This is a genomic window from Pseudomonas sp. FSL R10-0399 (assembly GCF_009600165.1).
Classification (GTDB): Bacteria; Pseudomonadota; Gammaproteobacteria; order Pseudomonadales; family Pseudomonadaceae; genus Aquipseudomonas; species Aquipseudomonas helleri.
Window position 1 is genome coordinate 55,427 of record NZ_WIWK01000004.1, and the last position, 54,389, is coordinate 109,815.

The following is a 54,389-nucleotide window of genomic DNA, read 5'->3' on the forward strand; positions in this document are numbered from 1 at the left end:
TAGCGGGCAAAGTTGGTCCCGGACTTCACCGCTGCACATGAAAACTGCGGCGCCAGGAAGTTGTCCGGGTCACCGTTATCACCCGCCCAGCCCATAAACAGCAAATCGTGCTCGCCCGCCTTGGCGCGACGAATCAACTCGCCCCACTCAATCACGCGGATATCCGCCTGAACGCCAATTTTCGCCAGATCCGCCTGCAACAACTGCGCACCCAGGCTTGGATTAGGGTTCAGCACGCTGCTGGTCGGGCGCGTCCAGATCGTGGTTTTAAAGCCGTCCTTGAGGCCCGCTTTGGCCAACAACTCTTTGGCCTTTTGCGGATCATGGGCATAACCCGGCAGGTCTTTGGCGTAGCCCCAGGTGTTAGGCGGGTAAATACCGTTGGCCGCCTGCCCGCTGTTTTCGAACACCGCCTTGAGGTACGTGTCCTTGTCGAACGCCAAATTGATGGCCTGACGCACTTCTGGCTTGTCCAGCGGCGGATGCTGACTGTTGATGGCCACGAACGCGGTCATAAAGGCAGGCGTTTGCGCGACGGCCAGGCTGGTGTCCTTGAGGGCCGCATCAACATCCAGCGGTTTAGGCGAGAGGGCGATCTGGCACTCGTTGCGCCGCAGTTTTTGCAGCCGCACATTGGCATCCGGGGTGATGGCAAAAATCAGAGCGTCAACCGCAGGTTTACCGGCGAAATAGTCCGGGTTGGCCTTATAGCGCACCACGGCATCCTTCTGGTAACGGCTGAACACAAACGGCCCCGTCCCGATGGGCTGACTGTTCATCAGCTCAGGGGTCCCCGCCTTGAGCAATTTGTCGGCGTATTCAGCCGAATAGATCGACGCAAAGCCCATGCTCAAGGCCGGCAGGAAGGTGGAGTCCGGGTGGCTGAGAGTAAAACGCACCGTCAGCGGATCCGGGGTCTCAATCTTCTTGATCAGCTCGGGCAACTGCAGCGACTGCGCATGCGGGAAGCCGCTCTGCGCTACTTTGTGCCACGGGTTGGCCGGGTCGAGCATGCGCTCGAAGCTGAAACGCACGTCATCGGCGTTCAACTCACGCGTCGGCGTAAAGTAAGGCGTGGTGTGGAACTTGACCCCGGGGTGCAGCTTGAACTCGTACACAAGGCCGTCAGGCGACACTGACCAGCTTTGCGCCAGGCCCGGCACCAACTTGGCCGCTTTGGCGTCATAGTTCACCAGGCTGTTCATCAGCACGTCTGCCGAAGCATTGGTGGTGGTGAGCGAGTTGTACTGCACTACATCGAACCCTTCCGGGCTTGCCTCGGTGCACACACTCAAGGTGGCTGCATGAGCCAACGGGCTCAGGCACAGGGTGAGCAAAAAGGGGGCAGCAGCGAGACGCATATTCTGATTCCTTTGCAAGTCGTTGGCCCATCTGCAAGTGCAGTCTGGAAAACGCCTACCCTAGTGTTCTGATTGCCAAATGACTACTTTTTAATAGCATCGAATAATCGTTGGAGCTGCCGAAGGCTGCGATCTTTTGATCTCCCTTCATGAGAAGACCGCAATATCTTCAACCACGCAGCCTTCGGCAGCGACTACGTTTGTTAAGGCCCGTATCGAAATTGGCCGGCACCTCACCTGAAACCTTTCATCTCGCGACGAGCGGTCGCCGCACGTCCGGCATAGGCTTTACCGTGGATTGCAGCTAGAATGCGGCCTTTATTAATCACTAGAAATCACACTGCATGTTGTTGCGCTTTAGTCTTTCTGGTATAAAGCAGCGCTCTTTTCTAGGGGCCCGGTTCCTTCGTTTGTAGGTGTAGCCGGTAAGACCCTTAAAGAAACGCGGCGCCTGGCGCCAAATGACTGAGAGATTAAGCGGCCAACCCATGCCGGGTTGGGCATGTGGTTTTAGAGGGCTGAGGCATGTCGAGAGTCTGTCAAGTTACCGGTAAGGGTCCGGTGACTGGGAATAACATTTCCCACGCAAATAACAAAACCCGTCGTCGTTTCCTGCCGAACCTGCAGCATCACCGCTTCTGGGTTGAAGAAGAGAAACGTTTCGTGCGTCTGCGCGTATCTGCTAAAGGCATGCGTATCATCGACAAGCGTGGCATCACTGTCGTGCTGGCCGAAATCCGTCGCGCTGGCAAGATCTAAGGGAGCTAATCATGCGTGAATTGATCCGTTTGGTGTCGAGCGCTGGTACAGGCCATTTCTACACCACAGATAAGAACAAGCGCACCACTCCGGACAAAATCGAAATCAAAAAATTCGATCCGCGGGTTCGCAAGCACGTTATCTACAAAGAAGCCAAAATCAAGTAATTGGTTTTTCTTCTACAAAAAAGGCCCCTATCTCACGATACGGGCCTTTTTTGTTGCCTACAGAACAGCCAATGCGGGTTTAACCGCAGATCTGGCTACCCACTCGATTCTGGTCATCGACCAGCACGCGCAGGCGGTATGCGTTGTACTCTTTGGTGTAACCTTTGCCCGGATGCTCGATGCGAACATCTTTGGCGCCGTAGCTGGTGCGCAAAAATTCGACGACCTCAGGTGTCGCCTGAGGTGGAACCAGGTAGTTGATCGCCAGGTTGGTGTTGCACTTGCCGTTTTCGTTCGCCACAGCGGTTAAAGGCACTGCCCCCAAAGCCACAGCACCTGCCAGCAGAACACCTTTTAACGTTGTAAAAGCAGTCATAAATAATCCTTACCTAATAAGTGTGAAAGGTGAAATCACCCGTCACGGCGTACTCATTCCGTGAGCCGCCTTCGCCTTTAGAGACTGGCTCAGATTGACCCGGCAGGCCGGGGCCAGCTGTTTCAAGATCTGTGCGCCACGCATCTGATGACGAACAATAAAAAAGCCCTGCCATCCGTGAATGGCAGGGCTTTTGATGGCTCTAAACAGGGCGTATCAGGACTCCTGCTCAAACGCCACGTAAAACTTCCGACATGGCTCAAGCACTTCCCACGTGCCCTTGAACCCCGCCGGGATGACAAAACGATCACCCGCACGCAGGGTCTTGGCGTTACCTTCTCGGTCACGCAATACCGAAACGCCCTGCACAATTTCACAATATTCATGCTCAGTGAAATTGACCTCCCACTGGCCCACGTCGCTTTCCCACATGCCGGCATTTAATTGCCCACAGTCGCTGGCGTAATGGTTATGCAAAATCTGCTCAGGGTTGCCCTTCAAGAGCTTCTCGGGGGCCGGTGTGTAACGCTCGGCTTGGGTATTGGCGGTGTTGAAGTCGACGACGTTTTCAATGCTCATTGATTGATCCCCCCGAAATAACAGCGTGATAGGCGTGAAAGCCTGAAGTCTATGTTTATTAAAACGAACAAGCCATGCTGTTTACGACCTCTCTGTCAAATATATTGAAAGTCCCCAGGACACTGGTTTAGGGTGGCACATGCCTCGTGCCGATCATTCTGGATGATTGGCCAGCATTCCGGACACGCCACGCTACACTCGCGCTGGCGTAGGTATTTCAATCAAGAGGAGGACACTCGAATGACCACCCTGACGCGTAGTGACTGGGAACAACGTGCCCAACAGCTGAAAATCGAAGGTCGCGCCTTCATCAACGGTGAATACACCGACGCGGTCTCCAAAGAAACGTTCGAGTGCCTCAGCCCGGTCGATGGCCGCTTGCTGGGCAAGGTTGCCAGCTGCGATAGCGCAGACGCCCAACGCGCTGTAGAAAACGCGCGTGCGACCTTCGAATCCGGCGCCTGGTCCCGTCTGGCGCCAGCCAAACGTAAAGCCGTGATGATCCGCTTTGCCGGCCTGCTCAAGCAACACGCCGAAGAGCTGGCCCTGCTTGAAACCCTGGACATGGGCAAACCGATCAGCGACTCGCTGAACATCGACGTGCCAGGCGCTGCCAATGCCCTGAGCTGGAGCGGTGAGGCCATCGACAAGATTTACGACGAAGTGGCCGCCACCCCGCACAATCAGCTCGGCCTGGTTACCCGCGAAGCAGTGGGCGTGGTTGGCGCCATCGTGCCGTGGAACTTCCCGCTGATGATGGCCTGCTGGAAACTCGGCCCGGCCCTGTCGACCGGTAACTCGGTGATCCTCAAACCGTCCGAAAAATCCCCGCTGACCGCCATCCGCATCGCGGCATTGGCCGTTGAAGCCGGTATTCCTGCTGGCGTGCTGAACGTGCTGCCGGGCTACGGCCACACCGTCGGCAAGGCGCTGGCCTTGCACAATGACGTCGACACCCTGGTGTTCACCGGCTCGACCAAAATCGCCAAGCAACTGCTGATTTACTCGGGCGAGTCCAACATGAAACGCGTCTGGCTCGAAGCCGGCGGCAAGAGCCCGAACATCGTCTTTGCCGACGCCCCGGACCTGCACGCTGCGGCCAAGGCGGCGGCCAGCGCCATTGCCTTCAACCAGGGTGAAGTCTGCACCGCCGGTTCGCGCCTGCTGGTCGAACGTTCGATCAAAGACACTTTCCTGCCGCTGGTTATCGAAGCGCTCAAAGAGTGGAAGCCGGGCAACCCGCTGGACCCATCGACCACCGTGGGCGCGCTGGTCGACACCCAGCAAATGAACACCGTGCTGTCGTACATCCAGTCGGGTCACAGCGAAGGCGCCAAACTGGTCACCGGCGGCAAGCAGATCCTCCAGGAAACCGGCGGCACCTACGTTGAGCCGACCATTTTCGACGGCGTGAGCAACGCGATGAAAATCGCCCAGGAAGAAATCTTCGGCCCAGTCCTGTCGGTGATTGCTTTCGACACCGCCGCCGAAGCCATCCAGATTGCCAACGACACGCCATACGGCCTGGCCGCAGCGGTGTGGACAGCGGACATCTCCAAGGCGCACCTGACCGCCAAAGCCCTGCGCGCTGGCAGCGTGTGGGTCAACCAATACGATGGCGGCGACATGACCGCGCCGTTTGGTGGCTTCAAACAGTCGGGTAACGGTCGCGACAAGTCGCTGCACGCGTTCGACAAGTACACCGAGCTGAAATCCACCTGGATCAAGCTGTAACACAACACGTGTAACACCCTGTGGGAGCGGGCTTGCCCGCGGTACTGGCGCTTCGCTGCGCTGGCATCGCGAGCAAGCCCGCTCTCACGTTGCATTGACCTTTTTTGGGAGCACAGACATGCGTTGGGCGACCTATTTTGCCGTGCTGGCCTCCGTGCTCAGCGTCGGTTTGGCGCTGGGCGTGAGCATGCCGCTGGTGTCGTTCCGGCTCGAAAGCTGGGGCTACGGCGGGTTTGCCATTGGCGTGATGGCCGCCATGCCGGCCATCGGCGTGCTGGTAGGCGCCAGCGTGGCCAGCAAGCTCGCGGCACGCGTGGGCACACCGGCCCTGATGCGTCTGTGCTTATGGGCCGGGGCCCTGTCGATCGGCTTGCTGGCGTTGCTGCCCAGCTACCCGGTGTGGCTGGTGCTGCGCCTGCTGATCGGGGTGGTACTCACGGTCATTTTTATTTTGGGCGAAAGCTGGATCAACCAACTGGTGGTCGAGCAATGGCGCGGCCGCCTAGTCGCACTGTATGGCTGCGCGTACGCCCTGAGCCAACTGTCCGGGCCGCTGTTGCTGGGCGTGGTGGGCTCAGAGGGCGACTACGGCTTCTGGATCGGCGTGGCTCTGCTGACACTGGCGCCCTTGCTGTTGCTGGGCCGCGACGGCGCGCCCGTCACTGAAGCGTATCGCGTGACTTTCAAGGACTTGCTGGAGTTCTGTCGCGGCTTGCCAGCCATTGCCTGGGCCGTGGCGCTGTTTGCCGCCTTTGAGGCGATGATTCTGACGTTGCTGCCGATCTATTGCCTGCGCCAGGGCTTTACTGCCGACATCGCTCTGGCGATGGTCAGCACCGTGGTGGTGGGCGATGCCCTGCTGCAACTGCCGATTGGCGCGCTGGCAGACCGTGTGTCACGGCGCTCGCTGTTTACCGGTTATGCGGTCCTGCTGATGCTGTCGAGCCTGGCAGTGCCTTTGCTACTCAACACTTTGCTGATCTGGCCGCTGTGGGTGATTTTTGGCGCCAGCGCGGGCGGGCTGTTTACCTTGTCACTGATCTTGATTGGCGAACGCTACCGCGACGACGCCCTGGTGCGGGCCAACGCCCACGTGGCGCAGTTGTGGGGCATTGGCTGCCTGATCGGGCCGCTGGCTGCAGGCGCTGGCAGCCAATGGATCAGCGGCCACGCCTTGCCGCTGTTTATGGCCGCCGGGGCATTTGGCCTGGTGATATTGGTACTGCGCCAAGGCGCATTCGGGGCGGAGCAAACTGCCACCTAGCACTACAACATCTTCTCCAGCCCAACCGTCTTGCTGAACCACGCATTTAGCCGGCGCCACCAACTGCCCGGCTCGCAGGTCAGGGTGTGCAACTGGCCGTGATCTTCGGTCACCCAGACGATCTGCCCTTTCTCCAGCACCGGCTCATAACTCAACGCGTGCGACATACCTTGCAAGGCCAGGTCGCGCGCCTGGGCGGCCAGTTCCGGGCTGTCCACCAACACGCCGACTTCGGTGTTCCACAAACCCGAGCGCGGGTCGAAATTGAACGAGCCGATAAACGACTTGCGCTGATCGAAGATCATCGCCTTGCTGTGCAAACTCGAATCAGAACTCAAGCCCGGCTTGAACAGGTGCAACCCGCTGCCGCCCGTGCTCCCCGGCTGACGGCGCAGCTCATACAGCTTGACCCCATGTTCCAGCAGCGCCTTGCGATACGGCGCGTAGCCACCGTGCACAATCGGCACGTCCGTGGCCTCCAGCGAATTGGTCAGCAAGCGCACATCAACCCCGGCATCGGCGCGCCCGGTCAGGTACACCAAGCCCGTCTCGCCAGGCACAAAATACGCCGAAATCAAAATCAGCTCTTTGTTGACCCCGGAAAGGTCCGGGGCCAATTGGGTGGTCAGCAATAAGTGCGGATCCGGCTCGCCCTCCGCCAGCACCTTGCTCGGTGCATCCCACAGCGCCTGGTTCCACGCCCAAATCAACTCGCTGCGCCACACGTCCAGTTGCGGATCGGTTTCGTAAGCGGCGAGTTGCTGATACAGCGCCTGATGCGCCGCTTTCGACTGTTTGAGCGAAGCCTCCAGCGCGCCACGGGCCTTGGTCAACTCCACGTGGGACAGCCGCGAAGAAACAAAATCGCCAATCGGCTGGCTCAGCGCGCTGTTCCAGTACTGGTCAAAACTGTGTCCCAGCTGTTCAGCCACCGGCCCCACACTGAGCAGGTCGATGTCGGTGAAGTTCAAATCCGGTTCGGCATCGAAATACTCATCGCCCAGATTGCGCCCGCCCACAATCGCCACGCTGTTGTCGGCCAGCCACAGCTTGTTGTGCATGCGCCGGTGCTGGCGCGACAGATTGAACAGCCGCCCCATGGCCCGGGTCACGCCGGTACTGCGGCCCAGTTGCAACGGGTTGAACAGGCGGATTTGAATGTTGGGATGGGCCGCAAGGGTCGCCAGAATGTCGTCCAGCCCATCGCTGGCAGTGTCATCCAGCAAGATGCGCACGCGCACCCCGCGATCCGCGGCCTTGAGCAACTCGTCGATCAACATGCGCGTACTGAGCCCGTCATGGACGATGTAGTACTGCAAATCGAGGCTGGTCTGCGCGTTGCGGATCAGCTCGGCGCGTGCCCAAAACGCTTCACTGCCCCTGGGCAATAAACGAAACCCCGAGCGGCCTTGATACGCCGCCGCCTGATCCTGAATCGAACGGCCAAAGGCCGAGCCCGACGCCGGTAATGCCTGACTCGGCTCACGGTTGACTTGCACGGTGCTACACCCTCCCAGCCACAACGCGAACAGCAATATGCACAGTGATTTCAACGTGTGGTGCCCCATTAATGCTCGGCATGATTTGCGGCTTGTGCCAACAGCGCGCTGGCAGCTTCACCGACTTTACGCACCGCTTCTTCGATCTGGAGCGTCGGTTTGGCAGCGTAGTTCATTCGTAAACAATGACGGTACTTGCCGGACGCCGAAAAAATACTGCCCACGGCAATCTGTACGCCTTGCGCCAGCAACGCGCGGTTGAGGCGCAAACTGTCGAAACCGTCTGGCAGCTCCAGCCAGAGCAAAAAGCTACCCTGAGGTCGGCTGGCGCGGGTGCCCGGCGGAAAATAGCGGCTGACCCAACCGAGCATCAAGTCGCGATTACGCTGGTATTGCGTGCGCATCTTGCGCAAATGGGGCTCGAAATGGCCATTTTTCAAGAACTCGGCCACGGCCAGTTGCGGGTGCGGTGCCGTTGAGCCGGTGTTGATGTATTTCATGTGCAGCACCCGCTCCAGATACCGTCCCGGCGCGACCCAGCCCACGCGCAGACCGGGTGCCAGGGTCTTGGAAAACGAACTGCATAAAAGCACGCGGCCATCATCGTCGAACGACTTCACAGTACGCGGACGCGGGTAGGTGTAGGCCAGCTCGCCGTACACATCATCCTCGATAATGGCCACATCAAAGCGCTGCGCCAAGGCCACCAGCGCCCGCTTGCGCGCCTCGGGCATGATGTAGCCCAGCGGGTTGTTGCAACTGGGGGTGACCTGAATCGCCTTGATCGGCCACTGCTCCAGCGCCAGTTCGAGCGCTTCGAGGCTGATGCCGGTGAGCGGATCGGTGGGGATCTCCAGCGCTTTCATGCCCAACCCCTTGAGGGTTTGCATGGCGCCGTGAAAGCTCGGCGAGTCGACCGCAACAATATCGCCCGGCTCACACACCGCCCGAATGCTGCACGACAGGGCTTCATGGCACCCGGTGGTAATCACCAGATCCTGAGCGCCCAACTGGCAGCCTGAGTCGAGCAACAAGCGCGCGATTTGCTCACGCAAGGCCAACACGCCGTAGACGTTGTCGTAATGCAGGCCGGGCAAATCGAGGCGCCGGCTGATCTGCGCCAGGCTGCGCAGCAGCGGCTTGATGGTCGGCGTGTATACGTCCGGCATGCCGCGTCCCAGCTGTATGACGTCTTTTTGCGGCACCGAACGCACCAGCTCCAGCACCTGCTCCCACTGAGAGATCTCCACCGGGCGCTGCGCCGGTTTGCCCATGCCCGGTAAAGCGGGCAACTCGCGCTCCATCGGCACGAAATAACCCGACTTGGGGCGCGGCAACGCCAGTGCCTGGTCCTCCAGCACGCGATACGCCTGCTGCACCGTGCTCAAGCTGACACCGTGCTCGACGCTCAAGGCCCGCACCGACGGCAGGCGGTCGCCGGGCCGGTAAAAGCCCTGCTTGATGCGTGTACCCAGCAACTCGGCGAGGTTGATGTAAAGGGTCATGGCGGGGCTCTTGAAAGGAGGACCAGTACAGATAGGGTAAAAACCAAGGATTCAGCGCTTAAAAGCCCGCATCTGTATGCAGTTAATAGCTGAATGCTGAATCTGTCATGGTTTTCGGCGTAAGGCCATCATGCTGACTCAATGCAATGGAGTCAAAAGGAGCTGCGCGATGAATGCCTTTAGCGATGTACACCCGAAACCTAACAGCCAGCCTACGCACCTGGGACGCTGGAGTCTGTTCTGGCATCGCTCCCGCACCCGCCGCGCCTTGCGCAAGCTGGACGCGCAGCAACTGCAAGACGTGGGCTTGAGTGCCGAAGTGGCCAGACACGAAGGCCGCAAACCGTTTTGGCGCTCTTGATACATCTTTGTAGGAGCGGGCTTGCCTCGCGATCTTTTAAAGATCAAAAGATCGCGAGACAAGCTCGCTCCTACAGCAATCAGGCGAGTTCTTTGAGCCGGTGCCAGAGCATACCCAGCGCCAGCAACGGCGAGCGCAGGTATTTGCCGCCCGGGAAGGTGATGTGCGGGACCTGATTAAACAGATCAAAACCGGTGCTGTGCTGGCCGCTGATGGCTTCGGCCAGCAACTTGCCCGCCAGGTGCGTGGCGTTCACCCCGTGGCCTGAGTACGCCTGGGCGTAATACACGTTGGGTTGGTCCGGCAGGCGGCCAATCTGCGGCAAACGGTTGGCGCCAATCCCGATCATGCCGCCCCACTGGTAATCAATCTTCACGTCTTTAAGGTGCGGGAACACGTCCAGCATCTTGGGCCGCATGTAAGCACCAATGTCCTGCGGGTCGCGGCCCGAATAATGGCAGGCACCGCCGAACAGCAAGCGGCGATCCGCCGAGAGCCGGTAGTAATCCAGCGCCACGCGCTGATCGCACACCGCCATGTTTTGCGGCAGCAAGGCGTGGGCCTGCGCTTGGGTCAACGGCTCGGTGGCAATGATGTAGCTGCCCGCCGGCAGGACTTTCCCGCTGAGGTGCGGGTTCAAACCCTGAAGGTAAGCGTTGCAGCCCAGCACCAGGGTTTTCGCGCGGACCGAGCCTTGCGCGGTGTGCACACGCACTTCGGGGCCGTAATCGATACGGGTGACGGCCGAGTGTTCGAACAGTTTTACGCCCAGCTGAGCCGCAGCAGCGGCCTCACCCAAGGCCAGGTTAAGCGGGTGCAGGTGGCCCGAGCCCATGTCGATAAACCCGCCCACGTAACGATCCGAGCCCACCACGGTGTGCACTTCGTTGGCTTGCAGCAGGCGGGTTTCGTGGCGATAGCCCAAGTCGCGGAGTTCTTGCGCCTCCTCGGCAAAGCCTTCGAGGTCGCGGGGCTTGTTGGCCAAGTCGCAGTAACCCCAGGTCAGGTCGCAGGCGATGTTGAACCGCTCGACGCGCTGGCGGACGATCTCAACCGCCTCCAGCCCCATGAGCTTCATTTGCCGCACGCCGTCTTTGCCGATCACCCCTTCAAACTGGTCCAGGCCATGGCCGACACCGCGAATCAGTTGCCCGCCGTTACGCCCGCTGGCACCCCAACCGATTTTATGGGCTTCAAGCAGGACTACGCTCATGCCGCGCTCGGCCAGTTCCAGCGCCGTGTTCAGCCCGGAAAACCCGCCACCGACCACGCACACATCGGCCACCACGTCACCTTGCAACACCGGATGGTCAGGCTGCGGCAAGCTGCTGGCGGCGTAATAAGAGGCGGTGTGCTGGCTGCGCTGAACGGGGGCGCTCATGTGCGTAATCCTGATTGTTTATGTTTGGAAAATTTTACGGAGCATAAGCCGTGCCAATCGCGAGGGGCAAGACCGGCCGTACGATGCTGTCTAGGCCGCTGCTTTTCAGGCAGACTCTGCGGCCTTTTCACGTGCAATGGGCAATAAATGAGCTGCAACAGTCATAAAATCCGCTTTCTCAGGCAGCAAATTCCGTCGTTTGAATGCGTGCCGGGTTGCCATGACTGCTGTGGGCCTGTGACCACGTCATCGGAAGAAATGGCCCGTTTGCCGCGCAAGACCGCAGCCGAGCAAGAAGCCGCCCTGAATGAGCTGAACTGTGTGCACCTGGGGCCGAACGGCTGCACGGTGTATGACGAACGCCCGCTTATTTGTCGTCTGTTCGGCACCACGCCGACGCTGCCCTGCCCCAATGGCCGCCGCCCGCTGGAGATGATTCACCCCAGCGCGGAGAAGCTGGTGCATGAGTACATTGCCAGCACCCGGCAGGTGCTGGTTTAACGCACCGTTATTGGGCCAGGCTAGAAGTGCTTTGCCCTACAGCCAAGCCGGCGCGAATCGCAGCCAACGCGGCCAGGTAGTAGGTTTTGCCGTCAGGCGACTCCGCGAACGTCACAAACTCTTCCAGCTCCGGGTCCGACAAGTCGCGGTACACGTACAACAACGTGTTATCCAGCTCCCCTGCGATCTGCTCCATCAGCCGCTGGCGCTGGCCGTTGAGCGCGCCTTGTACCTGTGTGCTGCCCAGCAGGCCAGGAATCATCGCACTCAGGCTGTCTGCCGCCACACCGGCAATGGCCAGCGTGACCTCAGCCCCTGCCTCGCTCGCTGGCAAGGCATTGGACAAATGGTTAATCAGCAACTGACGCGTGGCGCTCGCCTCAACCCGCGGCAAGCCTTGCGCGTGCTTGGCCAACTGATCACGGCGGGTGGCCAACAATTCAGCGGCCACAATTTTACGGCCCAGCTCTGTCTGGAAAAAAGCCAGGGCTGGATCAGGATTCGGCAGCTTCTCGCGCATCTGCCCTTTGGCTCGCTGGTCCATCGCCTGCGCGGCAAAACGCTGGCTGCTGTTGTTGACCAGCGCCTGATAAACCGCAGGCGGCAAGTTGTTGCGGTAGCGCTCTTGAGCGGCATTAAGGGCGTCAGTGAAATGCGCGCGTTGCTCAGGCCAACCGGCAACGGTGAATAGATCATCGAGGTGGTCTGCCCATGCGGGTAACGAACAACACATCATTAACAGTAAAAACAAGCGGCGCATGAAGGACTCCTGTCAGCTAGGCGCTATTGTCCGGGGCCAGCGTAGGACTTGTCGAGAATTCGTCTCGCCCCAGAGGCTTTAAATGACCAGATGAAATATTTCTGCGTGGCCAGCTAGACGGAGCTGTCAGATTTTCAGGCGTATCGATATTATGCGCGCCATGCAAATACCCTCTGATCACCCGCTGTTGCTACGCATCGTCGACGACCTGTACGCGCAGGGATGGTCACAGCAAAACATTTTTATGCCCGAGGCTTTGACCCTCGAACTGGCGGCTGAGTGCCATAAACGTGCAACTGAAGGCGAATTGACCCCAGCGGCCGTTGGCCGTGGCCCGGCGCAAGAGGTTCGCGAGGGCATCCGCGGCGACCATATTCAATGGCTGGAGCAGGGAGAGGCTTTAGCCTGCGACAAGTACTTAGGGTTAATGGAAAGCCTGCGAATCGCCATGAATCGCAGGCTTTTTTTGGGCCTGGAGGACTTTGAAAGTCACTTCGCGCTCTACCCGCCCGGTGCGTTTTACCTCAAGCACCTGGACCGCTTTCGCGACGACGACCGGCGCATGGTGTCGGCGGTGCTCTACCTCAATCAGTCCTGGCTGCCTGAGCACGGCGGGCACTTGCGCATGTACCTTGATGACAGGGGCGATTACGACGTGTTGCCGACCGGTGGCTGCCTGGTGGTGTTCCTGTCGGGCGAGATCCCCCATGAAGTGCTGCCCGCTACCCGCGACCGGCTGTCATTGACCGGCTGGTTCCGACGTCGCGCCACCGAGGTGCTGCTATGAGCGCCAAAGTGCTGGTCAGCCGCTGCCTGCTGGGCCATCGCGTGCGCTATGACGGCGGCGCCAGCGGCCCCTATGACCAGTTGGCGAAATGGCAGGACGAAGGCCGCGTGATAGCGCTGTGCCCGGAAGTCGCCGGTGGCTTGCCCACCCCGCGTGCGGCAGCCGAAATTCCGGGCGGGCAAGGGGTTGAAGTCCTCAGCGGCCGCGCGCCGGTCATCACCACCGACGGCGAGGACGTGACCGCAGCCTTTGTGTCCGGCGCCCAGCAGGCGCTGGAGTTGGTCAAACAGCATGGCATTCGCATTGCTATCCTCAAGGCCAACAGCCCGTCGTGTGGCAATCGACTGACCTACGACGGCAGCTTCAGCGGCACTAAGGTGGCAGGCCAGGGCGTGACCGCTGCCCTGCTCAGCGCTGCCGGAGTTCAGGTGTTCAATGAGCTGGAACTGGCCGAAGCTGCGCAGGCGTTGGCCGATATTTCCTGATGGCGTAGTCGCTGCCGAAGGCTGCGAAGGTCTGCGGTAATTTGAGAAACGGGTTGCTTCGCAACCCTTCGCAGCCTGCGGCAGCGACTACAGTTTTACGGTGTGTGCGTGTAACATCCGGTGCCACTTTGCCCAGGGGATTTATATGAGCGACAAGCAGAAACCACAACCCACTGCCTCTACCGCCAACACTTCACCCGCCGAAAGTGCCGATGCGGCCTTGCACCACATCGTGGATGGTTTTTTACACTTCCATCACGAGATCTTTCCTGAACAGGAAGCCTTCTTCAAAAAGCTCGCCACGGCACAAAGCCCGCGCGCGATGTTTATTGCCTGCGCCGACTCGCGCATCGTCCCGGAACTGATCACTCAAAGTGCACCGGGCGATCTGTTTGTGACGCGTAACGTGGGCAACGTCGTTCCGCCTTACGGCCAGATGAACGGTGGCGTTTCCACCGCCATTGAGTACGCGGTGCTGGCATTGGGCGTGCAGCACATCATCATTTGCGGGCATTCGGATTGCGGCGCGATGCGCGCTGTACTCAACCCGGCCTCGCTGAAAAAGATGCCGACGGTAAAAGCCTGGCTGCATCACGTAGAAGTGGCGAAAACCATGGTGCAGGACAACTGCAACTGCGCCAACGAGTCCGAAAGCATGCACGTGCTGACGGAAGAAAACGTGATCGCCCAGCTGCAACACTTGCGCACCCACCCGTCCGTGGCGTCGCGCATGGCCAGCGGGCATTTGTTCATTCATGGCTGGGTCTATGACATCGAGACCAGCGCGATCAAGGCTTACGACGCCGACACCGGCACCTTCCGCCCGCTGGACGGAACCAACCCGATCCCGAGCGCAACGCCTAAAGCCCGGTTTTAACCCCGGACGGCAGAAGCGGGCCTCGTGATCTTTTGCCCGTTAAAAGATCACGAGGCAAGCGGGGGATTACAACGCCAGGCCGACGCCCAATTGCTTGGACAGGCACGGCCAACGCTCCCATGCAGCCCGCGTGTCCGGGCTGGTGAGCTTGCCGCGATAGGCTTCAACCGACTCCAGCGCAAAGCTTTCTTCATCAAGCAGTTCATCCACCGCGTGATGCACAGCCTCATCGAGCTGGTTGGCAAACGCCTCGCCGACCAAGTGGTGAGCAATCACGTTGGCCACGGTCATGTCCAGCGGGATCAACGGCTGCTGAAAGTGCTTGATGTAGAGATCGTTGACCTCTTCAACCAACCGGTGCGCCAGGTACGCTTCGTCGAGTAAACCTTCAAGCCCTTCATGACCGTCCAGCAGTGACGGGGGCTGAACAAAAAACTGCTCGGCAATTTTCAGTACAGGCTCGATCTGTGATTCGATACCCGCCTCGCGAGCGACCGCATGGGCTGCATCGAGCAAGTCCGGCACCTGGTCGATATAGGCGCTGACAAAACGGGTCATTACCGCGTTCCGATCGGATTCAGGTAGCTGAATCGCCGAATGCAGGCGGGGAAGGCGGGTCGTCAAATGCTGGGTGAGCAGGCCACTTTTGGCATCAAGTTCTTGGGCACGCGAGATCTGCGCGCGAATATCGGCGGTGTTCATGGGAACTCCAAGGGGGGCGCTGAATCAGGGAAGTGCTTTAAAAGACGCTCACTGCAAAAGAGGGCCTTTTTTTCAGGGGGCGTATTGTCGGTCATTTTTTAATCGGGCAGTGAGTGCCATTTGTCGCGGGGGTCAGGTTTTCATTTTGGGCGCGCATCTTAACCGATCAGTGTTGTACCGTGGCAATGGGCCACAGGCTGTTAGCCCGGCCTTCACGTACGCTGTCTTCTCGCGTTGTTTATCGACCACTACGTTGTGATGAACCTATGACTAAAACCCAAAGAAACGTCTTTATCCTGGTCGCGCTGCTAGCGTTGATCATGGGGCTGATCTTCAACAGCCTGATGTCGCGCAGCAGTCAGGGCAACAACACGGCGCTGACCGAGGCCGGGATTATTCTGCTGCCACAAAGTCGCCATCTACCGGCCATCACCCTGACCAACCAGGACGGTCAGCCGGTGCTTATTAATGAGCTGAAGGACAAGTGGAGCCTGCTGTTTTTTGGCTACACCTACTGCCCGGACATCTGCCCGACCACGCTTTCCCAGTTGCGCCAGATCAAAAGCGAGCTGCCAAAAGCGGTCCAGGACAAGCTGCAAGTGGTGCTGGTGAGTGTCGACCCGAACCGGGACACCCCGCAGCAGCTCAAAAAATACCTGAGCTACTTCGACCCGCAATTTGTCGGTCTGACGCCGGGCTCAACCGAGCAACTGCAAACATTGGCGAACGCCGTGAGCATCCCGTTTATCCCGCCAGATACCAGCAAGCCGAACTACACCGTGGATCACAGCGGTAACCTGGCGCTGATCGGGCCGGACGGCACTCAACGTGGTTTTATCCGCGCGCCGTTCAACACGCAAAAGATGGTTGCCCAGTTGCCGGGGCTGGTAGAGAGGAAGTAAGGGATTAGTACACACATCGGTGGGAGCGGGCTTGCTCGCGATGGGATCACCAAGGTGTGTCATCAGGATTCAATGGTATGAATCGCGAGCAAGCCCGCTCCCACAAGGGGATCGGGTTTGCCCGGATCATCGGTATCAGAACGCCGGCAGGATGGCGCCTTTGTACTTCTCAAGAATGAAGGCTTTCACTTCTGGCGTGTGCAGGGCAGCGACCAGCTTTTTCATGTCTTCAGAGTCTTTGTCGTCCGGGCGTGCAACCAGGATGTTCACGTAAGGCGAGTCGCTGCCTTCAATGACCAGTGCGTCTTTTTCCGGGTTCAGCTTGGCTTCCAGCGCGTAGTTGGTGTTGATCAGCGCCAGATCAACCTGGGTCAGCACGCGTGGAATCGTCGCTGCTTCAAGCTCGCGGAATTTCAGGTTTTTCTTGTTTTCAACGATGTCTTTTGGCGTCGACAGGATGTTTTTCGAGTCCTTGAGCTTGATCAACCCCGCCTTGTCCAGCAGCAACAGCGCACGGCCGCCGTTGGTGGCATCGTTCGGGATCACCACGGTGGCGCCGTCTTTAAGCTCATCAAGCTTTTTGTATTTGCTGGAGTACGCGCCCAGCGGCTCAAGGTGCACGGCCGCTACGCTGACCAGGTCAGTGCCTTTGGATTTGTTGAACTCATCCAGGTAAGGCTGGTGCTGGAAGAAGTTGGCGTCCAGACGCTTTTCCGCCACTTGTACGTTGGGTTGAACGTAGTCAGTGAACACTTTGACCTTGAGGTTCACGCCCTCTTTAGCCAGAGCCGGCTTAACGAACTCCAGGATCTCAGCATGAGGGACCGGAGTCGCTGCCACCGACAGATCACCTGCGTGGGCAGAAAATGCCGCTACAGCGGCCACAGCAGCAAATAACTTCTTCATTCAACAGCTCCTTGTGAACACCTGACTCCAGGTATCTGCCAGCACAGCGCTGGCTATTATGTGTTTAAAGCGAGGCCTTACTTGCGCGAGAAGTGCACCACCAGCCGATCACCGACGGTTTGCAGAATCTGCACCAGAATCAACAACAGCACCACCGTGACAATCATCACGTCAGTCTGGAAACGTTGGTAGCCGAAACGAATCGCCAGGTCCCCGAGGCCGCCCGCACCCACCACACCCGCCATGGCGGTGTAGGACACCAGCGTAATCGCGGTCACGGTAATCGCTGCAAAAATGCCCGGGCGGGCTTCTGGCAGCAAGGCGCTGGTAATGATCTGACGGGTGCTGGCGCCCATCGACTGGGTGGCTTCGATGATGCCACGGTCAACTTCACGCAAGGCCGTTTCTACCAGACGGGCGAAGAACGGGGTTGCACCGACCACCAAAGGCGGAATCGCACCCGCGACGCCCAGCGAGGTGCCGGTAATTAACACGGTGAACGGGATCATCACGATCAACAGGATGATGAACGGCAACGAACGCAGAATGTTCACCAGCAGCGACAGCAGGGCGTACACGGTTTTTTGTTCAAACAGTTGGCGCGGGCTGCACAGAAACAGCAGCACGCCCAGCGGCAGGCCCAGCAGGATGGTGAACAGCAGCGAGCCGCCGAGCATCATCAAGGTATCGCCGGTGGCCAGCCAGATTTCGAACCAATCGATATTGGTGAAAAAGCTCAGTAAAGAGTCCATTAACGCAGTACCTCCATATGGACGTCAGCCGCGGTAAAGCGGGCGAAAGCGGCGTCCATGTCGCCACCGGTGATGGCGAGGGTCAGTTGCCCGTAGGGGGTGTCTTTGATGCGGTCGATCCGACCCGCCAGGATGCTGTAGTCCACACCCGTTTCGCGGGCGATGGTGCCCAGCAGCGGCGCGTAGGTGGCCTGGCCCTGGAACGTCAGGCGCACAATGCGCCCCGGCACATGGGCGAAATCATCGCGCTGCTCACCTTCGTCGATCTGCTCGTCTTCCTGCACAAAACGCTTGGTGGTCGGGTGCTTGGGGTGCAAGAACACCTCGGCCACCGGACCTTGCTCGACGATCACGCCAGCGTCCATCACCGCCACTTCGTCACACACACGGCGGATCACATCCATCTCGTGGGTGATGAGCACGATGGTCAGCTTCAGCTCGCGGTTAATTTCAGCCAGCAATTGCAGGACCGACGCCGTGGTTTGCGGGTCGAGCGCGCTGGTGGCTTCGTCACACAGCAAGACTTTTGGCTTGGTGGACAAGGCACGGGCAATGCCCACGCGTTGTTTTTGACCGCCTGACAGTTGCGCCGGGTATTTCTTGGCATGGTCTGACAGGCCCACGCGCGCCAGCAACTCGGCCACCCGTTGGTCGATTTCACTGCGGGACAATTCGCCCGCCAGCGTCAGCGGCATCGCCACGTTGTCAGCAACGGTCTTGGACGCCAGCAGGTTGAAGTGCTGGAAGATCATCCCGACTTGCTGACGGAAACGCCGCAGGCCATTGGCATCCATGGCGGTCACGTCTTCGTTGTCGACGATGATCTGCCCGCCGCTCGGTGTTTCGAGGCGGTTGATCAGGCGCAGCAATGTACTTTTACCCGCGCCGGAATGGCCAATCAGGCCAAATACCTGACCGCTCTCAACACGCAAACTCGTGGAGTGCAGGGCGGGAATGTCCTTACCGGCGACCCGGTAAGTTTTATGAACGTTATGAAACTCAATCACGTAGCGAACCTTGTGGGGCGCGTAAATAGAAGATCAGCGGTTAGCCGGGCGCGCATTTTAGCCTGTCCTTATAGAGGTTCTTAGCATTTATTTGAGCGAAGACCTTTGATTTGGCGATAAGACGACTGATGGTCAGAAATAAGGAACGACCACAACAGGCGCCAGTCAGTACTAACAGCACCTCACATCCCGCAACGGGATATATGTCCAAGAAGCCCAGCCCGTGGGGCTTTCATCAACAAGGAGCTTAGTCTGATGAGTAGCAAAAAACCGTCTTCACCCAAGAGCCAGATGGCCGGCACCGACACCTTGGATCGTGGCAACACGAACGTCAAATTGGAAAACCTCGAAGCCTTCCGCGACGATGCGACCCAACAGGCGCTCAGAACCAATCAAGGCGTGAAGATTGCGGATAACCAAAACACCCTCAAAGCAGGGGCGCGTGGCCCGTCCCTGCTGGAAGACTTCATCATGCGTGAAAAGATCACGCATTTTGACCACGAGCGAATCCCGGAGCGCATCGTCCACGCACGCGGAACCGGCGCTCACGGCTATTTCCAGACCTATAAAGCCCACAGCGCCCTGACCAAAGCCGGTTTCCTGCAAGATCCAGATAAAAAAACGCCGGTATTCGTGCGCTTTTCGACCGTTCAGGGCCCCCGGGGCTCGGGCGATACCGTGCGTGACGTGCGTGGGTTTGCAGTCAAGTTTTTTACCGATGAAGGCAACTTCGACCTGGTCGGCAACAACATGCCGGTGTTCTTTATTCAGGACGCGATCAAGTTTCCTGACTTCGTGCATGCGGTCAAACCCGAACCCCACAATGAAATGCCCACCGGCGGTTCGGCGCATGACACCTTCTGGGATTTTGTCTCGCTGGTGCCGGAGTCTGCGCACATGGTCATCTGGGCGATGTCCGACCGGGCGATCCCGAAAAGCCTGCGCAGCATGCAGGGCTTTGGCGTGCACACCTTCCGCTTCATCAACGCCGAGGGGAAATCACATTTCGTTAAATTCCACTGGCGCCCTAGCGTAGGGACTTGCTCTCTGGTGTGGGACGAAGCGCAAAAGCTCGCCGGTAAAGACACCGATTACCATCGGCGTGATCTGTGGGAGTCGATTGAAACCGGCGATTATCCGGAATGGGAATTCGGCGTACAGATCATTGCCGAGGAAGACGAGCACACGTTCGACTTCGACATTCTTGATCCGACCAAGCTGATCCCCGAAGAACAGGTGCCGATTACACCGCTGGGCAAGATGGTCCTTAACCGCAACCCTGATAACTTTTTTGCGGAAACCGAACAGGTGGCGTTCTGCCCTGGGCATATCGTGCCGGGCATCGACTTCTCTAACGACCCGCTGCTGCAAGGCCGTCTGTTTTCGTACACCGACACGCAAATCAGCCGCTTGGGCGGGCCGAATTTCCACGAGATTCCGATCAACCGCCCTGTCTGCCCTTTTTCCAACAATCAGCGCGACGCTCAGCACCGCAGCACGATCAACAAGGGCCGTGCGTCTTACGAGCCTAACTCCATTGATGGCGGCTGGCCGAAAGAAACCCCGCCCGCTGCGCAAGACGGGGGCTTTGAGTCGTACCCGGAGCGCATTGACGCCAACAAAATACGTCAGCGCAGCGACTCGTTCAGCGATCACTTTTCCCAGGCCCGGCTGTTTTTCAACAGCATGAGCAAACATGAACAAGAGCACATCATCGCGGCCTACAGCTTTGAATTGGGCAAGGTTGAGCGCGAGCACATCCGCGCACGCCAGGTGGATGAGATCCTGGCCAACATCGACCTTGAGTTGGCGCGGCGCGTCGCAGAAAACCTGGGGCTGCCCGCACCGAAGGCGGGCACTGTGCCTGCGCGTAAAACCAGCGTCAGCGCTTCGCCCGCGCTGAGTCAGGCCAACTTGCTGCCGGGCAATATCAAAACCCGCAAAGTGGCCGTGCTGGCCGCCAACGGTGTGGAAGGCAAAGCCATTGAAGCGCTGAAAAAGGCACTGACCGCGCAAGGCGCCCACGCCAAATTGCTGGGGCCGACGTCTGCCCCGGTCAAAACAGCAGAGGGCAAGCTGCTGAACGTGGACGGTTCGATGGAAGGTTTGCCGTCAGTGGCCTTTGACGCCGTGTTTGTGCCGGGAGGCGCAGAGTCGATCAAGGCACTGAGTGGCGACGGGGTGGCGTTGCATTACCTGCTGGAAGCCTACAAGCACCTCAAGCCCATCGCTGTGCACGGCGACGCCAGACAACTGCTGGATGTGCTGCATTTACAGGTGGATGACGGGTTGTTGGCGATCAAGGACGCTCAGGACCTGAAGGCGTTTTTTGCAGCCATTGCGCAGCATCGCGTCTGGGCACGGGAACCGAAGGTCAAGGCTATTCCGGCTTAAGGGATAGACGCCTGGCTGTTGCCCAAACGCTATTAGCGCTTGGGCAACAGCCACGCTCTTTATTCGGGCTTGCTGGGCGTCAGTACCACTTGCGCAGGCACATGGCGGATGATCTGACGCTCAAGGCTCAGGTCAAAGCCGGGGTCGAGCTTTTTCACGCGTTTGCTGATCAACGTGGCCAGCCACGGGTAATCAGCGGTGCGTGGCACCTGCAGGCTGACCGCGCACTGATAATTGACAATGTCTTGCGCGATCAAATCCAGTTGATGGCGAAGTTTGCCAATATCGGTGATGTTCAAGGTAACGGTGGTGAACGGCGCCGCAGGATCAATGACCTTGGCCGCTGGTCGCGCTTCCGCCGCCTTGAGTGCTGCTTCGGCTTTATCCAGCTCGGCCTTGCGCGCCTGGGTGATGGCGCTGTTGACGCCACCGGTCAGGGCCGGGGCTTTAGGCATTAATGCCCGTGCACGGCTCAAGGCCGTCGCAGCGGCGTTGACATCACCCTTTTGCAGCACGATCTGGCTGCGTTGCAGGTAAGCCTCAGCCAATTGACGCTGGTACTGCACCAACTGCGGGTCATCCGGGGTTTGGGCCTGCAAGGCGGCCAACTGATCTTCGGCGGTCGCGAGTTCGCTGCTGGCCAGGTTTTGCTCCAGCTGTGCGATGGCTCCGGCACGCGCTTGCTCGACCTGATTGACGGCCGTTGGCGTGCTTTGGCAGGCGCCCAGCAGCAAGGAAAATGCGGCCAGGAGCACATAACGTGAGTTAAACAGCTTCATTCCTGCGGCTCTCTAAGTGCGCAAAAAACGAGCAAGTCTACACCCCTCGACGGGGCAGAACAAAACTCAGCAGAAACAGCGCGGCAGCACACACCACAATGGAAGGCCCGGCAGGCGTGTCTTTGAACCACGACAGGGCCAGGCCACCACACACTGCCAGCATTCCCAGCAACGTCGCGCCAAACGCCATTTGCTCCGGAGAGCGGGCATGCCGTTGGGCGGCAGCAGCAGGGATAATCAGCAACGAGGTAATCAGTAGCACACCGACAATCTTCATCGCTACCGCGATCACCACCGCAATCAACAACATCAGGGCCATGCGCAGCGTTGCGACGGGTAAACCCTCAACCGTTGCCAGCTCTTCGTGCACGGTAATGGCCAGTAAAGGCCGCCACAGTGCCACCAGCAACGCCAGCACCACCGCGCTGCCGCCCATGATCCACATCAAGTCAGTCGGGCTGATCGCCAGCAGGTCACCAAACAGGTAAGCCATCAGGTCGATCCGCACTTCATGCATGAAGCTTAGTACCACCAGCCCAAGGGACAAGGTGCTGGGAGCGAGAATTCCGAGCAGTGTGTCGGAAGCCAGTGGCTGACGCTGCTGCAACGTCACCAGCAATACCGCCAGCAACAGGCAGCCAACGGTCACGGCAATCGTCGGGCTCACATCCAGCAAAAAGCCCAGCGCCACGCCCAGCAAGGCGGCGTGGGACAAGGTATCGCCGAAATAGGCCATGCGGCGCCACACCACAAACGAGCCCAAAGGGCCCGCCACCACCGCCAAAGACAAACCTGCCAGCAGGGCGTAAAGCAGAAAATCAGCCATGCTTGCAGCCTTCTCCATGAACGTGGGCGTGCGCCGGGGCGGCGCCTTCAGAGACCACCGAGCCATGCAAGTCATGGGCGTGGTCGTGATGGTGGTGATAAATCGCCAGGCTTTGTGCGTTTTTGCCAAACAGCTCGACGAAGGCCGGGTCGCCACTCACCTGCTCCGGGTGGCCCGAGCAGCACACGTGGCGGTTGAGGCACACCACCTGATCGGTGGTGCTCATGACCAGATGCAAATCGTGGGACACCATCAGCACGCCGCAACCATGACGGTCGCGCAGGCGGGTGATCAAGCTGTAAAGCTCGGCCTGCCCGGCCACGTCAACGCCCTGCACCGGCTCGTCGAGCACCAGCAACTCGGGTTTGCGCAGCAGCGCACGGGCCAGCAGCACACGCTGCATTTCGCCCCCCGAGACGCTTTGCACCGGGCTGTCGATGACCTTTTCGGCGCCGACCTCTTTCAAGGCGGCAAGGGCCTGGGCGCGGTCCACACCCGGCACCAGGCGCAAAAAGCGCAGCACCGAGAGCGGCAACGTAGGGTCAACGTGCAGTTTTTGCGGCATGTAGCCGATGCGCAGCTTGGGTTTGCGCCAGACACTGCCGCTGGTGGGCTTGAGCAGGCCCAGCACCGCTTTGACCAGCGTGGTTTTACCGGCGCCGTTGGGGCCGATCAGGGTCACGATCTGGCCCGGCTCAACGCTCAACTCGATCATGTCGAGCACGTTTTGCCCGGCAAAGGTCACGCAGACCCCTTCAAGACGTATCAGCGCAGCGCTCATCAAGCCTCCCGGCAACCCGAACACAAACCGAGCACTTCGACGGTTTGCCCTTCGACAGTAAAGCCGACATCGCGTGCGCTGCTGATAATCGCGTCACTGATGGTTTTTTGTTCAAGCTCGATAGCCGCGTGGCACGTGCGGCAGATCAGGAACTGGCCTTGATGCGCGTGCTCGGGATGGCTGCAGCCGATAAAGGCGTTGAGCGACGAAATACGGTGCACCAGGCCATTTTCCAGGAGGAAGTCCAGCGCGCGGTACACGGTCGGCGGCGCAGCGCGGCGGCCGTCTTGCTCGCTGAGCACGGCCAGGATGTCATACGCGCCCAGCGGCTTGTGGCTCTGCCACACCAGCTCCAGCACCCGCCGACGCAACGCCGTCAGGCGCAGGCCCTTTTGCGCGCACAGAACGTCCGCTTCAGAGAGCGCGCTGTGGACGCAATGAGAGTGGTCGTGGGGACGGCTGGCAAGCGGTGCAATAGACATGGGCGGCGACGATTTCCGAGAGAGACGTTATTATGTTACCCGTTTCAGCCGCCATGAGTGCCCATCGTGTCCCGTATTTTTGCGATTTTTATTGCTTTGTCTGCCAGTTTGTTGGTGATTAACCCGGCTCAGGCCGAGGTCAATGTACTGACCAGCATCAAACCGTTGCAGCTGATTGCCGCGGCTGTGCAGGACGGCGTGGGCAAGCCCGAGGTGCTGTTGCCGCCCAATGCGTCGCCGCATAACTATGCGTTGCGCCCCTCCGACGTACGGCGTGTTCAGTCGGCTGACTTGCTGTACTGGATCGGCCCGGACATGGAAGGCTTTATGCCCCGCGTGATCAAAACCCGCACCCTGCCCTCCGTGGCCGTGCAAAATTTGCCGGGTTTGAAGCTGCGCCATTTCTCCCAGGACAGCCATTCCCATGACGAAGACGATGCGGCGGAGCATGATCACGACCACCGCCCTGGCACCCTCGACGCGCACTTGTGGCTGGCACCGGACAACGCCCGGGTGATTGCAGCCAAAATGGCCGCCGATCTGAGCGAAAAAGACCCGGCCCATGCGCCGCAATACCAAAGCAACCTCAAGGCCTTCAATGAACGTCTGGATGCGCTGGATGCACGCCTGAAGACGAGCATGGCCGCGATTGCGGACAAACCGTTCTTTGTTTTCCATGAAGGTTACGACTACTTCGAAAGCGCTTACGGCCTGAAGCACACCGGCGTGTTCAGCGTGGCGTCTGAAGTGCAGCCGGGTGCCCAGCACGTCGCGGCCATGCGCCAGCGTTTGCAAGAAGTGGGCAAGACCTGCGTCTTCAGTGACCCGCCGCTGCGCCCGCGCCTGGCCGACACCTTGACCGCGGGCTTGCCGGTCAAACTGGCTGAGCTGGACCCGCTGGGCGGCTTCACCCCGGCCACCGCGCAGGGTTATGAGCAACTGCTGGAAAAACTCGGCAACGACCTGGCAGGCTGCCTGAACAGCCTGTAACCCCACCCCGACCTGTAGGAGCGAGCTTGCCTCGCGATCTTTTAAAGATCAAAAGATCGCGAGGCAAGCTCGCTCCTACAGGGGGTTAGCGGGTTACAACGCGAACGGCAGCGGGACGGTCACGGTTTGGCGCAAGGCCAAACGGCGTTCGAACTCTTGCGGGTCGTGGATCAACACGTCCTGACCCGCAAACGAGTGGGCCGCAATCAAACGTGACAACCAAAAGCGCACACAGGCCACACGCAACATCGTCGGCCACAACTCGGCTTCGCTGGCCGTGAACGGGCGCAACGCGGCATACGCACCCAGCAATGCACGGGCACGCGGGGCGTCGAGCTGGCCATCTTCGTCAGCACACCAGTCGTTCAAGGCAATCGCCACGTCGTAGAGCATCGGCCCCGAGCAGGCGTTGTAAAAGTCGATCAGGCCGGTCAGGTGCGTCCCTTCGAACATCGCGTTATCGCGAAACAGGTCGCCATGCAGGTTGGCCCTTGGCAAAGCCAAAATCTGCGCCTTGCGTTCGGTAATCTCAGCCAGCGTTTTTTGCAGCAAATCGGCCGCTTCAGGCGACAAATCACCCATCAATGCGGGCCCTTCCGCCAGCATCCAGTCCAGGCCACGGTCGGTTTTGCGTTCCAGCACGTTGTCACGCGTGGCCACATGCAAATGACCCAACAGCTCGCCCACTTGGGCGCAATGTTGCGCGTTAGCCTCGCGGATGTGCTTGCCGGCCAGGCGCGGTTGCAGCAGCGCCGGCTTGCCTTTGAGCTCGCGCAAGGCCTCGCCGTCTTTGGTGCGCAGGGCAAAAGGCACCGGCAGATCAGCGTCGTGCAGCACGTCCAGCAGCTCGATAAAGAACGGCATCTCTTTGATCGGGCCACGTTCAACAAGGGTCAGGACAAATTCGCCCTGCTCCAGGCTGATGAAATAGTTGGTGTTTTCGCTACCCGCGGCAATCCCCTGGAAATCGAGCAAACGGCCGAGATCATAAGGCGCAAGAAAAGTCTCCAGCTCCGGGCGAGTCAGTGGGGTGAATACAGACATGGTTTAAATTGCCAGTGCGGGCGCCGCGTGGGCGGCGCCAATTAAAGTTAAGACGCTATTTCCATTCGAAGATTTTCCACGAAGGAATCAGCATATCCGGCTGGTCGGAACGGATGAAGTTGGCATCAGTACCATCAGCGCGTACCAAAAAGTACGGCGGCGCTCCTTTTGGGGTCACCTTGATGGCATAAAGGAACCCGTTTTGACGGTATTCCTGAATAGTTTTATCGCCTTCCGTGCGAATGGTTACTTCTGGGTCACCGGTGGGTGCACTATCAGCCGCAAAGGTTACCAGCGGTGAGAATGCAAACAAGCCGGTCAACAACAGGCGATTAAGTGTGCGCATGATAACCTTGTCCCTTTGTCGTCATTGGTCCGGACATTCTAGCGCCGGACTCGCCGAAAAGGTTGATCCTGCTCATGAGCCAAGCACCCCTCGTCCTGGTGGACGGTTCTTCATATTTGTACCGCGCCTTCCACGCGCTTCCGCCGCTGACTACGTCCAAAGGCTTGCCGACCGGCGCCGTAAAGGGCGTGCTAAACATGTTGAAGAGTCTGCGCAAGCAGTACCCGGACAGCCCGTTTGCCGTGGTTTTCGATGCCAAGGGCGGGACATTTCGCGATGACATGTACGCCGAATACAAGGCCAATCGCCCGAGCATGCCCGATGACATGCGGGTCCAGATCGAGCCTTTGCACGCCAGCGTGATCGCACTGGGCTTCCCGTTGTTGTGCGTCGAAGGCGTTGAAGCGGACGACGTGATCGGCACCCTGGCCCGCAGCAGCGCCGCCGCAGACCGACCAGTGGTCATCTCCACCGGCGATAAAGACATGGCGCAACTGGTGGATGGCCACATCACCCTGGTCAACACCATGACCGGCAGCACGCTGGACGTTGAGGGCGTCAAAGAGAAGTTCGGCGTCTCGCCCGAGCAGATCATCGACTACCTGGCGTTGATGGGCGATTCTTCCGACAACATCCCTGGCGTTCCGGGCATCGGCCCGAAAACTGCGTCGGGCTTGCTGGTGGGCGTCAACGGCGGCCTGGTCGAGCTGTACGAGCACCTGGACATCGTGCCGACCCTGCCGATTCGCGGCGCAAAAAACCTGCCCGCAAAACTCGAAGAACACCGCGAAATGGCGTTTTTGTCGTACCAACTGGCCACGATCAAGATCGACGTGCCGCTGGACATCGGCCTTGACGACCTGCACCTCAAAGCGCCCGATTGCGACAAGCTGATCGAGCTGTACACCGAGCTGGAATTCAAAAGCTGGATCGCCGAAGTCGAACGCGATGCCAAGCGCGCGGGCCAGGTGATCACCCACGAAGCCCCTGCGGCGCCGACCGAAGAGCTGCAATACGAAACCATCCTCGATCAGGCCCGTTTCGACGTGTGGCTGAAAAAGCTCAACGACGCCAAGCTGATTGCCTTTGACACCGAAACCACCGGGCTGGACGCGCAGCAAGCGCAACTGGTGGGTGTGTCATTTGCGGTCAAGCCCGGCGAAGCGGCCTACATTCCGTTGACTCACTCCTACATGGGCGTGCCGGATCAACTGGACCGCGATACCGTGCTGCGCGCACTCAAGCCGCTGCTCGAAGACCCAAACAAGGCCAAGGTCGGCCAACACGCCAAGTTCGACATCAACATCCTGGCCAACTGCGCCATTGGCGGTGATCAGGCCAACGGCATCGTCGTGCAAGGCGTAGCCTTCGACACCATGCTGGAGTCCTACGTGCTCGACTCCACGGCCACCCGCCATGACATGGACAGCCTGGCGCTGAAATACCTGGGCCACACCACGACCAGTTTTCAGGACATTGCCGGCAAAGGCGTCAAACAGCTGACATTTGACCAGATCTCGCTGGAACTGGCCGGGCCGTATGCCGCAGAAGATGCTGACGTGACCCTGCGCCTGCACCACGTGCTGCACGAAAAACTGCAAGCGATCCCGAGCCTGAACAGCGTGCTGACCGACATTGAAATGCCGCTGGTGCCGGTTCTGGCCCGCATTGAGCGCCAAGGCGCGCTGGTGGACGCCAAGCTGTTGGGCGTGCAGAGCGTTGAGCTGGGCGACAAGATGGTGGCGCTTGAACGTGAGGCGTTCGAGATTGCCGGGGAAGAATTCAATCTCGGCTCTCCCAAGCAATTGGGCGTGATCCTGTACGAAAAACTCGGCCTGCCGATCATCAGCAAAACTGCCAAAGGCCAGCCATCGACGGCCGAAGCGGTGCTGGCGGAGCTTGCCGAGCAAGACTTCCCGCTGCCCAAGGTGCTGATGCAGTACCGTTCGATGAGCAAGCTGAAAAGCACGTACACCGACCGTCTGCCCGAGCAGATCAACCCGCGTACCGGGCGCATTCACACCTCGTATCACCAGGCAGTAACGGCCACCGGGCGTTTGTCGTCCAGCGACCCGAACCTGCAGAACATCCCGATTCGTACGGCCGAAGGCCGCCGGATCCGTCAGGCGTTCGTCGCGCCCAAAGGCTACAAACTGCTGGCAGCGGACTATTCGCAGATCGAACTGCGGATTATGGCCCACCTGGCAAAGGACGAGGGGCTGCTGCACGCCTTCCGCAACAACCTGGACGTGCACAGTGCCACGGCGGCCGAGGTGTTTGGCGTCGACCTGAGCGATGTCACCACCGACCAGCGCCGCAGCGCCAAGGCGATCAACTTCGGTTTGATCTACGGCATGAGCGCCTTTGGTCTGGCCAAGCAGATCGGTGTCGACCGCAAACAGTCGCAGGCATATATCGACCGCTACTTTGCGCGCTATCCGGGCGTGCTGGAGTACATGGAGCGCACGCGCACCCAGGCGGCCGAGCAAGGTTATGTCGAGACGATTTTTGGTCGTCGCCTGTACCTGCCCGAGATCAACGCGAAAAACCCGGCGTTGCGCAAAGGCGCTGAACGCACCGCGATCAACGCCCCGATGCAGGGCACCGCGGCGGACATCATCAAGAAAGCCATGGTGGCTGTGGATAACTGGCTGACGGCCTCCGGCCTCGACGCCCGCGTGATCTTGCAGGTACACGACGAACTGGTGCTGGAAGTGCGTGAAGACCTGGTAGACCAGGTGCGCGACGAGATCCGCCTGCACATGAGCGAAGCGGCCACGCTGGCGGTTCCGCTGGTGGTGGAAGTGGGCGTTGGCGACAACTGGGACGAGGCGCACTGACCTAAACCTGTAGTCGCTGCCCAAGCATGAGGCTGCGAGTCTCCCCGGGGCTACCCAAGTGGCGGTCCTGCGGCCCGCATCGCGGCCTTCGTTCCTCGTCAGCGACTACTGTTTGGCAAAATTTTCAGGGGCTCAGGAACTAAACCCGCTTAACACAACTCAGATTATTTGAATGGCTGGTGAAGCCCTTCAATGCTCCTAATGTTGTGTTAAGTGTTGGCAGATTCTGGACCCCGCCCCTAGCGGTCCAGTACTTGAACCCCGAACTTCCCTCCCCCATACGAAGTCCGGGGTTTTTTTTGCCTGCCATTTTTACTCGGCGCTTTCTTCTTCGCCTTTGTTCGGCAGTTCCAGCCAATCAGCCAGCACGGTGTACGCCTCTTCCAGGCCCATGCGCTTTGGCGAGGAGAACAGCTGGATGGTCACGCTGTCGCCCCACTTCTTGCGGATTTCGGACTGAATTTTAAGCAGCGTGTTTTTAGCAGCGCCGTACGTCAGTTTGTCGGCTTTGGTCAGCAAAATATGCATCGGCATGCCGCTGGAAACGGTCCAGTCGAGCATCAACAGGTCGAAATCGGTCATTGGATGACGAACGTCCATCATCAAAACCACGCCTTTGAGGCTTTCACGGCTGCCGAAATACGCCTCAAGGTGACGCTGCCAGTGCATTTTCAACGGGATGGGCACTTTCGCGTAGCCGTAACCCGGCAAGTCGACCAGGCGACGATCTTCGTCCAGCTTGAAGAAGTTCAGCAGCTGCGTACGGCCCGGGGTTTTCGAGGTTCGCGCCAGGCTGGCGTGGGTCAACGTGTTGAGCGCACTGGACTTGCCGGCGTTGGAGCGCCCGGCAAAGGCGACTTCAAAGCCTTCGTCATCGGGGCATTGATCAACCTTGGCAGCGCTGAGCATGAAGGTAGCCTGTTGGCACAGACCGAGAATGGGGTTCTTGAGTTGCATGGGATTTCCGATGTGAGCGGCGTCAGGAATGGACGCGGCGTGCGTGTCGTTTCCGTTTCAGTGGCGCCAGTATATAATGCCGCAGATTTTGTGTGTGCTTTGTCCCGGCGTAGGACGAAGAACAAGAGCCAGGGTGCGCATTAGAACGCATCACGCTCCCAACCCTGAAAAAATCGTTTAAACGAATTGGCTGCTGCCGGTGCTTTGATGCCGCCTGACAGCGTTCAGGCTACAAAGGATCCGGAAGCCGTGTACAACCGCGTTTGTATTGCCTGCCATGAAGGTCAGCGATTCATAACACCGAAACCGGGTGTAAAGGCCGAGGGTAAGTTAAGCAGACGTTGGTGCAACACGTGCCCCAGGGTGAAAAGGCGATGCCGCCGCGTGGTGTGTGCACGGACTGCAGTGTCGAGGATTACCAGCCAATCATCCAGTGGATGAATGAGTAAGCCCGGCCATAACTCTTAACCCTTAGCCGTAGTTGGATTAGCTGATGAACAAATTTTTCGTGAGTCTGCTGTTGACCATGGGCGTTAGTGGTATCGCCCAGGCCGCAGGTACCACCGTTGTGGGTGATGCTGCCGCCGGTCAGGCAAAAACCGCTGTCTGTGGCGCGTGTCACGGTCCCGACGGCAATAGCATGGCCCCCAACTTCCCCAAACTGGCCGGGCAAGGTGATCGCTACCTGCTCAAGCAACTGCATGAAATCAAGGACGGCAAACGCCAGGTCCTTGAAATGACCGGCCAGCTTACCAACCTGAACGATCAGGACCTCGCGGACATCGCCGCCTACTACGCCAGCCAAAAAAGCTCTGTCGGCGCCGCTGACCCGGCCCTGGTTGCTCGCGGAGAAGAACTGTTCCGTGGCGGCGACCTGCAAAAAGGCCTGCCCGCCTGCACCGGCTGCCATGCACCGGACGGCCAGGGCAACGCACCTGCCGGCTTCCCCCATGTGGGCGGCCAACACGCCAGTTACATCGAGAAACAGCTCACTGACTTCCGCGAAGGTGATCGTACCAACGACGGTGATTCGATGATCATGCGCGCCATTGCGGCCAAGCTGAGCAACAAGGACATCAAGGCGTTGGCCAGCTACATTCAAGGTCTGCACTGATTGGTGTAGGCAGGATGCAGCCAACCCGCAATGCATTTATTGACGTTAACGGTCGTTTAATCTTTGAATGTAAGCGTGTCAGGGCAGCCCAGGCTGCCCTTTTTCCTGCTATCTGCCGCTACACTACCGAACTCAAGCCAAAACAGACCTGTCTTAAAACAGGCCACGTCAGGCGACCTTATTTGTCCAGGAGTAAAGCATGCGTAATCTGATTCTCAGCGCCGTTCTCGTCAGCGCCTCCCTGTTTGGCATGACTGCTCAAGCTGCCGATGTCCCGCTTGAAGCCGGCAAAACCTACGTTGAGTTGGCGAATCCCGTTCCGGTTGCTGAGCCTGGCAAAATCGAAGTGGTTGAACTGTTCTGGTACGGCTGCCCGCACTGCTATGCGTTTGAGCCGACCATCAATCCTTGGGCGGCAAAGCTGCCGGCTGACGTGCATTTCGTGCGTATCCCGGCCATGTTTGGCGGCCCATGGGACGCACACGGCCAACTGTTCCTGACTTTGGAAGCCATGGGCGTAGAGAACAAGGTACACGCGGCGATCTTCAATGCCATCCAGAAGGAAGGCAAACGTCTGACCGACAAAAACGACATGGCTGATTTCGTGGCCACTCAAGGCGTCGATAAAGAAAAATTCCTGCAAACCTTCGACTCTTTCGCCATCAAAGGCCAAATCGTCAAGGCTAAAGAACTGGCCAAGAAGTACGAGGTTTCTGGCGTCCCTACCCTGATCGTCAACGGTAAGTACCGCTTCGACCTCGGCACCGCAGGCGGCCCGGAACAAGCGCTGAACGTGGCAGACCAACTGATCGCCAAAGAGCGCGCAGCTGAGAAAGCGGCGCCACAAGCGGCCAAAAACTAAGCGGCGCCCTTTCCCGTGCGGCGCTGGAAGAGCGAACGAATCGTTGGTCTGCACGAACCGCAGGTCAACGAAGATCATGTGCCGGGCAGTGGCCTGGCAGATGATCGACGCTTGCGTTTGCTCAGTTTCAATATCCAGGTCGGTAACAGCACCCACAGTTACCGCCATTACCTGACCCGCAGCTGGCAGCACCTGCTGCCACACAAAGGGCGGGCAGGTAACCTGGAGAAAATAGGCGACCTGTTGAGCGACTTCGATCTGGTCGCACTGCAGGAAGCCGATGGCGGCAGCCATCGCTCCGGCTACATCAATCAGGTCAAGTACCTGGCCCAACAGGGCGAATTCCCCTACTGGTATCAACAACTCAATCGCAACCTGGGTCGCCTGGCGCAGCACAGCAATGGCGTGCTCAGCCGTTTGCGCCCTTCTGCCATTGAAGATCACCCTTTGCCAGGCCCCGCAGGGCGTGGCGCCATTTTAGTGCGCTTTGGGGACGGCCCCGATGCGCTGATCGTCGTCGTGATGCACCTGGCGCTGGGCACTAAAACCCGCACCCGGCAGCTGGCGTACGTTCGCGAACTGATTAGCGGCTACCAGCACCAAGTGCTGATGGGCGACATGAACACGCACGCCAGTGACCTGCTGGACACCTCGCCGCTGCGCGATCTCGGCTTGCTGGCGCCGCAAATGCAGGCCACCTTCCCCAGTTGGCGGCCGCAACGTTGCCTCGATCATATTTTGCTCAGCCCAAGCCTCACCCTCGAGCGCGTGCAGGTGCTCGACCAGCCGATTTCCGACCACTTGCCGGTGGCGGTTGATATCCGTCTGCCCGGCTCTGTGGGCGGCGACTTGTTGCCCGTGCTGAGCCCGCCCCATGAGCCACTGGCATGAGCGCCGATGACGCCTCACGCTGGAAAGAAAAATACCTGAAGAGCGTCGAGCAACAAGACAAGCTCGAACGGCGCTGGAACGCGCGCCTTGACCTGTTGCGCCGCGGCCTGGTGCGCAGCACGCTGGCGGCCGAAGGCACCGACCGCACCGTTGACCAGTGCATGAAAGAAATGCGCGAAGCCGTGCGCACCGATGACATGGACGCCCCCTTGGCCGCCCTGCTCCCGCGCCTTGAAAAAGCCGTGCTCGACTCCGAGCAGCGCCGTGAAACCCGCATCGACCAAATGAGCGTCGCGCTCAACGCGCTGGTCACGCAGTTGCAAGCCCTGCCCTTGCCCCGCGACGTCAGCAAACCGCTAAAAGCGTTCGCCAAGCAACTCGATAACCGGGTCACCCAGGCGCGTGAAATCCCGTTACTGCTGAGTGAACTGAGCACCTTGCAGGGCCGCGCGCTGGCGCCACAGCAGCACACCGCTGAACCGGCCAAGCCGGGCCTGTTGCAGCGCCTGTTTGGCACTCAAGAAGCTGACAAGGTCGACCCGCCCGAGAGCACGACACCTGCTCCAATGCCAGCGCCACCTAAAGTGTCGAGCGCGCCAGCCCCCAGGCCAACCACCCCTGCCCCAGCCGAGGTGCCTGAAACCTTACCCGCGCAAGCCCCGCCTGAAGCCAACGTTGAGACGCCGCCGCCTTCTGAGCCTCCAGTCCCGGAGCCTGAAGTCGTCGACGAAGCGGTCGTCATCGGCGCCCTTGAGTCGGTTGTAGCGCTCGTCGACGCCGAAAACGCGCGCCTCGAAGAGGACGTTGAGGCGCCTGAACCTGCCGAGCCCGCAGCCGACTCAACCTTTGCCCTGCCCGAAAGCCCCGAGCCCACATACAGCTCCGTGGCGGAGCATATTGAATCCACCCTGCTCGGCTTGTTGAACGACCTGTCGCTGCCCGAGCACCATCGGCCCCAGGCCGAGGCCATGCGCAAACGCCTCGAAAAAGGGCTTAACTGGTACGAATTACTGCCGATCCTCGATGATCTGGCGGTGTTGATGCTGGCCATCACTGACAGCGGCCAGCATGAATTTGAAACCTACCTCAAGCAGCTCAATGAGCGCCTGGAGTCGTTTCAAAGCAACCTGCAAGCAGCAAGTACCGGGCACGCCCTGGGGCGCTCCGAGGCAGAGCAACTGGACAACCAGATACGGGAGCACGTCGACAGCCTGCAAAGCAGCGTGCAAGACGCCGTCGACCTGAACAGCCTCAAGCACATCCTCGAAAACCGTCTCGAAGGCTTGCTGGGCACGATGGACCACCACCGACAGCAACGGGATGCCCGTGAGCAAGAGCTGTGCACCCACCTGCAAGGCCTGTCCGAACGCGTGGCCTTCATGGAGCAGCAAGCCCAAGGTTACCGTGAACACCTTGAAGAACAGCGCCTCAAAGCCTTGATCGACCCGCTGACCGGGCTGCCCAACCGCGCGGCCTGGAGCGAACGCCTGGCCCATGAAGTTGCGCAATGGCAAACCCACGGCAACCCGCTGCTGATCGCCATGCTCGACCTTGACCACTTCAAGCGCATTAACGATGGCTATGGCCATCTGGCCGGTGACAAAGTGCTCAAGATCATCGCCGCACAATTGACCAAACACCTGCGCCCCGGCGATTTCGTGGCGCGCTTTGGCGGCGAAGAATTCGTCCTGCTCATCCCCAACACACCGCTGCCCGCAGGCCTGCAATTGCTCGAAACGCTGCGCGCTGCGATTGAGGCCTGCCCGTTCCACTTCAAGGGCGAGCCGGTCACGCTCACCGCGTCCATCGGGGTCGCGCCCTTCGCCTTGGGCGAGCGCAGCGAACAGGTGCTTAAACGCGCTGACGAGGCCTTGTACCGGGCCAAGCACAAGGGCCGCAACACGATAGAGTTCAGCCAGGCTTCAGCTTGACGCCCTGCCCGCGCAGGCAGCGTTCAGATACGTTCCGGGACCAGTCATGTATGCTGGCCAATTAATTGCTCAGATACCTTTTTTGCCATGAAATTTTTAACGTTGATCATCTCTTTTGTTCTGCTGGCCGGTTGCGCCAGCGGTCCGCGCATGGACACCAGTCACCCCTCGGCCAACCACGACAGCCGCGTGCAGTTCATCGTGCTTCACTACACCTCCACCTCGCTTGAGCGCTCATTGCAGTTGCTGACCAGCGGGCCGGTGAGCAGCCACTACCTGATCGGCGACACGCCCCCGACCATCTACAAGCTGGTCGATGAGAGCCAGCGTTCCTGGCACGCCGGTGAAAGCCAATGGCGAGGCCGCACCTGGCTCAACTCAAGCTCGATTGGCATCGAAATCGTCAACCCGGGCTACCACGACACCCCGACCGGTCGCGTCTGGTACCCCTACACCGAAGGTCAGATCCAGTCGGTGATCGCGCTGCTCAAAGACATCTCGACGCGCTACAAGATCGACCCGCACAACATCATCGGCCACAGCGACATTGCGCCATTGCGCAAGCTCGATCCGGGCCCGATGTTCCCCTGGAAGCGCCTGGCCGAGGCCGGTTTCGGGATCTGGCCAAACGCCCAGGCCGTGGCCCGCGAGCAGGCCCGCTATGCCAACGCGATGCCCAGCATCACCTGGTTTCAGCAGCAATTAGCGTTGTTGGGGTATGAGACGCCGCAAACCGGCGAACTGGACGTTGCCACACGCCACGTGCTGGCGGCGTTCCAGATGCACTTTAGGCCTTCGCGTTTCGACGGCACGCCTGATGCAGAAAGCGCGGCGATATTGAACGTGCTGAATACGCAGCGGTAGAGCTATTCGGACTGCGCAGATCCTGTAGTCGCTGCCGCAGGCTGCGAAGGGTTGCGAAGCAACCCGTTTCTCAAAAACGCCGCAGAACCTTCGCCCTTTTGCAGTCTTGGCAGACTCGCAGCCTCGCGGAGCTCGGCAGCGACTACAAGCTCTTTACAGCGGCAGCGCCATGTAGAACTGCGTGCCTTGCCCAGGCCGTGAGTACACGCCAATGCGCCCGCCGTGCAGTTGCACAATCTCTTTGCACAACGCCAAGCCCAAGCCCGCGCCGCCCTTTTTCCGGCCCACTTGTACGAAGGGTTCGAAGATACGGCCTTGCTGGCCGTAGGCAATGCCCTCGCCACTGTCTTCAATGCTCATGATGACCCGCTCCCCGTGACGCCGCGCTTGCAGGCGGATTTGCCCGCCACTGGCGGTATGGCGCAAGGCATTGTCCAGCAGGTTATCCAGCACGCGCTCCAGCTGCGCCTGATCGGCATTCAGCACCGGCAGCTCCGGCTGCAAATCAATCAGTAGCTCGATGTTCTTGGCCGTCGCCCGATCGGCAAACCGTGCACGGGCCTCATTGAGCATCTGCTCAAGGTTGCATGGGGCCAGCGTGAGCTTTTGCAGGCCGTTCTGATAACGCGAGAAATTCAGCAGATCGTTGATCAACTGCATCAGCCGCTGCATCTCTTCGTTCACCGTGTTCAGCAAATCGGTTTCACGGGACTGCGGGTCAAAGCGGGCGCGCTCCAGAAACAAGCCAAACGCCATATGCATGCCCGTGACCGGGGTACGCAGCTCATGGGAGGCGCGCAGCACGAACTCACTGCGCACGCGCTCAAAGGCCCGCTGCTCGGTCACATCGTGTAGCACCATCACCGCCCCCAGGATCGGCCCTTTGGGCTGGCTGACCGGTGTCAGGCTGTACGTCAGCAGGCGGGTTTCGCCCTCAATGTCGACGCTCAAGTCTTCAGGCGCGCGCTCAAGGCTGCCACCGCGCAAAACCGTCAACAGTTGCTGGTCAAGTTCCGGGCGGCCCAATGCCTCGCCCAGCGACTGGCCCAGACGGCCCTCGTCCCAGCCTAATTGGCGCTGGGCCACCGGGTTCAAATGCTCCAGGCGGCCTTGCTGGTCAATCATCAGCAGGCCGTCATCAATACTGTCGAGCACCGCCTGTAGCCGTTGCTGGCCCGCCAGCAGCTCATCGACATTGGTTGCCTGATGCTGGCGCAACGCCTCGGCCATGGTCCCGAAACGGCGGGTCAGCAGGTTCATTTCTGCCGCAGAAGACAGTGGCAGCACGACCTCATAGTTGCCTTTGCCGATGTTGTCAGCGGCCTTGGCCAATGCTTCGATGGGTGCGCCAAAACGACGGGCGATGCCATGGGCTGTCACAAAGCCGATTATCAGCACCGCCAGCCCGACCAGCCCCAGCAAGCCGGCAATGATGATGGCGCGATCACGGGCGGCGGCTTGCGCGGTATAGATGTGATCGAGCGCCTTGCGGTGCTCTTCGATCAGACCATTGCGCAATGAGTTGAAACGGTCGGAGAGTTCCTGGTCACTGCCGATATCCAGCGCGTTGGCATGGGCTTCTTTAAAGGCTTCCAGAAAAAGCTCGTAGTCCTCACGGGCTTGAGCAAAACCATTGTCCAGCTTGTGTTCGCGCTCATGCTCCATCCCCTCATCGAGCAGGGCCAGGTACTCGTTCGCCGACGATTCCAGCGCCTTGGGATCAGGGTGGTTGCGCAGCATCAGGATCAACTGGTCACCCAGGGTCTGACGCAGCTTGAGGCCCAGATCAAGGGTGATGAAGTTGTTGCGGATCAGCGCCTCCTGGGATTTGGCCATCTGCATCACGCTGACCACGCCCAGCAACAAGCCCAGCAGCGCCACCGTTATCAATGCCGAAATGCTCAGGAACAACCGGGTCCGCAGCTTGATCGCAAGTTTCATCAGATATGGCTCACAGGTTGTATTGCTTGCGCTTGCGATAGAGCGTCGAGGCGTCAATGCCCAAGGTTTTTGCGGCTTGATCCAGGGTGTCGCTGGTCGCCAGCACCGCACCGATGTGCGCTTTTTCCAACTGATCGAGACTCAAGGCTGCGCCAATACGCGGAGTATTGGGAGCGGTTTGTTCAGCCATGCCCAAGTGACTGACCTCGACCACTTCTTGAGGGCAAATAATACTGGCCCGTTCCACCACGTTGCGCAGTTCGCGAATATTACCCGGCCAGCGGTAATTGGCCAGCGCCTGGCGCGCCTGAGGGCTGAAGCCGCGGGCAGGGCGAGCGTACTCTTTAACGAAGCGGGCCAGAAACCGGTCTGCCAACGTCAAGATGTCCTCACTGCGCTCGCGCAGGGGCGGCAAGTGCAAGGTGATGACGTTCAGGCGGTAGAGCAAGTCTTCACGGAAGCGCCCGTCGCGCACCATGTCTTCAAGGTTGAGGTTGGTCGCGGCGAGGATGCGCACATCGGCGCGGCGCGTTACCGGGTCACCGACACGCTCGTAGACTTTGTCCTGAATAAAACGCAGCAATTTAGGCTGCAAGGTCAGCGGGAAATCACCGATTTCGTCCAGGAACAATGTGCCGCCGTCCGCCTGGCTGACCCGGCCCAAGGTGCTCTCGCTGGCCCCGGTAAAGGCGCCACGGGTGTGGCCGAACAACTCGCTTTCCATCAGCTCTGCCGTCAGCGACGGGCAGTTAATGGTCACGCAGGATTTTTTGGCGCGCTTGCTCCAGCCATGAATCGCTTGCGACAACTCGCCTTTACCCGTGCCGGACTCGCCGAGAATAAGGATGTTGGCGTCAGTGCCGGCGACCTGCCGGGCCGTTTCCAGCACCGCCATCATGGCCGGGCTGTGCGAGTCGAGCCCGTCTTTGGGCTTGCGTACTTCACCTTCGAGCGCTTCGAGACGGGCCGACAGTTGGCGTACTTCCAGCTGCTTGGCGGTGGCCAGGCGTAGTTGGTCCGGGCTGCACGGCTTGACCAGATAGTCAGCCGCACCGGCCTGAATCGCATCCACGGCGGTGTCGACAGCGGAGTGCGCGGTCACGATGACAACCCGCATCCACGGCGCTTGAATACGCATCTGGGCCAGCACATCCAGGCCGTTGTCCTCGCCCAGGCGCAGGTCCAGAAAACACAGGTCAAACACCTGACGTTGCAGCAGGGCGTCGGCTTGGGCCGCGCTATTGGCCGTGGCGACGGTGTACCCCTCGTCTTCAAGGCAATAGCGGAACGTGCGCAAGATAGCGGATTCATCATCGACCAGCAGAATGCGGCCCTGTTGCTCTTTGGATGATTCCATATCCGGCGTTCCTTTATGAGTGATCTTGGTTAGTGTCGGAATAATCGGGCAAGTTGCATGATTTTTCAGGAATGATTCAGAGGCTAACAGGGAAGGGCGCTGGACACCTCCTGTAACGCTCTGATTTTAAAGATTTTAGCGCTGCTGACAGCGGCATTGTCGAGTCCGATAAATTCTCCGGTGGCCTGCTGGAGCCGCATTCAGCGGGCAGCACTGTAGCGCGCTGGCGCTGATCGTGCAGAACGCACGGTGCCATCAGGGGCCATCGTGCAGGTTGCTCGCGCCGACTTTCTTTAAAAATCTGTAACTAACTGATTTATAAAGGATTATTTCTTTCAAAAAAACTGGCATGCAGCCTGCAATATCTCTCGCATAGCCGTCACTGACCCATAAGCGCAGCGACGACACCCCATAACAACAGCGAGTGGCAGGAGTTTGAGCATGAATCGTCAAGGTTTCGCCAGTCTGGGTATGACTTCACAGCACCTGCAGCAGGGCCTTTTCACCAGCCTGGCGCTGGTCATGACGCTCATCGGTGGCCAGCAATGGGCACATTGGCAGCAGCCAGCCCCGGCGCAATCGGTGCCAGCCCACGCCATCGCTGCTCAACAGACTCACTTCAGCGCCATTCGCTCTACCGCATTGGGCTCAAGCACCCCGATGGGCCGCTATGACCTGGCAGCTTCTGAAGACACGCAAACCGCCAACACCCAACCCGTTCCGGAGCGTTGGGTGTTTTAAGTGTTCACACGCTTAAGACCCTGACCGGGCCTTGAGTTGCAAAACGGCATCACCCTTTCGAACAGAAATAAGGAGATTCACCATGTTGAGCTGGGCAATTACCTTCCTGATTATCGCCATCATCGCTGCAGTATTGGGCTTCGGTGGCATCGCGGGCACGGCTACCGGTATCGCCAAGATCCTCTTTGTCGTATTCCTGGTGATGTTCGTTGTGTCCTTCATCTTTGGTCGTCGTGGTCGAGGCTGACGATGTACGGTCGATCCCTTAAGGCAATGGCGGCTGCCCTGTTGATGGGCAGCAGTGCCATGACCCTTGCCGCCAATGACGGCCAGTCCCGCGCCAACCAACTGTTGAGCGACCCGGACTACCGTCAGGCCTGGCAAAAAGTGGTTAAAAAAGAGGAGCGCTTGCCTGAGTGGGTTATGAACCTCTCTGGCAGTGCAGAGCAAATGAACGCGGTGACGCAAGACGGTGACCCGTATTTAGTCGGCCCTTTGTGCGAAAACGAGCAATCGTGTTCCACCCAACGGCTGATAGTCGCGGTGAGCTTCGACAAAAAGCATGCCTACGCGCTGCTGGTTGAAGTGCCTGCGGGGTTGCCTACTGACAAATCGCCTGCACGTCATGCCGATTTCCGATACTTGGGCAAGCCTGATCCTGAGATCCAGGCGCTGCTTAAAGAGCAATTAAAGAAAGACCCTAACTGGTATTGAATGCCGTGCAGGGCGACAACGCTGTTTTCGAGTGCCAAAAGCCAAGGTTGTGCCTTGGTTTTTTTGCGTCTGCCTGACACTGCCTTTCGTCGGTAATTGCTTATCCCAGTTCATTTTTTCTGAAAAAGATGTGGCTTGAACTACCCTTTGAAACGTCGACCGTATATCGACTATTGGCAAATTGATGGCTTCTCATTTTTCGATTTGTGTTGTGGGATATTTCCGAAATGCTAGCGCTGTCTGTGAGCCTTCTTTAATGCCAAAAAGGCCTTGAAACAGCCGGTTTACGGCGGTTATGTCATCTATTCTGTCAGTGCAACCCTCCTGATTTTTGAGGTCTTGTCGGACAAAACCCATGCCGATTCGGCATAGGGTAGGCGTTTACGGCATTAGACGGTAACGCCGTGCATGGGAATAGTTGCGCCTTTTTTCGCCTGCCAAAGAGCCAGTCCGGCTCGATTTGGGCGACCTTCTACGGGGGTACAGCTTGGTCTTTTTTGCGCTCTTGAGCGCTCTAGTCCGAGCCTGTACCCGAGTCCACTTGAAGTAAGGGTAATGACATGAAGAAGGCAAAACTTAGCCTCGCCTGGCAGATCCTAATCGGTCTGGTCCTCGGGATTGCAATCGGCGCACTGCTCAACCATTTCAGTGCTGAAAAGGCCTGGTGGATCAGTAACGTCCTGCAACCTGCAGGCGATATCTTTATCCGTCTGATCAAGATGATCGTAATCCCAATCGTGATTTCTTCACTGGTTGTCGGGATTGCAGGCGTGGGGGATGCGAAGAAACTCGGTCGCATCGGTCTAAAAACAATTATTTACTTCGAAGTGGTCACCACCATCGCGATCCTGGTCGGCCTGGTGCTGGCCAACGTCTTCCACCCGGGTGCCGGGATCGACATGAGCACGCTGGGCACGGTAGATATTTCCAAATATCAGGCCACTGCCGCTGAGGTGCAACATGAACACGCGTTCATCGAGACCATCCTCAACCTGATCCCGTCCAACATCTTCGCAGCCATGGCTCGCGGTGAGATGCTGCCGATCATCTTCTTCTCGGTACTGTTCGGTCTGGGCTTGTCGAGCCTGAACGCCGAGCTGCGCGACCCGCTGGTGAAAACCTTCCAGGGCGTGTCCGAGTCGATGTTCAAAGTCACTCACATGATCATGAACTACGCGCCAATCGGTGTGTTTGCGCTGATCGCCGTGACCGTCGCCAACTTCGGCTTCGCCTCGCTGGTGCCATTGGCCAAGCTGGTGGTGCTGGTGTACGCGGCCATTCTCTTCTTCGCCTTCGCGGTACTGGGCCTGATCGCCAAGCTGTTCGGCTTCTCGGTGATCAAGCTGATGCGCATCTTCAAGGATGAGCTGGTCCTGGCTTACTCCACCGCCAGCTCCGAAACCGTATTGCCACGCGTGATCGAGAAGATGGAAGCCTACGGTTGCCCGAAAGCGATTTGCAGCTTCGTGGTACCGACCGGCTACTCGTTCAACCTTGACGGTTCGACCCTGTACCAAAGCATCGCGGCCATCTTTATTGCCCAGCTGTACGGCATCGACCTGTCGATCAGCCAGCAACTGCTGCTGGTGCTGACCCTGATGGTCACCTCCAAAGGCATCGCCGGCGTACCGGGCGTGTCCTTCGTGGTACTGCTGGCCACCTTGGGCAGCGTGGGCATCCCGCTGGAAGGCCTGGCCTTCATCGCCGGTGTAGACCGTGTGATGGACATGGCGCGTACCGCCCTCAACGTTATCGGTAACGCCTTGGCCGTACTGGTCATCTCGCGCTGGGAAGGCATGTACGACGCCGCCAAAGGCGAGCGCTACTGGAACTCGCTGCCGCACTGGCGCAGCAAGGAAGCCGCCAAAGGTTAATCACCTTCGCCTGGCGCTTCACTCCCCAAACCCCGGACTTGTCCGGGGTTTGTTGTTTTAGGCGTCACGACTTTTCCTCTCCTGTAGCCGCTGCCGAGGAACGAAGGCTGCGATGGGTTGCGCTGCGACCCCAACCGGCGGTCCTGCGGCCCGCATCGCAGCCTTCGTTCCTTGTCAGCGACTACAGGTTTTGCGAGTTCTGCGTTGAACGTCGTTGTGCCAACCTCCCGGCGTTTGTCGTTTCTGAGGTCTGGCCGGTATCATCTGCCGCACTTATTAGGAGTTTCCCGATGCTTAACGGCCTATGGCTCAGCTTTTTCCTTGTCGCCACGGTGTCGGCGTTTGCCCAATGGCTGGTCGGGGGGAATGCCGGGATCTTCGCGGCCATCGTTGAAAGCATCTTTGCCATGGCCAAGTTGTCGGTTGAGGTGATGGTGCTGCTGTTTGGCACGCTGACGCTGTGGCTGGGGTTTCTGCGGATTGCCGAAAAGGCCGGCATCGTCGACTGGCTGGGCAGGGCGCTGGGGCCGCTGTTCAAGCGCCTGATGCCGGAAGTCCCGCCCGGCCACCCGGCCCTGGGCTTTATCACCCTGAACTTCGCTGCCAACGGCCTGGGCCTGGACAATGCCGCCACGCCGATCGGCCTCAAGGCCATGCGCGCGCTGCAAGAGCTGAACCCCAGCCCGACCAGCGCCAGTAATGCGCAAATCCTCTTCTTGGTGCTCAACGCCTCGTCGCTGACCCTCCTGCCCGTCACGATCTTTATGTACCGTGCCCAACAAGGCGCGCCAGACCCCACGCTGGTGTTCCTGCCGATCCTGCTGGCCACCAGCGCCTCGACCCTGGTGGGCCTCTTTTCGGTGGCCATCGTGCAGCGCCTGCGCCTGTGGGACCCGGTGGTGCTGGCGTACCTGATACCCGGCGCACTGATTCTGGCGGGCTTTATGGCGCTACTGGCGAGCCTGTCAGCGGCGGCGCTGGCGAGCTTGTCCTCGATCCTGGGCAATTTGACGCTATTCGGGCTGATCATGCTGTTTCTGGTGATCGGTGCGCTGCGCAAGGTCAAAGTTTACGAGGCGTTTGTCGAAGGCGCCAAAGAAGGCTTCGACGTAGCCAAGAACCTGCTGCCGTACCTGGTGGCGATGCTCTGTGCAGTGGGCGTATTGCGCGCTTCGGGCGCACTGGACTTTGGCCTGGACGGCATTCGCCATCTGGTCGAATGGCTGGGCTGGGACACGCGCTTTGTCGATGCGCTGCCCACGGCGATGGTCAAACCGTTTTCAGGCAGCGCGGCGCGGGCGTTGCTGATTGAGACCATGCAAACCAAAGGCGTCGACAGCTTCCCGGCTCTGGTGGCCGCGACCGTACAGGGCAGCACGGAAACCACCTTCTATGTGCTGGCGGTGTACTTCGGTGCGGTCGGCATCCAGCGCGCCCGCCACGCCGTGAGCTGCGCCTTGCTGGCAGAGTTCTCAGGCGTGGTGGCAGCGATTGCGGTGTGCTACTGGTTCTTTGGCTAAACCGCGTAGGAGCGAGCTTGCCTCGCGATCTTTTGATCTTAAAGAAGATCGCGAGGCAAGCTCGCTCCTACGGGTTGGGGATCAAGCCTTCGGCTTTTTACGCGGCTTGAGGTACTTGGTCAGGCCCTGAAACCAGATGACCTGCGCCGGATTACCCTTGATCTGAATCGACTTGTCCTGGATCCCGGTCATAAACGCCAGTTGCTTGTTCTTGGCTTGCATCGTGGCAAAGCCGTAAGCGGCATCTTTAAAGGCGATGGCAAACACCGGGTCCGGGTATAAGCCCGAGTGGCTGGTAATACGCTGGTTTTTGACTTTGAAGTGACGGGCGACTTTGCCATCGAGGGTTTGCAGCTGGAACACCATGTCTTTATCAACCAGTTGCTGTTGAAAAGCAGGGTTTTTACGGCTGGCTTTGCCCATCAGAAAGCCCAGCATCCAGAGCAGAAAACGAAATTTCATGTACGCGGCCTCGGGGAATAAATAAAGAGCCGGCGCAGTTTAACGATTTGAGCGAAGAACGCCACATATCCAAAGAAATAGGCGCTGATAGACGGGTTTTTGCCACTTATGGCCGCTTGATCGGCCAATTTACTCTCAAGAACGGGCAAGCCAGCTTGCCCGCTCCTCTAAAACCAGCCCCGCTTAAGGGTTGACGCTGTCTTTAAGGAATTTGCCAGGCTTGAAGGCTACGGTGTTGCTGGCTTTGATGGTCACTGGCTGACCGGTCTGCGGGTTCTGCCCGGTCCGTGCACCGCGATGGCGCTGGATAAACGTACCGAAACCGACCAGCGTGACGCTGTCTTTGCGGTGCAGGGCGTTGGTGATTTCTTCGAGCACTGCATTGAGTACGCGGCTGGCTTGCTCTTTTGTGAGGTCAGCCTTTTCAGCGATAGCGGCGGCGAGTTCTGGTTTACGCATGATGAAGCCTCTTTGACGGTTTTTTGTTGTTATGTCCGTGCTGCTCTTCTATGGAGCAGCATCCAAGGCGCCGCAGGCTCTACTCTGCGGCAGACCGGTGTGAGAATGGCACGCGACCAAGTCACGCGCCACCCTCAGCAGGCGCTTTGTTGAGGCAAGGCAATGACATTTACGACAAAAGGTAGAGTGTTTACGCCAACAGCGCAGGCAACTCTTTGTTCAGCGCCAGTTTCTCGCGAACCGCCTCGCCGGTAAGGGCATAGCCGAGCAGCTTGCCGTCTGCATCGCGGCACAGCGCTTTGATGTCGGCACCCTGACCTTCCACCGTCCACACACCTTCGCAACCACGCGGCACCGGCGAGACCACCAACGGGCATACCGGGGTTTTTACCGTGATCGGCATGGCCCCGTAGCTGACCGCTGTCGGGTTGCCCGCCAGGGTCTGCGCCAGCGCCCGTACGCAGCTCATCAGCGGCATCACGTAGAGCAGGCTCAAACCGTCGACCTGCGCGCAGTCGCCCAGCGCGTAGATGTTGGCGTGGGAGGTTTTAAGATGGCGGTCCACTTCGATACCGCGGTTGATCCGCAGGCCAGCAGCGGCCGCCAGATCGGTGCGCGGGCGCAAACCAATGGCTGACACCACCACATCGCAGGCGACCACGCTGGCGTCCGACAAGTGCGCCTCAAGGCCATCTTCAGTGCGCTGCAAACGCGTGAGCACCGGCCCGAGATGAAAACGCGCGCCCAGGCTTTCCAGGCCCGATTGCACGGCGGCCGCAGCCGCAGGGTGCAGCAGCGTCGGCATCACTTGCTCGCACGGCGCCACCAGGTCGACCTCATAGCCCCCCGCGATCAAGTCGTTGGCGAACTCGCAACCGATCAGGCCCACACCCAGAATCAGCACACGGCGCTTGCCCGCGGCCGCTGCACGAAAGCGGGCGTAGTCTTCCAGATCATTGATCGAGAAGATCGCATCCTGAGCATCGCCTTCGACCGGCACCTGCACCGATTGCGCGCCCCAGGCCAGAATTAGATCGCGGTAAGGCACGGCTTCTTCACCGATCCACAGTTGCTTGTGGCCCGGATCAATCCCGCTGACGCGGGTGTGGGTGCGCACCTGCGCCTTGAGCTGCTCGGCCATGGCGCCGGGCAAGGCCATGCTCAAGCCGTCGGCTTCTTTGTTTTTGCCAAAGCCGGTGGACAGCATCGGCTTGGAGTAGGAACGCCCGTCATCGGACGTGATCAACAGCAGCGGTGTTTCGCTGTCCAGCTTGCGAAACTCCCGGGCCAGGTTATAGCCAGCCAGCCCAGTGCCAACGATCACAACAGGTGCGCTCATTCCAATCTCCAGAGTCAATCAATTCAAAAACAGGGCGGATCAGCCGATTTCGATCATCTCGAAATCCATTTTGCCAACGCCGCAGTCCGGGCACAGCCAGTCTTCAGGGACGTCCTGCCACAGCGTACCGGGCGCAATACCGTCATCCGGCCAGCCATCGGCTTCGTTGTAAATCAGTCCACAAACAATGCATTGCCACTTTTTCATGGGGGTATTTCCTTTCGCTCAGGCGTGGGCGAGGGCACAGACTCTTATCAATCGGTTGTGTTACTCGCAAAATTCAGGCCGTTTGTACTGATCAACACCGACAGATGCAAGCCCGACGACTGCCTGATGGCACTCTGGCGCTCAAGCAAGGACCAGCGTGATAAGCTCGCCCGCCTCAATGGCTGCCAATTATGACCCACTGTGCCGCACATAACTTCTACGCTGGTCTCGCCTGTCTGGCTTGAGCAAAGCGAACTTCCTGCAACGCCTGACGAACAGACCCTTGACTGGTTGTTCGACCAAGGCTCCCTGACTCAACGTCTTACCGCACTTTCAGACGGCTCCTTCAGCGTGCTGCCGCTTTTCGAAGGCTGGCAGACACTGCGTGCCGACGAATGCACGACCCTCGACTTGCCTGAAAACAGCCAGGGCTGGGTGCGCGAGGTGTATTTACGCGGCCATCAGCAACCGTGGGTATTTGCCCGCAGCGTCGCCGCGAAAAGCGTCCTGCAAATAGGCGGCTTCGACATGGAAGCGCTGGGGGCGCGCTCACTGGGCGGCTTACTGTTCAGCGATAACGCCTTTGAGCGCGGACCGATGCAAGTATGCCAATACCCGCGCGGCGGCTTGCCCGTGGCTGATCAGGCAGATGACCTGTGGGCGAGGCGCTCGCGTTTTTCGCGGGGCCCGTTGAGCGTGCTGGTGGCCGAAGTTTTTTTACCTGACCTGTGGGCCGCCCTGAGTGCCCGGCCGGAGAACAACTGATGTACGTGAGCCTGCTCAAATCACTTAATCGCTTGAACCCGCGCGCCTGGGACTTTATCCAACTGACCCGCATGGACAAGCCCATCGGCATTTACCTGCTGCTGTGGCCGACCCTGTGGGCCTTGTGGATTGCCGCCAAGGGCGTGCCTTCGCTGGGTATCCTGCTGATTTTTGTGTTCGGCGTGATCCTGACCCGGGCGGGCGGTTGCGTGATCAACGACTTTGCCGACCGCAAGGTCGATGGCCACGTCAAACGTACCGAACAACGGCCGCTGGTCAGCGGAAAAATCAGTAGCAAAGAAGCCTTGGTGTTTTTTGCGCTGCTCATGGGTATCAGCTTCCTGCTGGTGCTGTGCACCAACGCCACCACCGTATGGCTGTCATTCGGCGGCCTGGCCCTGGCGGCGAGCTACCCGTTCATGAAGCGCTACACCTACTACCCGCAAGTGGTACTGGGCGCAGCGTTCTCGTGGGGCATGCCTATGGCCTTCACCGCCCAGACCGACAGCCTGCCAGCCGCGGCGTGGCTGCTGTACATCGCCAACCTGCTGTGGACCGTGGCCTACGACACCTACTACGCCATGACCGACCGCGACGACGACCTGAAAATCGGCGTTAAATCCACCGCCATCCTGTTTGGCGACGCCGACCGCGTGATCATCCTCGGCCTGCAAGGCTTGTCGTTGGGCTGCCTGCTGCTGGCCGGCGTGCAATTCGACCTCGGCGGCTGGTTCCACCTCGGCCTGCTGGTGGCTGCGGGCTGCTACCTGTGGGAATTCTGGTACACCCGCAACCGCGAACCCCAGCGCTGCTTCCAGGCGTTCCTGCACAACCACTGGGCCGGATTGGCGATCTTCGTGGGTATCGTGCTGAATTACGCACTGAACTAACCCAGCCCCCCCTGTAGGAGCGAGCTTGTCTCGCGATCTTTTGATCTTTAAAAGATCGCGAGACAAGCTCGCTCCTACAGTTAACCCAGCGCAGGCCTGCAGAGCCGTGCTTGCTCATTAGAAAGTCAGTACTTATAGTCCTCTTCGTTCGCTGGCCTTGGCCGGTGACAGGGATTCGCAGCCCAAACGCTATAAGGTTCACTCGTCAAAGACCTGATTGAAGGGGCTCATTTGTTCCTGGAATTTCGTTTTATGGCGGTTGTTTTCTGACTCTCAATAGGTCCTGCGCCCCATGAATACCCCAACCCCGCACCAGCGCTTTATCCCCCTCGACACCCTGACCACCCAAACCCCGGTGCTGTTTGTAGACAGCCACGCCCCGTTATCTGATTTGCACGCCTGCGTGGCTGAACGCCTGCACGCGCTGCACAAACTACTCACCCTATTGGCCTGTTGCCCCATGGACAACAGCGAGCCTGGCGACCTCAGCACCGTTGCCAACATCACCCGCCTGTTGCTGCAAGACGCCAACGACATCTTCGACGTAGTCCAACAACGCGGCATGAACGCCTGACCTGTAGCCGCTGCCGAGGTACGAATAATCATGTGCATGCGCTCTGGGGGACTGCCCTTCGTCACCTAACGAATGCAAAAGACTGAATTAAGACTAAAATCAGTCCAGCCAACGCCAGAGTGCAAGCCATGAAATTTTCGACTCAAGTAAAACCCATCAGTTACCTGAAAAGTCACACAGCCGAAATTGTGCGATCCATTTCAGAAAGCCGTCAGCCTCTACTTATTACCCAAAATGGCGAAGCGAAAATGGTCGTAATTGACGTCAAAAGTTATGAAGAGCAAGCCGAAACCATGGCACTGCTGAAGCTGTTGGCATTGGGTAATCGGGAAATTGAAAACGGCCAATTTCGCGATGCGCAAGATGTATTCGCCGAACTGGATCTGGCTGATGCGCAATGACGTTTAAGGTCGTTCTGCTTCAGTCAGCACAAGTCGACCTTAAAGCGCTCAGGAAATACATCGTTAAGCGTTTCTGTGCCAGTACTTGGCAGGTCACTTATGAGCAATTGAAAGCGACTATCCGTTTGTTGGCAGAACAACCCCATTGCGGTTCAGTACCACCCGAATTAGAAATCCTTAATCTGAGTCAATTTCAACAAGTTGTCAGTGGTATGAACCGCATCATTTATGAGGTTCGCTCAGACATTATTTACGTGCATGTGATTGTTGACTCTCGTCAGAGCCTGGAGTTGTTACTCACCCACCGGTTACTACGAACAGATCTGTAAAAAGTTTATTAGTCACTGAAATAACTAAAAAAACCTGTGGCGCTAGCTTTTAAAGATCAAACGATCGCGAGACAAGCTCGCTCCTACAAAGTTTTTTACCCGATCACCCGTGCCACGGGCAGTAACACCCCACCGCCAGGGTGTGGGTGGCGTTGACGCTGCGGCCTTGGGTCAAGGCTTGCAGCACGGGTTCGATGAAGCTGTTGCTGGCGTTGCAGGTGGCGCCTTCGCTGTAGGGGCCGAAGTAGGCCAGTTGGCCGCTGCGGTCCCAGATGGCAACGGCCGGGCTGACGCTCAAGTGTTCGGCGCCGGGCAGGGCGGTCAGGGGTTTGATCGCGCCCAGGCTGGCAGGTAACTGGCCCTGGCTGCCGGTTTTTTGGACAGCATAGAACTCAACGCCCTGCGGCACGTAAGTCGCCAGCAGTTCGCTCAGGTGTTGCTGGTTGCCGACATTGCACGGGCAGGCCGGATCCCAGAAGTGCACCACGCGAATCGGCCCGGGGCCCGAGAGGTCTGCGGGCAGGGCCAGCACGTCCCCGGCAAACAAAACGGTCTGGTCGTTGAACGCACGGATATAACGCCCCTCAAACCACTGGTAGGCGGCCCACACACCCACGGCGCAGGTCAGCACCAGCAGCCAGGCAAGCCAGGTTTTAAGGGTCGGTACGGGCATGCTGAATGTTCCTGAAAGGGCGCGTAGCTTGCCATGCTTAAACTGACAGCAGAATATCGTCAGCTATAAAGACTGTTCTGCCTTCATGCCTTTCTGTTTGGAACCCCTATGTCTGTCGCGTTTTCCCCCGAGTCCTTGCGCCCCCATTTACAACCGTTGGTCGCAGGTCAGCCTTTATCGAGTGAGGATCTGGCATACCAGCATTTTTACGGGCTGGACTTTGCGCAGCGCGCCGTACCGGTCCGTCGTCAGCTGGGGCGCTTCAACGCCGCCGGCTACGATTTGGTCAGCCAAGTGTGGTGGCCTGAGTCCACCCCCAAAGCCACGCTCTTTGTGATCCACGGTTTTTACGATCACATGGGGCTGTATCGGCATGTGATCGAGTGGGGGTTGAACCACGGTTTTGTGGTCATTGCCTGCGACTTGCCGGGCCACGGCCTGTCGAGCGGCGAGCGCGCCAGCATCGGCGACTTTTATCAGTACCAAGAGGCGCTGCAAGGCCTGTTTATCGAGGCCCAATCGCTGAACCTGCCGCAGCCCTGGCACTTGATCGGGCAAAGCACCGGCGGCGCCGTGGTACTGGACCATTTGCTGCATCACGGCGAGCAAAGCCCGGCCCAGGGTCAGGCCATCTTACTGGCGCCGCTGGTGCGGCCCAAAGACTGGCAGTGGTCCAAGTTCAGCTATTACCTGCTCAGGCCCTTTGTTAAAGGCATTGAGCGGCGCTTCAGCGAGAACACCAATGACCCGGATTTCATGCCGTTCTTGCAGGCCGATCCGCTACAGCCCGTGCGTCTGCCCACCGCCTGGGTCGGCGCCATGGCGCGCTGGATCCCCCGGGTCGAGGCCTTGCCGCCGAGCGCCCGCCAGCCCTTGGTGATTCAGGGCCAGGCGGATAAAACCGTTGATTGGGAACACAACCTCAAAGTGCTGGAGGCCAAGTTCAATCACCCGCAGGTGCTGCTGATTCCTCAGGCCCGTCACCATCTGGCCAATGAAACCGCCGACATTCGGGCGCAGTACTTTGCGTTTCTGGATCAGCACTTCTGACCCAACCCCTGTAGGAGCGAGCTTGCCTCGCGATCTTTTGATTTTTAAAGATCAAGAGATCGCGAGGCAAGCTCGCTCCTACAGTCAATCCGGGATCGGCAGGTTCAGGCTTTCCTTCACTTCTTCCATCACGATGTAGCTCTTGGACTCCCGCACGTGGGGCAGCTTGAGCAAAATGTCGCCCAGCAGTTTGCGGTACGAGGCCATCTCGCTGATCCGCGCCTTGACCAAATAGTCGAAGTCACCGGACACCAGGTGGCACTCCAGCACGTGGGGCAGTTTCAGCACGGCGCGTCGGAATTCTTCAAATGTGTCGCCAGATTTGTAGTCGAGGCTGATTTCGACAAACACCAGCAAACTGCCCTGCAAGTGCTGCGGGTTGAGCCGGGCGTTGTAGCCCATGATGATCCCTTCACGCTCCAGCCTGCGTACCCGCTCGGTGCAGGGCGTGGTCGACAGTCCGACTTTCTCGCCCAGCTCGGTAAACGAGATGCGCCCGTCGGCCTGCAGAATGCGCAAAATATTGCGGTCGATCTTGTCTAATTCACGCTTTGTTTGGTGATTTGTACGCATAGGAGATTCTCCTTTGTCAAAAGCGTTTTGGCCGAGAATTGTCGCCAAATATAGCTGGTTATACAGTGAAACTCACTGGCTAAAGCTTCTTATACTGCGCGCATCTTCGCTTTGAATAATAAACGTCTGCGGCGGGCCGCGATGAGGGATAAAAATATGCGCGTTATGGTATTGGGTGGCGGCGTGATTGGCACAGCCAGCGCCTATTATCTGGCCCGAGCCGGGTTCGACGTGGTCGTGGTAGACCGTCAGCCTGCCGTGGCAATGGAAACCAGCTTTGCCAACGCCGGCCAGGTTTCGCCTGGCTATGCCTCACCGTGGGCCGCGCCGGGCGTGCCGCTCAAAGCCATCAAGTGGCTGATGGAGCGCCACGCACCGTTGGCGATCAAGGCCACTGGCGACATCGACCAATACCTGTGGATGGCGCAGATGCTGCGCAACTGCACCGCCAGCCGTTACGCCGTGAACAAAGAGCGCATGGTGCGTCTGTCCGAGTACAGCCGTGACTGCCTCGATGAACTGCGCGCAGAAACCGGCATTGCCTACGAGGCCCGCAACCTCGGTACCACGCAACTGTTCCGCACCCAGGCGCAACTGGACGGCGCGGCCAAAGACATCGCCGTACTCAAAGAGTCGGGCGTGCCGTTTGAGCTGCTCGACCGTGAAGGCATCGCCCGTGTTGAACCGGCGCTGGCCAGCGTCACCAACATTCTGTCCGGCGCCTTGCGCCTGCCGAATGACCAAACCGGCGACTGCCAGATGTTTACCACCCGCCTGGCTGAAATGGCCATTCAACTGGGTGTCGAATTCCGCTTCGGCCAGGACATTCAGCGCCTGGACTACGCAGGCGATCGCATCAATGGCGTGATGATCGACGGCAAGCTCGAAACCGCTGACCGCTACGTGTTGGCCTTGGGCAGCTACTCGCCACAAATGCTCAAGCCGCTGGGCATCAAGGCGCCGGTTTACCCGCTCAAGGGTTACTCGCTGACCATCCCGATCACCAACCCGGCCATGGCCCCGACCTCGACCATTCTGGACGAGACCTTCAAGATCGCGATCACCCGTTTCGACAACCGCATTCGCGTCGGCGGCATGGCGGAAATCGCCGGGTTTGACCTGTCGCTGAAGCCACAACGGCGCGAAACCCTGGAACTGTGCGTCAACGATCTTTACCCTCAGGGCGGTGATTTGAGCAAGGCCAGTTTCTGGACCGGCCTGCGTCCAGCCACCCCGGACGGCACACCGATTGTGGGCGCGACCCCGTTCAAAAACCTGTTCCTGAACACCGGTCATGGCACACTCGGCTGGACCATGGCGTGCGGCTCTGGTCGCTTCCTCGCTGACGTGATGGCCAAAAAGACCCCACAAATCAGCGCCGAAGGCCTCGATATTTCTCGTTACGGCAACCACCAGGAGACTGCAAAACATGGCAATCCAGCGCCAGCTCACCAATGACCGCATGAGCCAGATCGTGGCTCATAACGGCACCGTTTACCTGTCCGGACAAGTCGGCGACGACATGAACGCAGGGGTTGAGCAGCAGACCCGCGAAACCCTGGCAAACATCGAGCGTTTGCTGGATCTGGCAGGCACCGACAAAAGCCACATTCTGTCGGTGACCATCTACCTCAAAGACATTGATGCCGACTTCGCGGGCATGAACAGTGTGTGGGACAAGTGGCTGCCAAAAGGCGTGCAACCGGCCCGCGCCACCGTAGAAGCCAAACTGTGCGAACCCGAGATTCTGGTGGAGTTATCGGTGGTGGCTGCACTGCCTTAACGTCACCGTTGCCAAGCAAAGTCCCTCTTGCGGTGCGGTACGCGGTTAACGCCGCGGTACGCACCGTTTTTTTATTCAACTGCCGTTAGAAGCCTGCCGCCATGCGCCCAGCCCGTGCCCTGATCGACCTTCAAGCCCTGCGACACAACTACCAACTGGCCCGTGAAGTGACGGGGGCCAAAGCCCTCGCGGTGATCAAGGCCGATGCCTACGGCCACGGCGCCGTGCGTTGCGCCCAAGCCCTGGAAGCCGAGGCCGATGGTTTCGCGGTGGCCTGTATCGAAGAAGCACTGGAACTGCACGCCGCCGGTATTCGCGCGCCGATTCTGCTGCTCGAAGGTTTTTTTGAAGCCGATGAACTGCCGCTGATCGTCGAACATGACTTGTGGTGCGTCGTGCATTCGCTGTGGCAACTCGATGCTATCGAGCAGGCCACACTGGCCAAGCCCATTCAGGTATGGCTCAAGCTCGACACCGGCATGCACCGCGTCGGCTTGCACCCAAGCGAGTACCAAAGCGCTTACCAACGCCTGCAAGCCAGCGGCAAAGTCGCGAAAATCGTGCTGATGAGCCACTTCGCCCGCGCCGATGAACTCGACAGCCTGCGCAGCGTCGAGCAGGTGGCGGTGTTCCTGGCGGCCCGTGACGACTTGTCTGCTGAAGTCAGCTTGCGCAATTCCCCTGCCATTCTGGGCTGGCCAAGCGTGCCGAGCGACTGGGTGCGCCCCGGCCTGATGCTCTACGGTGCTACCCCCTTTGAACAAGACCATCCACTGGCCGCACGCTTGCAACCAGTGATGACCGTGGAGTCCAAAGTCATTTGCGTACGCGAACTTCCCGCCGGTGAACCGGTGGGCTATGGCGCAAAATTCATCACCCCGAAACCGATGCGCATCGGCGTCGTCGCCATGGGTTATGCCGACGGCTACCCGCGTCATGCACCCACCGGCACGCCGGTACTGGTGGCCGGC

Annotated in this window: 58 protein-coding genes and 1 pseudogene (2 of these 59 running past the window's edge); 33 read left to right on the top strand and 26 right to left on the bottom strand. The window is 59.1% G+C overall.

Annotated features, from left to right (window positions below; all coding sequences use genetic code 11):
• Positions 1-1,361, bottom strand: the 5' portion of a protein-coding gene (locus GHO41_RS02030; RefSeq protein WP_153432847.1) for an ABC transporter substrate-binding protein. Its footprint begins 226 nt before the window's first position; the window shows 1,361 of its 1,587 coding nt (coding positions 1-1,361); the start codon lies at positions 1,359-1,361; its stop codon lies beyond the left edge, outside the window.
• 525 nt (positions 1,362-1,886) lie between these two features.
• Here GHO41_RS02030 and rpmB point away from each other — a divergent pair.
• Entirely contained in the window at positions 1,887-2,120 is a 234-nt protein-coding gene (gene rpmB / locus GHO41_RS02035; protein ID WP_019410280.1) for a 50S ribosomal protein L28, read from the top strand.
• Between the two features lie 11 nt (positions 2,121-2,131).
• A complete protein-coding gene (gene rpmG, locus GHO41_RS02040; RefSeq protein WP_003437824.1) occupies positions 2,132-2,287 on the top strand; it encodes a 50S ribosomal protein L33 in 156 nt (51 codons plus the stop codon).
• A gap of 79 nt (positions 2,288-2,366) precedes the next feature.
• Here rpmG and GHO41_RS02045 read toward each other — a convergent pair whose 3' ends face one another.
• The gene (locus GHO41_RS02045; RefSeq protein ID WP_123750715.1) at positions 2,367-2,663 is read right to left on the bottom strand and encodes an I78 family peptidase inhibitor; all 297 of its coding nucleotides are present in this window, start codon (positions 2,661-2,663) and stop codon (positions 2,367-2,369) included.
• Positions 2,664-2,879: 216 nt separating this feature from the next.
• Entirely contained in the window at positions 2,880-3,242 is a 363-nt protein-coding gene (locus tag GHO41_RS02050) for a cupin domain-containing protein (RefSeq protein ID WP_123750714.1), read from the bottom strand.
• A 240-nt stretch (positions 3,243-3,482) separates the two neighbouring features.
• On the opposite strand from GHO41_RS02050, the gene GHO41_RS02055 reads away from it, so the two are divergent.
• Both GHO41_RS02055 and GHO41_RS02060 read left to right on the top strand, forming a co-directional pair.
• On the top strand, positions 3,483-4,976 hold the full coding sequence (locus GHO41_RS02055) for an aldehyde dehydrogenase (protein WP_048372429.1): 1,494 nt from the start codon (positions 3,483-3,485) through the stop codon (positions 4,974-4,976).
• A gap of 118 nt (positions 4,977-5,094) precedes the next feature.
• Entirely contained in the window at positions 5,095-6,240 is a 1,146-nt protein-coding gene (locus GHO41_RS02060; RefSeq protein WP_153432848.1) for an MFS transporter, read from the top strand.
• Positions 6,241-6,242: 2 nt separating this feature from the next.
• On the opposite strand, the gene GHO41_RS02065 is transcribed toward GHO41_RS02060, so the two are convergent.
• Together GHO41_RS02065 and GHO41_RS02070 are read right to left on the bottom strand one after the other, a co-directional pair.
• Positions 6,243-7,808 carry a phospholipase D family protein gene (locus GHO41_RS02065; RefSeq protein ID WP_153432849.1) on the bottom strand — a complete coding sequence of 522 codons (1,566 nt, stop codon included), beginning with the start codon at positions 7,806-7,808 and terminating at the stop codon, positions 6,243-6,245.
• Complete coding sequence (locus GHO41_RS02070; protein WP_153390051.1) at positions 7,808-9,244, bottom strand: PLP-dependent aminotransferase family protein; 1,437 nt, start codon at positions 9,242-9,244, stop codon at positions 7,808-7,810. Before GHO41_RS02070 ends, GHO41_RS02065 begins: the two co-directional genes overlap by 1 nt.
• A gap of 169 nt (positions 9,245-9,413) precedes the next feature.
• Here GHO41_RS02070 and GHO41_RS02075 point away from each other — a divergent pair, with 169 nt between their 5' ends.
• Positions 9,414-9,605 (top strand): DUF1127 domain-containing protein, encoded by a 192-nt coding sequence (locus GHO41_RS02075; RefSeq protein ID WP_256677163.1) that lies wholly within the window; start codon positions 9,414-9,416, stop codon positions 9,603-9,605.
• Positions 9,606-9,684: 79 nt separating this feature from the next.
• On the opposite strand, the gene GHO41_RS02080 is transcribed toward GHO41_RS02075, so the two are convergent.
• Positions 9,685-10,986, bottom strand: coding sequence for an FAD-binding oxidoreductase (locus GHO41_RS02080; protein ID WP_153334447.1), 1,302 nt, complete (start codon positions 10,984-10,986; stop codon positions 9,685-9,687).
• Between the two features lie 147 nt (positions 10,987-11,133).
• Here GHO41_RS02080 and GHO41_RS02085 point away from each other — a divergent pair, with 147 nt between their 5' ends.
• Positions 11,134-11,487, top strand: coding sequence for a YkgJ family cysteine cluster protein (locus tag GHO41_RS02085; protein WP_048372442.1), 354 nt, complete (start codon positions 11,134-11,136; stop codon positions 11,485-11,487).
• Positions 11,488-11,494: 7 nt separating this feature from the next.
• Here the strand turns inward: GHO41_RS02085 and GHO41_RS02090 are convergent, their stop codons facing one another.
• Positions 11,495-12,247, bottom strand: a complete 753-nt coding sequence (locus tag GHO41_RS02090) for a DUF2059 domain-containing protein (protein WP_048372444.1) — start codon at positions 12,245-12,247, stop codon at positions 11,495-11,497.
• A 151-nt stretch (positions 12,248-12,398) separates the two neighbouring features.
• Between GHO41_RS02090 and GHO41_RS02095 the strand changes: the two genes are divergently transcribed.
• From GHO41_RS02095 to GHO41_RS02105, 3 genes are all read left to right on the top strand, one after another.
• Positions 12,399-13,034: a 2OG-Fe(II) oxygenase gene (locus GHO41_RS02095; RefSeq protein ID WP_153432850.1), complete on the top strand. Its 636-nt coding sequence runs from the start codon at positions 12,399-12,401 to the stop codon at positions 13,032-13,034.
• Positions 13,031-13,519 carry a DUF523 domain-containing protein gene (locus GHO41_RS02100; protein WP_123750707.1) on the top strand — a complete coding sequence of 163 codons (489 nt, stop codon included), beginning with the start codon at positions 13,031-13,033 and terminating at the stop codon, positions 13,517-13,519. The genes GHO41_RS02095 and GHO41_RS02100 overlap by 4 nt, the downstream gene beginning before the upstream one ends.
• Before the next feature lie 145 nt (positions 13,520-13,664).
• A complete protein-coding gene (locus GHO41_RS02105; protein WP_048372451.1) occupies positions 13,665-14,396 on the top strand; it encodes a carbonic anhydrase in 732 nt (243 codons plus the stop codon).
• A gap of 66 nt (positions 14,397-14,462) precedes the next feature.
• Here the strand turns inward: GHO41_RS02105 and GHO41_RS02110 are convergent, their stop codons facing one another.
• The gene (locus GHO41_RS02110) at positions 14,463-15,098 is read right to left on the bottom strand and encodes a hypothetical protein (RefSeq protein ID WP_153432851.1); all 636 of its coding nucleotides are present in this window, start codon (positions 15,096-15,098) and stop codon (positions 14,463-14,465) included.
• A 266-nt stretch (positions 15,099-15,364) separates the two neighbouring features.
• Between GHO41_RS02110 and GHO41_RS02115 the strand changes: the two genes are divergently transcribed.
• Entirely contained in the window at positions 15,365-16,000 is a 636-nt protein-coding gene (locus GHO41_RS02115) for an SCO family protein (RefSeq protein ID WP_153390055.1), read from the top strand.
• Between the two features lie 135 nt (positions 16,001-16,135).
• Here the strand turns inward: GHO41_RS02115 and GHO41_RS02120 are convergent, their stop codons facing one another.
• From GHO41_RS02120 to GHO41_RS02130, 3 genes are all read right to left on the bottom strand, one after another.
• On the bottom strand, positions 16,136-16,906 hold the full coding sequence (locus tag GHO41_RS02120; RefSeq protein WP_048387104.1) for a MetQ/NlpA family ABC transporter substrate-binding protein: 771 nt from the start codon (positions 16,904-16,906) through the stop codon (positions 16,136-16,138).
• 77 nt (positions 16,907-16,983) lie between these two features.
• The gene (locus GHO41_RS02125) at positions 16,984-17,658 is read right to left on the bottom strand and encodes a methionine ABC transporter permease (RefSeq protein WP_048372458.1); all 675 of its coding nucleotides are present in this window, start codon (positions 17,656-17,658) and stop codon (positions 16,984-16,986) included.
• Positions 17,658-18,665, bottom strand: coding sequence for a methionine ABC transporter ATP-binding protein (locus GHO41_RS02130; protein ID WP_048387105.1), 1,008 nt, complete (start codon positions 18,663-18,665; stop codon positions 17,658-17,660). Before GHO41_RS02130 ends, GHO41_RS02125 begins: the two co-directional genes overlap by 1 nt.
• A 201-nt stretch (positions 18,666-18,866) precedes the next feature.
• On the opposite strand from GHO41_RS02130, the gene katE reads away from it, so the two are divergent.
• A complete protein-coding gene (gene katE / locus GHO41_RS02135) occupies positions 18,867-21,059 on the top strand; it encodes a catalase HPII (RefSeq protein ID WP_178109993.1) in 2,193 nt (730 codons plus the stop codon).
• A gap of 59 nt (positions 21,060-21,118) precedes the next feature.
• Here the strand turns inward: katE and GHO41_RS02140 are convergent, their stop codons facing one another.
• Genes GHO41_RS02140 through GHO41_RS02155 form a run of 4 tightly spaced genes read right to left on the bottom strand, consistent with a single transcriptional unit; the run spans position 21,119 to position 23,927 of the window.
• Positions 21,119-21,838 (bottom strand): PA5502 family lipoprotein, encoded by a 720-nt coding sequence (locus GHO41_RS02140; RefSeq protein WP_048387110.1) that lies wholly within the window; start codon positions 21,836-21,838, stop codon positions 21,119-21,121.
• Positions 21,839-21,875: 37 nt separating this feature from the next.
• The gene (gene znuB, locus GHO41_RS02145; protein ID WP_153390059.1) at positions 21,876-22,664 is read right to left on the bottom strand and encodes a zinc ABC transporter permease subunit ZnuB; all 789 of its coding nucleotides are present in this window, start codon (positions 22,662-22,664) and stop codon (positions 21,876-21,878) included.
• Positions 22,657-23,445 carry a zinc ABC transporter ATP-binding protein ZnuC gene (gene znuC, locus GHO41_RS02150; RefSeq protein ID WP_153390060.1) on the bottom strand — a complete coding sequence of 263 codons (789 nt, stop codon included), beginning with the start codon at positions 23,443-23,445 and terminating at the stop codon, positions 22,657-22,659. The genes znuB and znuC overlap by 8 nt, the downstream gene beginning before the upstream one ends.
• The gene (locus GHO41_RS02155; RefSeq protein ID WP_048372469.1) at positions 23,445-23,927 is read right to left on the bottom strand and encodes a Fur family transcriptional regulator; all 483 of its coding nucleotides are present in this window, start codon (positions 23,925-23,927) and stop codon (positions 23,445-23,447) included. The genes znuC and GHO41_RS02155 overlap by 1 nt, the downstream gene beginning before the upstream one ends.
• Before the next feature lie 66 nt (positions 23,928-23,993).
• Here GHO41_RS02155 and znuA point away from each other — a divergent pair, with 66 nt between their 5' ends.
• Positions 23,994-24,917, top strand: coding sequence for a zinc ABC transporter substrate-binding protein ZnuA (gene znuA, locus GHO41_RS02160; protein WP_371928805.1), 924 nt, complete (start codon positions 23,994-23,996; stop codon positions 24,915-24,917).
• A 93-nt stretch (positions 24,918-25,010) separates the two neighbouring features.
• Here znuA and GHO41_RS02165 read toward each other — a convergent pair whose 3' ends face one another.
• Positions 25,011-25,961, bottom strand: coding sequence for a homoserine kinase (locus tag GHO41_RS02165; RefSeq protein WP_153432852.1), 951 nt, complete (start codon positions 25,959-25,961; stop codon positions 25,011-25,013).
• Positions 25,962-26,016: 55 nt separating this feature from the next.
• Positions 26,017-26,307 carry a DUF2782 domain-containing protein gene (locus GHO41_RS02170; protein WP_048372475.1) on the bottom strand — a complete coding sequence of 97 codons (291 nt, stop codon included), beginning with the start codon at positions 26,305-26,307 and terminating at the stop codon, positions 26,017-26,019.
• 74 nt (positions 26,308-26,381) lie between these two features.
• On the opposite strand from GHO41_RS02170, the gene polA reads away from it, so the two are divergent.
• A complete protein-coding gene (gene polA / locus GHO41_RS02175) occupies positions 26,382-29,147 on the top strand; it encodes a DNA polymerase I (protein WP_153432853.1) in 2,766 nt (921 codons plus the stop codon).
• Between the two features lie 312 nt (positions 29,148-29,459).
• Here polA and yihA read toward each other — a convergent pair whose 3' ends face one another.
• A complete protein-coding gene (gene yihA / locus GHO41_RS02180; protein ID WP_048387116.1) occupies positions 29,460-30,104 on the bottom strand; it encodes a ribosome biogenesis GTP-binding protein YihA/YsxC in 645 nt (214 codons plus the stop codon).
• Between the two features lie 207 nt (positions 30,105-30,311).
• Between yihA and GHO41_RS30215 the strand changes: the two are divergent.
• From GHO41_RS30215 to GHO41_RS02205, 6 genes and pseudogenes are all read left to right on the top strand, one after another.
• A pseudogene (locus GHO41_RS30215) lies at positions 30,312-30,553 on the top strand (cytochrome c5 family protein).
• Between the two features lie 44 nt (positions 30,554-30,597).
• A complete protein-coding gene (locus GHO41_RS02185; RefSeq protein WP_153432854.1) occupies positions 30,598-31,218 on the top strand; it encodes a cytochrome c in 621 nt (206 codons plus the stop codon).
• Between the two features lie 199 nt (positions 31,219-31,417).
• Positions 31,418-32,080: a thiol:disulfide interchange protein DsbA/DsbL gene (locus GHO41_RS02190; protein WP_153432855.1), complete on the top strand. Its 663-nt coding sequence runs from the start codon at positions 31,418-31,420 to the stop codon at positions 32,078-32,080.
• A gap of 15 nt (positions 32,081-32,095) precedes the next feature.
• Positions 32,096-32,971: an endonuclease/exonuclease/phosphatase family protein gene (locus GHO41_RS02195; protein WP_048372482.1), complete on the top strand. Its 876-nt coding sequence runs from the start codon at positions 32,096-32,098 to the stop codon at positions 32,969-32,971.
• Positions 32,968-34,902 carry a GGDEF domain-containing protein gene (locus tag GHO41_RS02200; RefSeq protein WP_153432856.1) on the top strand — a complete coding sequence of 645 codons (1,935 nt, stop codon included), beginning with the start codon at positions 32,968-32,970 and terminating at the stop codon, positions 34,900-34,902. Before GHO41_RS02195 ends, GHO41_RS02200 begins: the two co-directional genes overlap by 4 nt.
• Positions 34,903-34,989: 87 nt before the next feature.
• Positions 34,990-35,766 carry an N-acetylmuramoyl-L-alanine amidase gene (locus GHO41_RS02205; RefSeq protein ID WP_048372488.1) on the top strand — a complete coding sequence of 259 codons (777 nt, stop codon included), beginning with the start codon at positions 34,990-34,992 and terminating at the stop codon, positions 35,764-35,766.
• 153 nt (positions 35,767-35,919) lie between these two features.
• Here GHO41_RS02205 and GHO41_RS02210 read toward each other — a convergent pair whose 3' ends face one another.
• Both GHO41_RS02210 and algB read right to left on the bottom strand, forming a co-directional pair.
• A complete protein-coding gene (locus GHO41_RS02210; protein WP_048372491.1) occupies positions 35,920-37,707 on the bottom strand; it encodes a KinB sensor domain-containing domain in 1,788 nt (595 codons plus the stop codon).
• Between the two features lie 10 nt (positions 37,708-37,717).
• On the bottom strand, positions 37,718-39,064 hold the full coding sequence (gene algB, locus GHO41_RS02215; RefSeq protein WP_048372493.1) for a sigma-54-dependent response regulator transcription factor AlgB: 1,347 nt from the start codon (positions 39,062-39,064) through the stop codon (positions 37,718-37,720).
• A 441-nt stretch (positions 39,065-39,505) separates the two neighbouring features.
• On the opposite strand from algB, the gene GHO41_RS02220 reads away from it, so the two are divergent.
• The 5 genes from GHO41_RS02220 to GHO41_RS02240 all read left to right on the top strand — a co-directional run bounded on the left by GHO41_RS02220 (position 39,506) and on the right by GHO41_RS02240 (position 43,913).
• The gene (locus GHO41_RS02220; protein ID WP_048372497.1) at positions 39,506-39,805 is read left to right on the top strand and encodes a hypothetical protein; all 300 of its coding nucleotides are present in this window, start codon (positions 39,506-39,508) and stop codon (positions 39,803-39,805) included.
• 82 nt (positions 39,806-39,887) lie between these two features.
• Positions 39,888-40,052: a DUF1328 domain-containing protein gene (locus tag GHO41_RS02225; RefSeq protein WP_019828122.1), complete on the top strand. Its 165-nt coding sequence runs from the start codon at positions 39,888-39,890 to the stop codon at positions 40,050-40,052.
• Between the two features lie 2 nt (positions 40,053-40,054).
• Entirely contained in the window at positions 40,055-40,519 is a 465-nt protein-coding gene (locus tag GHO41_RS02230; RefSeq protein ID WP_048372499.1) for an inhibitor of vertebrate lysozyme family protein, read from the top strand.
• A 560-nt stretch (positions 40,520-41,079) separates the two neighbouring features.
• On the top strand, positions 41,080-42,393 hold the full coding sequence (gene gltP / locus GHO41_RS02235) for a glutamate/aspartate:proton symporter GltP (RefSeq protein WP_048372502.1): 1,314 nt from the start codon (positions 41,080-41,082) through the stop codon (positions 42,391-42,393).
• A gap of 290 nt (positions 42,394-42,683) precedes the next feature.
• Positions 42,684-43,913: a nucleoside recognition domain-containing protein gene (locus GHO41_RS02240; RefSeq protein WP_048372504.1), complete on the top strand. Its 1,230-nt coding sequence runs from the start codon at positions 42,684-42,686 to the stop codon at positions 43,911-43,913.
• Positions 43,914-43,994: 81 nt separating this feature from the next.
• Here GHO41_RS02240 and GHO41_RS02245 read toward each other — a convergent pair whose 3' ends face one another.
• The 4 genes from GHO41_RS02245 to GHO41_RS02260 form a co-directional block, all read right to left on the bottom strand.
• Positions 43,995-44,375 (bottom strand): hypothetical protein, encoded by a 381-nt coding sequence (locus tag GHO41_RS02245; RefSeq protein ID WP_048372505.1) that lies wholly within the window; start codon positions 44,373-44,375, stop codon positions 43,995-43,997.
• A 183-nt stretch (positions 44,376-44,558) separates the two neighbouring features.
• Positions 44,559-44,834 (bottom strand): HU family DNA-binding protein, encoded by a 276-nt coding sequence (locus GHO41_RS02250; protein ID WP_048372506.1) that lies wholly within the window; start codon positions 44,832-44,834, stop codon positions 44,559-44,561.
• Positions 44,835-45,024: 190 nt separating this feature from the next.
• Positions 45,025-46,173 carry an NAD(P)/FAD-dependent oxidoreductase gene (locus tag GHO41_RS02255; protein WP_153432857.1) on the bottom strand — a complete coding sequence of 383 codons (1,149 nt, stop codon included), beginning with the start codon at positions 46,171-46,173 and terminating at the stop codon, positions 45,025-45,027.
• 39 nt (positions 46,174-46,212) lie between these two features.
• Positions 46,213-46,380, bottom strand: a complete 168-nt coding sequence (locus tag GHO41_RS02260) for a rubredoxin (protein ID WP_002555879.1) — start codon at positions 46,378-46,380, stop codon at positions 46,213-46,215.
• Positions 46,381-46,581: 201 nt separating this feature from the next.
• On the opposite strand from GHO41_RS02260, the gene GHO41_RS02265 reads away from it, so the two are divergent.
• From GHO41_RS02265 to GHO41_RS02285, 5 genes are all read left to right on the top strand, one after another.
• Positions 46,582-47,145: a chorismate lyase gene (locus tag GHO41_RS02265; RefSeq protein WP_371928806.1), complete on the top strand. Its 564-nt coding sequence runs from the start codon at positions 46,582-46,584 to the stop codon at positions 47,143-47,145.
• On the top strand, positions 47,145-48,035 hold the full coding sequence (gene ubiA / locus GHO41_RS02270; RefSeq protein WP_048372510.1) for a 4-hydroxybenzoate octaprenyltransferase: 891 nt from the start codon (positions 47,145-47,147) through the stop codon (positions 48,033-48,035). The genes GHO41_RS02265 and ubiA overlap by 1 nt, the downstream gene beginning before the upstream one ends.
• A gap of 292 nt (positions 48,036-48,327) precedes the next feature.
• Entirely contained in the window at positions 48,328-48,609 is a 282-nt protein-coding gene (locus GHO41_RS02275) for a fructose-bisphosphate aldolase (RefSeq protein ID WP_153327562.1), read from the top strand.
• A 128-nt stretch (positions 48,610-48,737) separates the two neighbouring features.
• A complete protein-coding gene (locus tag GHO41_RS02280; RefSeq protein WP_048372513.1) occupies positions 48,738-49,010 on the top strand; it encodes a type II toxin-antitoxin system Phd/YefM family antitoxin in 273 nt (90 codons plus the stop codon).
• Positions 49,007-49,339 carry a type II toxin-antitoxin system RelE/ParE family toxin gene (locus GHO41_RS02285; protein WP_153432858.1) on the top strand — a complete coding sequence of 111 codons (333 nt, stop codon included), beginning with the start codon at positions 49,007-49,009 and terminating at the stop codon, positions 49,337-49,339. The genes GHO41_RS02280 and GHO41_RS02285 overlap by 4 nt, the downstream gene beginning before the upstream one ends.
• Before the next feature lie 103 nt (positions 49,340-49,442).
• On the opposite strand, the gene GHO41_RS02290 is transcribed toward GHO41_RS02285, so the two are convergent.
• A complete protein-coding gene (locus tag GHO41_RS02290; protein WP_153432859.1) occupies positions 49,443-50,012 on the bottom strand; it encodes a DUF6436 domain-containing protein in 570 nt (189 codons plus the stop codon).
• A 108-nt stretch (positions 50,013-50,120) separates the two neighbouring features.
• Between GHO41_RS02290 and GHO41_RS02295 the strand changes: the two genes are divergently transcribed.
• Positions 50,121-51,062 (top strand): alpha/beta hydrolase, encoded by a 942-nt coding sequence (locus GHO41_RS02295; RefSeq protein WP_153432860.1) that lies wholly within the window; start codon positions 50,121-50,123, stop codon positions 51,060-51,062.
• Between the two features lie 84 nt (positions 51,063-51,146).
• Here the strand turns inward: GHO41_RS02295 and GHO41_RS02300 are convergent, their stop codons facing one another.
• On the bottom strand, positions 51,147-51,635 hold the full coding sequence (locus GHO41_RS02300; protein WP_003437842.1) for an Lrp/AsnC ligand binding domain-containing protein: 489 nt from the start codon (positions 51,633-51,635) through the stop codon (positions 51,147-51,149).
• Between the two features lie 156 nt (positions 51,636-51,791).
• On the opposite strand from GHO41_RS02300, the gene dadA reads away from it, so the two are divergent.
• From dadA to alr, 3 genes are all read left to right on the top strand, one after another.
• Positions 51,792-53,093 carry a D-amino acid dehydrogenase gene (gene dadA, locus GHO41_RS02305; RefSeq protein ID WP_153327554.1) on the top strand — a complete coding sequence of 434 codons (1,302 nt, stop codon included), beginning with the start codon at positions 51,792-51,794 and terminating at the stop codon, positions 53,091-53,093.
• Positions 53,065-53,418 carry a RidA family protein gene (locus GHO41_RS02310; protein WP_048372520.1) on the top strand — a complete coding sequence of 118 codons (354 nt, stop codon included), beginning with the start codon at positions 53,065-53,067 and terminating at the stop codon, positions 53,416-53,418. The genes dadA and GHO41_RS02310 overlap by 29 nt, the downstream gene beginning before the upstream one ends.
• Positions 53,419-53,519: 101 nt before the next feature.
• Positions 53,520-54,389 carry the 5' portion of an alanine racemase gene (gene alr / locus GHO41_RS02315; protein ID WP_153432861.1) on the top strand. The gene runs 204 nt beyond the window's last position, so only the first 870 of its 1,074 coding nucleotides appear in the window; the start codon lies at positions 53,520-53,522; the stop codon falls past the right edge of the window.

What these genes read in the sequence shown, in the direction of transcription:
- rpmB (WP_019410280.1), top strand. Translation starts at nt 1,887, where the DNA reads ATGTCGAGAGTCTGTCAAGTTACCGGTAAGGGTCCGGTGACTGGGAAT.
- rpmG (WP_003437824.1), top strand. Translation starts at nt 2,132, where the DNA reads ATGCGTGAATTGATCCGTTTGGTGTCGAGCGCTGGTACAGGCCATTTC.
- GHO41_RS02045 (WP_123750715.1), bottom strand. Translation starts at nt 2,663, where the DNA reads ATGACTGCTTTTACAACGTTAAAAGGTGTTCTGCTGGCAGGTGCTGTG.
- GHO41_RS02050 (WP_123750714.1), bottom strand. Translation starts at nt 3,242, where the DNA reads ATGAGCATTGAAAACGTCGTCGACTTCAACACCGCCAATACCCAAGCC.
- GHO41_RS02055 (WP_048372429.1), top strand. Translation starts at nt 3,483, where the DNA reads ATGACCACCCTGACGCGTAGTGACTGGGAACAACGTGCCCAACAGCTG.
- GHO41_RS02060 (WP_153432848.1), top strand. Translation starts at nt 5,095, where the DNA reads ATGCGTTGGGCGACCTATTTTGCCGTGCTGGCCTCCGTGCTCAGCGTC.
- GHO41_RS02065 (WP_153432849.1), bottom strand. Translation starts at nt 7,808, where the DNA reads ATGGGGCACCACACGTTGAAATCACTGTGCATATTGCTGTTCGCGTTG.
- GHO41_RS02070 (WP_153390051.1), bottom strand. Translation starts at nt 9,244, where the DNA reads ATGACCCTTTACATCAACCTCGCCGAGTTGCTGGGTACACGCATCAAG.
- GHO41_RS02075 (WP_256677163.1), top strand. Translation starts at nt 9,414, where the DNA reads ATGAATGCCTTTAGCGATGTACACCCGAAACCTAACAGCCAGCCTACG.
- GHO41_RS02080 (WP_153334447.1), bottom strand. Translation starts at nt 10,986, where the DNA reads ATGAGCGCCCCCGTTCAGCGCAGCCAGCACACCGCCTCTTATTACGCC.
- GHO41_RS02085 (WP_048372442.1), top strand. Translation starts at nt 11,134, where the DNA reads ATGAGCTGCAACAGTCATAAAATCCGCTTTCTCAGGCAGCAAATTCCG.
- GHO41_RS02090 (WP_048372444.1), bottom strand. Translation starts at nt 12,247, where the DNA reads ATGCGCCGCTTGTTTTTACTGTTAATGATGTGTTGTTCGTTACCCGCA.
- GHO41_RS02095 (WP_153432850.1), top strand. Translation starts at nt 12,399, where the DNA reads ATGCGCGCCATGCAAATACCCTCTGATCACCCGCTGTTGCTACGCATC.
- GHO41_RS02100 (WP_123750707.1), top strand. Translation starts at nt 13,031, where the DNA reads ATGAGCGCCAAAGTGCTGGTCAGCCGCTGCCTGCTGGGCCATCGCGTG.
- GHO41_RS02105 (WP_048372451.1), top strand. Translation starts at nt 13,665, where the DNA reads ATGAGCGACAAGCAGAAACCACAACCCACTGCCTCTACCGCCAACACT.
- GHO41_RS02110 (WP_153432851.1), bottom strand. Translation starts at nt 15,098, where the DNA reads ATGAACACCGCCGATATTCGCGCGCAGATCTCGCGTGCCCAAGAACTT.
- GHO41_RS02115 (WP_153390055.1), top strand. Translation starts at nt 15,365, where the DNA reads ATGACTAAAACCCAAAGAAACGTCTTTATCCTGGTCGCGCTGCTAGCG.
- GHO41_RS02120 (WP_048387104.1), bottom strand. Translation starts at nt 16,906, where the DNA reads ATGAAGAAGTTATTTGCTGCTGTGGCCGCTGTAGCGGCATTTTCTGCC.
- GHO41_RS02125 (WP_048372458.1), bottom strand. Translation starts at nt 17,658, where the DNA reads ATGGACTCTTTACTGAGCTTTTTCACCAATATCGATTGGTTCGAAATC.
- GHO41_RS02140 (WP_048387110.1), bottom strand. Translation starts at nt 21,838, where the DNA reads ATGAAGCTGTTTAACTCACGTTATGTGCTCCTGGCCGCATTTTCCTTG.
- znuB (WP_153390059.1), bottom strand. Translation starts at nt 22,664, where the DNA reads ATGGCTGATTTTCTGCTTTACGCCCTGCTGGCAGGTTTGTCTTTGGCG.
- znuC (WP_153390060.1), bottom strand. Translation starts at nt 23,445, where the DNA reads ATGAGCGCTGCGCTGATACGTCTTGAAGGGGTCTGCGTGACCTTTGCC.
- GHO41_RS02155 (WP_048372469.1), bottom strand. Translation starts at nt 23,927, where the DNA reads ATGTCTATTGCACCGCTTGCCAGCCGTCCCCACGACCACTCTCATTGC.
- GHO41_RS02165 (WP_153432852.1), bottom strand. Translation starts at nt 25,961, where the DNA reads ATGTCTGTATTCACCCCACTGACTCGCCCGGAGCTGGAGACTTTTCTT.
- GHO41_RS02170 (WP_048372475.1), bottom strand. Translation starts at nt 26,307, where the DNA reads ATGCGCACACTTAATCGCCTGTTGTTGACCGGCTTGTTTGCATTCTCA.
- polA (WP_153432853.1), top strand. Translation starts at nt 26,382, where the DNA reads ATGAGCCAAGCACCCCTCGTCCTGGTGGACGGTTCTTCATATTTGTAC.
- yihA (WP_048387116.1), bottom strand. Translation starts at nt 30,104, where the DNA reads ATGCAACTCAAGAACCCCATTCTCGGTCTGTGCCAACAGGCTACCTTC.
- GHO41_RS02185 (WP_153432854.1), top strand. Translation starts at nt 30,598, where the DNA reads ATGAACAAATTTTTCGTGAGTCTGCTGTTGACCATGGGCGTTAGTGGT.
- GHO41_RS02190 (WP_153432855.1), top strand. Translation starts at nt 31,418, where the DNA reads ATGCGTAATCTGATTCTCAGCGCCGTTCTCGTCAGCGCCTCCCTGTTT.
- GHO41_RS02200 (WP_153432856.1), top strand. Translation starts at nt 32,968, where the DNA reads ATGAGCGCCGATGACGCCTCACGCTGGAAAGAAAAATACCTGAAGAGC.
- GHO41_RS02205 (WP_048372488.1), top strand. Translation starts at nt 34,990, where the DNA reads ATGAAATTTTTAACGTTGATCATCTCTTTTGTTCTGCTGGCCGGTTGC.
- GHO41_RS02210 (WP_048372491.1), bottom strand. Translation starts at nt 37,707, where the DNA reads ATGAAACTTGCGATCAAGCTGCGGACCCGGTTGTTCCTGAGCATTTCG.
- algB (WP_048372493.1), bottom strand. Translation starts at nt 39,064, where the DNA reads ATGGAATCATCCAAAGAGCAACAGGGCCGCATTCTGCTGGTCGATGAT.
- GHO41_RS02220 (WP_048372497.1), top strand. Translation starts at nt 39,506, where the DNA reads ATGAATCGTCAAGGTTTCGCCAGTCTGGGTATGACTTCACAGCACCTG.
- GHO41_RS02225 (WP_019828122.1), top strand. Translation starts at nt 39,888, where the DNA reads ATGTTGAGCTGGGCAATTACCTTCCTGATTATCGCCATCATCGCTGCA.
- GHO41_RS02230 (WP_048372499.1), top strand. Translation starts at nt 40,055, where the DNA reads ATGTACGGTCGATCCCTTAAGGCAATGGCGGCTGCCCTGTTGATGGGC.
- gltP (WP_048372502.1), top strand. Translation starts at nt 41,080, where the DNA reads ATGAAGAAGGCAAAACTTAGCCTCGCCTGGCAGATCCTAATCGGTCTG.
- GHO41_RS02240 (WP_048372504.1), top strand. Translation starts at nt 42,684, where the DNA reads ATGCTTAACGGCCTATGGCTCAGCTTTTTCCTTGTCGCCACGGTGTCG.
- GHO41_RS02245 (WP_048372505.1), bottom strand. Translation starts at nt 44,375, where the DNA reads ATGAAATTTCGTTTTCTGCTCTGGATGCTGGGCTTTCTGATGGGCAAA.
- GHO41_RS02250 (WP_048372506.1), bottom strand. Translation starts at nt 44,834, where the DNA reads ATGCGTAAACCAGAACTCGCCGCCGCTATCGCTGAAAAGGCTGACCTC.
- GHO41_RS02255 (WP_153432857.1), bottom strand. Translation starts at nt 46,173, where the DNA reads ATGAGCGCACCTGTTGTGATCGTTGGCACTGGGCTGGCTGGCTATAAC.
- GHO41_RS02260 (WP_002555879.1), bottom strand. Translation starts at nt 46,380, where the DNA reads ATGAAAAAGTGGCAATGCATTGTTTGTGGACTGATTTACAACGAAGCC.
- ubiA (WP_048372510.1), top strand. Translation starts at nt 47,145, where the DNA reads ATGTACGTGAGCCTGCTCAAATCACTTAATCGCTTGAACCCGCGCGCC.
- GHO41_RS02275 (WP_153327562.1), top strand. Translation starts at nt 48,328, where the DNA reads ATGAATACCCCAACCCCGCACCAGCGCTTTATCCCCCTCGACACCCTG.
- GHO41_RS02280 (WP_048372513.1), top strand. Translation starts at nt 48,738, where the DNA reads ATGAAATTTTCGACTCAAGTAAAACCCATCAGTTACCTGAAAAGTCAC.
- GHO41_RS02285 (WP_153432858.1), top strand. Translation starts at nt 49,007, where the DNA reads ATGACGTTTAAGGTCGTTCTGCTTCAGTCAGCACAAGTCGACCTTAAA.
- GHO41_RS02290 (WP_153432859.1), bottom strand. Translation starts at nt 50,012, where the DNA reads ATGCCCGTACCGACCCTTAAAACCTGGCTTGCCTGGCTGCTGGTGCTG.
- GHO41_RS02295 (WP_153432860.1), top strand. Translation starts at nt 50,121, where the DNA reads ATGTCTGTCGCGTTTTCCCCCGAGTCCTTGCGCCCCCATTTACAACCG.
- GHO41_RS02300 (WP_003437842.1), bottom strand. Translation starts at nt 51,635, where the DNA reads ATGCGTACAAATCACCAAACAAAGCGTGAATTAGACAAGATCGACCGC.
- dadA (WP_153327554.1), top strand. Translation starts at nt 51,792, where the DNA reads ATGCGCGTTATGGTATTGGGTGGCGGCGTGATTGGCACAGCCAGCGCC.
- GHO41_RS02310 (WP_048372520.1), top strand. Translation starts at nt 53,065, where the DNA reads ATGGCAATCCAGCGCCAGCTCACCAATGACCGCATGAGCCAGATCGTG.